Origin of the sequence: Pseudomonas sp. AP42, from assembly GCF_001728935.1 — a bacterium.
Lineage (GTDB): Bacteria > Pseudomonadota > Gammaproteobacteria > Pseudomonadales > Pseudomonadaceae > Aquipseudomonas > Aquipseudomonas lactis.
This window is the reverse complement of record NZ_LYSO01000051.1, coordinates 1-40,475: the sequence shown is the minus strand read 5'-3', so window position 1 is coordinate 40,475 and position 40,475 is coordinate 1. Positions and strand designations below refer to the sequence as shown.

32 protein-coding genes are annotated in these 40,475 nt (G+C 60.4%); 18 read left to right on the top strand and 14 right to left on the bottom strand.

What is annotated here, in order from left to right:
- Positions 1 to 236: 236 nt before the first annotated feature.
- Positions 237 to 863 (bottom strand): Pr6Pr family membrane protein, encoded by a 627-nt coding sequence (locus A7K61_RS18125; RefSeq protein WP_069558081.1) that lies wholly within the window; start codon positions 861 to 863, stop codon positions 237 to 239.
- A 4-nt stretch (positions 864 to 867) separates the two neighbouring features.
- On the bottom strand, positions 868 to 1,101 hold the full coding sequence (locus A7K61_RS18120) for a VF530 family DNA-binding protein (protein ID WP_003188882.1): 234 nt from the start codon (positions 1,099 to 1,101) through the stop codon (positions 868 to 870).
- Positions 1,102 to 1,271: 170 nt separating this feature from the next.
- Here A7K61_RS18120 and A7K61_RS18115 point away from each other — a divergent pair, with 170 nt between their 5' ends.
- The 5 genes from A7K61_RS18115 to A7K61_RS18095 all read left to right on the top strand — a co-directional run bounded on the left by A7K61_RS18115 (position 1,272) and on the right by A7K61_RS18095 (position 8,632).
- The gene (locus tag A7K61_RS18115) at positions 1,272 to 3,290 is read left to right on the top strand and encodes a TonB-dependent receptor (protein ID WP_044272079.1); all 2,019 of its coding nucleotides are present in this window, start codon (positions 1,272 to 1,274) and stop codon (positions 3,288 to 3,290) included.
- A 30-nt stretch (positions 3,291 to 3,320) separates the two neighbouring features.
- Positions 3,321 to 3,536, top strand: a complete 216-nt coding sequence (locus A7K61_RS33185) for a hypothetical protein (RefSeq protein ID WP_069558080.1) — start codon at positions 3,321 to 3,323, stop codon at positions 3,534 to 3,536.
- 223 nt (positions 3,537 to 3,759) lie between these two features.
- A complete protein-coding gene (locus A7K61_RS18105) occupies positions 3,760 to 6,177 on the top strand; it encodes a glucose/quinate/shikimate family membrane-bound PQQ-dependent dehydrogenase (protein WP_044272077.1) in 2,418 nt (805 codons plus the stop codon).
- 168 nt (positions 6,178 to 6,345) lie between these two features.
- Positions 6,346 to 7,191: a 2OG-Fe(II) oxygenase gene (locus tag A7K61_RS18100; protein ID WP_069558079.1), complete on the top strand. Its 846-nt coding sequence runs from the start codon at positions 6,346 to 6,348 to the stop codon at positions 7,189 to 7,191.
- A gap of 34 nt (positions 7,192 to 7,225) precedes the next feature.
- Complete coding sequence (locus A7K61_RS18095) at positions 7,226 to 8,632, top strand: pyridoxal-dependent decarboxylase (protein WP_069558078.1); 1,407 nt, start codon at positions 7,226 to 7,228, stop codon at positions 8,630 to 8,632.
- Here the strand turns inward: A7K61_RS18095 and A7K61_RS18090 are convergent.
- Positions 8,629 to 10,965, bottom strand: a complete 2,337-nt coding sequence (locus tag A7K61_RS18090) for a bifunctional diguanylate cyclase/phosphodiesterase (RefSeq protein WP_069558077.1) — start codon at positions 10,963 to 10,965, stop codon at positions 8,629 to 8,631. The two genes, A7K61_RS18095 and A7K61_RS18090, sit on opposite strands and share 4 nt — an antisense overlap.
- 350 nt (positions 10,966 to 11,315) lie before the next feature.
- Between A7K61_RS18090 and A7K61_RS18085 the strand changes: the two genes are divergently transcribed.
- From A7K61_RS18085 to cmoB, 6 genes are all read left to right on the top strand, one after another.
- Positions 11,316 to 14,894, top strand: a complete 3,579-nt coding sequence (locus A7K61_RS18085) for a YncE family protein (RefSeq protein WP_069558083.1) — start codon at positions 11,316 to 11,318, stop codon at positions 14,892 to 14,894.
- A gap of 176 nt (positions 14,895 to 15,070) precedes the next feature.
- On the top strand, positions 15,071 to 17,491 hold the full coding sequence (lon, locus tag A7K61_RS18080) for an endopeptidase La (RefSeq protein WP_047712670.1): 2,421 nt from the start codon (positions 15,071 to 15,073) through the stop codon (positions 17,489 to 17,491).
- 199 nt (positions 17,492 to 17,690) lie between these two features.
- On the top strand, positions 17,691 to 18,080 hold the full coding sequence (locus A7K61_RS18075; protein ID WP_032893399.1) for a protease inhibitor I42 family protein: 390 nt from the start codon (positions 17,691 to 17,693) through the stop codon (positions 18,078 to 18,080).
- A gap of 1 nt (position 18,081) precedes the next feature.
- Positions 18,082 to 18,738 carry a lysoplasmalogenase gene (locus A7K61_RS18070; RefSeq protein WP_044272069.1) on the top strand — a complete coding sequence of 219 codons (657 nt, stop codon included), beginning with the start codon at positions 18,082 to 18,084 and terminating at the stop codon, positions 18,736 to 18,738.
- 36 nt (positions 18,739 to 18,774) lie between these two features.
- Entirely contained in the window at positions 18,775 to 19,518 is a 744-nt protein-coding gene (gene cmoA, locus A7K61_RS18065) for a carboxy-S-adenosyl-L-methionine synthase CmoA (protein ID WP_014717080.1), read from the top strand.
- Entirely contained in the window at positions 19,515 to 20,471 is a 957-nt protein-coding gene (gene cmoB, locus A7K61_RS18060; protein WP_032893401.1) for a tRNA 5-methoxyuridine(34)/uridine 5-oxyacetic acid(34) synthase CmoB, read from the top strand. Before cmoA ends, cmoB begins: the two co-directional genes overlap by 4 nt.
- A 140-nt stretch (positions 20,472 to 20,611) precedes the next feature.
- On the opposite strand, the gene tadA is transcribed toward cmoB, so the two are convergent.
- The 10 genes from tadA to lptF all read right to left on the bottom strand — a co-directional run bounded on the left by tadA (position 20,612) and on the right by lptF (position 31,213).
- A complete protein-coding gene (gene tadA, locus A7K61_RS18055; protein ID WP_069558076.1) occupies positions 20,612 to 21,109 on the bottom strand; it encodes a tRNA adenosine(34) deaminase TadA in 498 nt (165 codons plus the stop codon).
- Positions 21,109 to 22,491, bottom strand: coding sequence for a multicopper oxidase family protein (locus tag A7K61_RS18050; RefSeq protein WP_069558082.1), 1,383 nt, complete (start codon positions 22,489 to 22,491; stop codon positions 21,109 to 21,111). The genes tadA and A7K61_RS18050 overlap by 1 nt, the downstream gene beginning before the upstream one ends.
- Before the next feature lie 249 nt (positions 22,492 to 22,740).
- Positions 22,741 to 23,484 (bottom strand): pyridoxine 5'-phosphate synthase, encoded by a 744-nt coding sequence (gene pdxJ, locus A7K61_RS18045; RefSeq protein ID WP_069558075.1) that lies wholly within the window; start codon positions 23,482 to 23,484, stop codon positions 22,741 to 22,743.
- 51 nt (positions 23,485 to 23,535) lie between these two features.
- A complete protein-coding gene (gene recO, locus A7K61_RS18040; protein ID WP_069558074.1) occupies positions 23,536 to 24,222 on the bottom strand; it encodes a DNA repair protein RecO in 687 nt (228 codons plus the stop codon).
- A gap of 154 nt (positions 24,223 to 24,376) precedes the next feature.
- On the bottom strand, positions 24,377 to 25,279 hold the full coding sequence (gene era / locus A7K61_RS18035; RefSeq protein WP_028618988.1) for a GTPase Era: 903 nt from the start codon (positions 25,277 to 25,279) through the stop codon (positions 24,377 to 24,379).
- Positions 25,272 to 25,961: a ribonuclease III gene (gene rnc / locus A7K61_RS18030; RefSeq protein ID WP_003188856.1), complete on the bottom strand. Its 690-nt coding sequence runs from the start codon at positions 25,959 to 25,961 to the stop codon at positions 25,272 to 25,274. Before rnc ends, era begins: the two co-directional genes overlap by 8 nt.
- 144 nt (positions 25,962 to 26,105) lie before the next feature.
- Positions 26,106 to 26,960, bottom strand: a complete 855-nt coding sequence (gene lepB, locus A7K61_RS18025) for a signal peptidase I (protein WP_003188855.1) — start codon at positions 26,958 to 26,960, stop codon at positions 26,106 to 26,108.
- Positions 26,961 to 26,965: 5 nt separating this feature from the next.
- On the bottom strand, positions 26,966 to 28,765 hold the full coding sequence (gene lepA / locus A7K61_RS18020; protein ID WP_003188853.1) for a translation elongation factor 4: 1,800 nt from the start codon (positions 28,763 to 28,765) through the stop codon (positions 26,966 to 26,968).
- Positions 28,766 to 29,022: 257 nt separating this feature from the next.
- Positions 29,023 to 30,102 carry an LPS export ABC transporter permease LptG gene (gene lptG, locus A7K61_RS18015; protein ID WP_044272060.1) on the bottom strand — a complete coding sequence of 360 codons (1,080 nt, stop codon included), beginning with the start codon at positions 30,100 to 30,102 and terminating at the stop codon, positions 29,023 to 29,025.
- On the bottom strand, positions 30,095 to 31,213 hold the full coding sequence (gene lptF, locus A7K61_RS18010) for an LPS export ABC transporter permease LptF (RefSeq protein WP_003188848.1): 1,119 nt from the start codon (positions 31,211 to 31,213) through the stop codon (positions 30,095 to 30,097). Before lptF ends, lptG begins: the two co-directional genes overlap by 8 nt.
- Positions 31,214 to 31,497: 284 nt before the next feature.
- Between lptF and A7K61_RS18005 the strand changes: the two genes are divergently transcribed.
- From A7K61_RS18005 to rlmF, 5 genes are all read left to right on the top strand, one after another.
- Positions 31,498 to 32,988 carry a leucyl aminopeptidase gene (locus tag A7K61_RS18005; RefSeq protein ID WP_069558073.1) on the top strand — a complete coding sequence of 497 codons (1,491 nt, stop codon included), beginning with the start codon at positions 31,498 to 31,500 and terminating at the stop codon, positions 32,986 to 32,988.
- Positions 32,989 to 33,135: 147 nt separating this feature from the next.
- Positions 33,136 to 33,564: a DNA polymerase III subunit chi gene (locus A7K61_RS18000; RefSeq protein ID WP_003188845.1), complete on the top strand. Its 429-nt coding sequence runs from the start codon at positions 33,136 to 33,138 to the stop codon at positions 33,562 to 33,564.
- Positions 33,565 to 33,571: 7 nt separating this feature from the next.
- Entirely contained in the window at positions 33,572 to 33,952 is a 381-nt protein-coding gene (locus tag A7K61_RS17995) for a DNA polymerase III subunit chi (protein ID WP_069558072.1), read from the top strand.
- 214 nt (positions 33,953 to 34,166) lie between these two features.
- Positions 34,167 to 37,013: a valine--tRNA ligase gene (locus A7K61_RS17990; RefSeq protein WP_044272053.1), complete on the top strand. Its 2,847-nt coding sequence runs from the start codon at positions 34,167 to 34,169 to the stop codon at positions 37,011 to 37,013.
- Positions 37,014 to 37,252: 239 nt separating this feature from the next.
- On the top strand, positions 37,253 to 38,269 hold the full coding sequence (gene rlmF, locus A7K61_RS17985; protein ID WP_069558071.1) for a 23S rRNA (adenine(1618)-N(6))-methyltransferase RlmF: 1,017 nt from the start codon (positions 37,253 to 37,255) through the stop codon (positions 38,267 to 38,269).
- A gap of 79 nt (positions 38,270 to 38,348) precedes the next feature.
- On the opposite strand, the gene A7K61_RS17980 is transcribed toward rlmF, so the two are convergent.
- Positions 38,349 to 38,630, bottom strand: a complete 282-nt coding sequence (locus A7K61_RS17980; RefSeq protein ID WP_003188840.1) for an HU family DNA-binding protein — start codon at positions 38,628 to 38,630, stop codon at positions 38,349 to 38,351.
- A gap of 397 nt (positions 38,631 to 39,027) precedes the next feature.
- Between A7K61_RS17980 and yejK the strand changes: the two genes are divergently transcribed.
- Together yejK and A7K61_RS17970 are read left to right on the top strand one after the other, a co-directional pair.
- On the top strand, positions 39,028 to 40,032 hold the full coding sequence (gene yejK / locus A7K61_RS17975; protein WP_032893412.1) for a nucleoid-associated protein YejK: 1,005 nt from the start codon (positions 39,028 to 39,030) through the stop codon (positions 40,030 to 40,032).
- Positions 40,032 to 40,382 carry a glutaredoxin family protein gene (locus tag A7K61_RS17970; RefSeq protein ID WP_069558070.1) on the top strand — a complete coding sequence of 117 codons (351 nt, stop codon included), beginning with the start codon at positions 40,032 to 40,034 and terminating at the stop codon, positions 40,380 to 40,382. Before yejK ends, A7K61_RS17970 begins: the two co-directional genes overlap by 1 nt.
- Positions 40,383 to 40,475: the final 93 nt, after the last annotated feature.

The window sequence follows — 40,475 nt, the reverse complement described above, 5'->3', positions numbered from 1 at the left end:
GGGGCCGTTACCGCAGCAATGGATATGTCCACAATCCAACTGTGTTGCCTGCCAGGACGTCATCGCAGGCAAGCCAGCTCCCACAGTTTGATCGCGGGGCGGCAGGTAGATAAGTGTCAGCTGTCAGGTCGTCACGGGAGCAAGCTCCCTCGCCACAGGTTCAGCGTCGCACCAGAATTGTGTGGATACCTATGGCTATCACAGGCAAGCCAGCTCCCACATTAATGGTGCTCACTTTAAATCGAGGGGGATTTGAGGTGCTTGTCTAGGCCAATGATCGCCAGCGCGATGACGATGAACCCTGCCAAAATACCTGCGGCATTCACAAACACCTGTGGATAACCAAGGCTGTCCACATCCATGAACGGGTACTGATACTGCCCGAGCATATGCCCGCGCAGCAGCACATATCCGAAGTACACCAATGGGTAAATCACCCAGCCGGCAATGTGTTTGAACCGCAAGGTGCCCTTGGGCACACACCGCCACCAATACACCACAAACAGCAACGGCATGACGTCGTGCAGCAACTCATCGGCGATAAATTGAAAGCCCTGCGGGCTCCACAGATGCCGCAGCAGCAGGTTGTAGGCCAGGCTCACCAGCACGATGCTCGCCGCTATCGCGCTACTGATGCGGGGCGCGAGGAAGAATCGCTTGGCGGCTGAGTCGCGCTTGACCAGCGCGTAGCTGAGCACCACGACCACCAGGGTATTGGTCAGTACGGTGAAGAAGCTGAAGAAACTGATCAGGCCGCCCAGCAAGCTCGCACCACTGGCCCAGCGCGAATAGAGAATCAGGTATTGCTGGATCGCCAACCCCACCCAACCGGCCAAGGCTGCTGTCGCGACAAAGCGCTTCATGCACTCAATCCAGGGGGCGCTTGGTACGCATCAGCTTGACGTACAAGCCTTCGACTTTTTCCCGCGCCCAAGGGGTTTTGCGCAGGAAAGTCAGGCTCGACTTGATGCTCGGGTCGCTCTTGAAGCAGCGGATATCAATGCGCTCGGCCAAGCCGCTCCACTCGTAATGTTCCACCAGGGTGGTGAGCACGTGTTGCAGGGTCACACCGTGGAGCGGGTCGTTGCTTGTCGCGGTCATGCCGGGCCTTTTGCAAAAAGAGGAAACACAGCCGCGCACCTTAGCCGACGGGGCGTGCAGGTGGAAGCATCGGATTGAATATAGCCCGTGAGGAAAAGTTCCCCTTTTTCGCAAAAAAGAGATGTTATATTGTAACTTTACTTAACAACCTTTTTGCCTAGGAATATCCGATGTCGCTGCCTTCTCTCTGGCGCTTGTCGCCCCTCGCCGCCGCCCTGTTGATCAGCTCCCAGGCCCATGCCCTGGAACTGCCACCCCAAGTGGTCACCGGCAACCCGCTGGGCAGCGAACAGCTGGCCTCGCCCACCACCGTGCTGGAAGGCGACGACCTGACCCTGCAACAAAAAGGCAGCCTCGGTGAAACCCTGAACAAGCAGCCGGGCGTGTCATCTTCGTACTTTGGCCCAGGGGCCAGCCGCCCGATCATTCGTGGCCAGGATGGCGACCGCATTCGCATCCTGCGCAACGGTGTGGGGGCGCTGGACGCCTCGTCGCTGTCCTACGACCACGCGGTGCCGCTGGACCCGATCAACGTTGACCGCATTGAAATCGTGCGCGGCCCGGCCGCCCTGCTGTATGGCGGCAGCGCCATCGGTGGGGTGGTCAATACCTTCGACAATCGCATCCCCACCGAGGCCATCGAGGGCATCCATGGCGCTGGCGAGTTGCGCTACGGCGGCGCCGACACCACCCGCAGCAGCGCAGGCAAGCTGGAAGCCGGCAACGGCACCTTCGCCTTGCATCTGGACGCCAATGCGCGCGAGTTCAACGACCTGAAAATCCCAGGCTATGCGCGCAGCCGGCATGCACCGGAGAGCGAAAATGGCCCCGGCAAAAACGGGCGCCTGGGCAACAGCAATGGGCGCCAGGACGGCGGTGCGGTAGGCGGCTCCTACACCTGGGACGATGGTTATGCCGGGCTGTCCTATAGCAATTACGACAGTAACTACGGCTCACCCGCCGAGCAGGATGTACGCATCCGCATGAAACAAGACCACTACGCCTTTGCATCCGAGTTCCGCAACCTGCAAGGGCCCTTTACCTCGGTGAAACTCGACGCCGGCTACACCGACTACGAGCATCGCGAAATCGAAGGCGGCGAAACCGGCACCACCTTCAAGAACAAAGGCTATGAAGCGCGGGTAGAAGCTCGTCACCAGCCGATTGGCCCGTTCGATGGCGTGGTCGGCGCCCAAGTGACCCGCAACGAGTTCTCGGCCCTGGGCGAAGAAGCCTTCGTACCGCAGACCGACACCAACGCCGGCGCGCTGTTTGTCCTCGAAGAAATGCAAGCCACCGAGCGCCTCAAACTCAGCCTCGGCGCACGCCTGGAACACACCAGCGTCGACCCGAACGCCAAAGGCAACGAGCGCTTTGCCAATGCCGATAAAAGCAGTAACTTCACCGCCGGCAGCCTGTCATCTGGCGCGGTGTACACCCTCACGCCGATCTGGTCCCTGGCCGCCACCCTGGGCTACACCGAACGTGCGCCGACTTTCTACGAGCTGTACGCCAACGGCGCCCACGTCGCTACCGGTACCTATGAGTTGGGCGATGCCAACCTGAAGAAGGAAAAGGCCGTGTCCAGCGACCTGGCCCTGCGCTTTGACAACGGCACCCACAAGGGCAGCTTCGGCGTGTTCTATAGCCACTTCTCCAATTACATCGGCTTGTTGGGCACGGGTCGTACCCTGAACGATGAAGGCGAAGAGGACGCGGGTGGTATTCCCGAGTATGAATATTCTGGCGTGCGCGCACGTTTCGCCGGCTTCGAAGCCCAGGATCACTGGAAGCTCGGCGAAGGCGCCTACGGCAAGTTTGCGCTGGAACTGTCGGGCGACTACACCCGCGCCACCAACCTGGACACCGGCGAAGCCTTGCCACGCATTGCGCCCCTGCGCATGAGCAGCGGCCTGTTGTGGGAACTGGATCGCTGGCAGGCGCGTATCGACGTGGAACATGCCGCAGGCCAAGGGCGTGTGCCGGATAACGAAAGCGGCACCGACGGCTACACCACCCTCGGCGCCAGCGCGGGGTATCGCTTCAATGTGGGCGGCAGCCAGTGGCTGGCGTTCGTCAACGGTGAAAACCTGACCAACCAGACCGTGCGCTATGCCAGTTCGATTCTGCGCGACATCGCGCCGGCGCCGGGGCGCAGTGTGCAGTTCGGCATCCGCACCACTTTCTAACCGTCACCTCACCCCCCTGTAGGAGCGAGCTTGCTCGCGAAAAACGCCAACGATAACGCGCGCTTCCTGAATAAACGCGGCGCCTGTGAGTTTTTCGCGAGCAAGCTCGCTCCTACAGAGAGAGAGCCTGCCATCAGGCTATTTTTGCAGCGACTATCTGTCACTGTTACCAAAACTGAAATGATGCATCTTGCGATTCACCCTTTCTCAAAACGCCCCGCCGCATTATCCTTCGCAACAATCTGAAACGCTTCACCTCCGGGTCGATCCCATTTGCCGAATTTCCCTGCACGCAAAGACAGCGCTGTCTTAAACCGACCTGCGCTGGGGAATCTGTTGCCCGCCTGTGGATAACCCGGTTATCCACAGAAAAACCCGAAAATAACGATGAACCAAGCCCGTGCCGAATCGTCATCTACAGTGAAGCACGGGGTTACATAATTATTCCAACGTCACGGAGAAACACACTATGAGCACTGATGGTGCTTCAAGCCCAAGCCGCCTGCTGCCCAGGCTGCTAGGCGTCTTGCTGCTGATCATGGGGCTGGCCTTGCTGGCTGGCGGCGTCAAGCTGAGCATGCTCGGCGGGTCGCTGTACTACCTGCTCGCCGGTATCGGCATCACCCTGACCGGCGTGTTGCTGCTGGCCACCCGCCGCGCTGCGCTGGGCTTGTACGCACTGGTGTTGTTCGCCAGCACCGTGTGGGCACTGTGGGAAGTCGGCCTGGACTGGTGGCAGTTGGTACCGCGCCTGGCCCTGCTGTTCGCCCTGGGCATCGTCATGTTGCTGCCGTGGTTTCGTCGTCCGTTGCTGCGTGGCCAGGCCGCGCCGCTGGGCACTGGCGCGCTGAGCGTGGCCGTGGTGCTGGCGGGCGCTACTGCCCTGGCCAGCCAATTCACCAACCCAGGTGAAATGGTCAAGACCGGCCAACTGGACCGCGACGCGGTACCGGGCATGGCCAGTGCTGCGCCGACTCAAGCCGATGGCGACTGGAATTCCTATGGCCGTTCGGCCTTCGGTGACCGTTACTCGCCACTGGCACAGATCACCCCGGAAAACGCCCACAAACTGGTGCCGGCGTGGACCTATCGTACTGGCGACATCCCTGGCCCAGGCGACCCCGGTGAAACCACCGCGGAAAACACCCCGCTGAAAGTCAACGGCATGCTCTACGTGTGCACACCGCACAGCCAAGTGATTGCCCTGGACCCGGACACCGGCAAGGAAATCTGGCGTTTCGACCCGAAGATCACCACCCAGGGTGCTGAGAGCTTCAAAGGTTGGGCGCACATGACCTGCCGTGGCGTGTCGTACCACGATGACGCTGCCTACGCTTCCGAGCAAAGCCCGACTGGCACAGCCAGCCCGGCCGCCGCACCGAACGCGTGCCCGAAACGCATCTTCGTGCCAACCGCCGACACCCGTCTGATCGCCCTGAACGCCGACACCGGCAAGATGTGCGAAGACTTCGGTGACAAAGGCCAGGTCGACCTGCGTGCCAACATCGGCAGCTTCGCCCCAGGCGGTTACTACTCCACCTCGCCACCGGCCGTGACCAAGAACCTGGTCGTGATCGGCGGTCACGTGACCGACAACGTTTCCATCGACGAGCCAAGCGGCGTGATCCGCGCGTTCGACGTGCACACCGGCAAGCTGGTGTGGAACTGGGACAGCGGCAACCCGGACGACACCACCCCGTTGGCCGAAGGCAAGACCTACACCCGCAACTCGCCGAACATGTGGTCCATGTTCGCCGTGGATGAAAAACTCGGCATGCTCTACCTGCCGATGGGCAACCAGATGCCCGACCAGTACGGCGGCGACCGTACCGATGATTCCGAGAAGTACGCCGCGGGCCTGACCGCCCTGGACATCGACACCGGCCACGTGAAGTGGACCTTCCAGTTCACCCACCACGACCTGTGGGACATGGACGTGGGCGGCCAGCCTTCGCTGATCGACATCAAGACCGCTGCGGGCGTGAAGCAGGCCGTGATGGCGTCGACCAAGCAAGGCAGCATCTACGTGCTCGACCGTGCCACTGGCCAGCCCGTGGTGCCGGTCAATGAAATCCCGGTGCCACAGGGCGCAGTGGCGGGCGACCGCACCTCCCCTACCCAACCCAAGTCCGACCTGAACTTCATGCCGCCGCCGTTGAAAGAACGCGACATGTGGGGCGTGACACCGTTCGACCAGATGCTGTGCCGGATCGACTTCAAATCCATGCGCTACGACGGCCCGTTCACGCCGCCGTCCCTGCAAGGTTCGATCGTGTACCCAGGCAACTTCGGCGTGTTCGACTGGGGCGGCATCTCGGTTGACCCGGTGCGCCAGATCGCCTTCGTGAACCCAAGCTACATGGCGTTCAAATCCAAGCTGATCCCGGCGGCCGACATCGCCAAGCAAGGCCCACGCGTCAGCGAAACCGAAGGCGTGCAGCCGAACAAAGGCGCGCCGTATGGTGTGATCCTTGAAGCGTTGCTGTCGCCGATGGGCCTGCCGTGCCAGGCACCGGCCTGGGGCTACGTGGCGGCGGTCGACCTGACCACCCACCAGACCATCTGGATGCACAAGAACGGCACCGTGCGTGACAGCTCGCCGGTTCCGATCCCACTGACCATGGGCGTGCCTAGCCTGGGCGGTACGTTCACCACCGCCGGTGGCGTCGCGTTCCTCAGCGGCACCCTGGACCAGTACCTGCGTGCCTATGACGTGAAAAACGGCAAGCAACTGTGGGAAGGCCGCCTGCCTGCAGGCGCGCAAACCACCCCGATGACCTACACCGGCAAGGACGGCAAGCAATACGTGCTGGTCATGGCGGGCGGTCACGGTTCCCTGGGCACCAAGCAGGGTGATTATGTAATGGCGTTCAAACTGCCGGATTAAGTAGCACTGGCGGTATAAAAGGCGGCTGCCCCGAATGGGCAGCCGCTTTTTTTTGCCTGCCGAAAATGCCCCGGCGGTTTCCCCTCTGCCCTTTAAAGCTAATTTAGTGCGCACGCCCCGCGTAATACAAAAGGCGTACGGATAAAACTTTAAAGGGAGCTTCACTGCATGACGGACCATGTCGCTACAAAACCGATTCTTTCCACCCCCACAAAAATCCTGGAACTTGAACACCTCACTACTGCCAGTTTGAAAAAACTCATCAGTGGCGAAGTGCTTGCCATTCGGGTACCTGAATTTGCCAACGCAACCACCCGCGCACGGTTGATTCAGGCCATCGACGACACCGCCACCCTGGAACACTACGGCCATGAAACCTACGAAGAGGGCCGCGTCGTTCAGCACTTCTATGGTGTGCATCGCTGGGGCACCCCGTTCAACTCCACGTACGGCAAGGCCGCCGGCAGTGATGCCCAAGAGAAATATTATGCTGACGCGGCGCGTATGCGCGGCCTTATTGACAGCCTCTGTGCGCCGCAAAAGCCGCCCATTCAACAGCTGATGGAACAATTCCAGGCGCTCTGGCCGCAAGGTGCAACAGCCGCTGCGTTCCAGGGCCAACCGATGTTTTGCGGGATCATCCGCGTCATGTTCCCAGAGACGGCGCACCTCTCGGAAACGGTGCCCCATGTGGATTGCCTGCCCCGCACAATCGCTGAGTTGCAGCAGCAATTCAGCGCCAATATCTATCTTGAAACGCCGCCTTCGGGAGGCGAATTGATCATCTGGGATACCCAAGCCTTTAGCTATGACCAGGTGCAGCGCTTCGAGGGTGCCCAACTGCCCGAACAGTGTTTACAAAAACCGCTGCGCATCCGCCCACGCCAGAACGAACTGGTGCTGATCAATACCCGCCGCCCCCATGCCATCTGCGGGTTCGATTCGGGAAAACGCGTCAGCATGCAGTCGTTTATCGGCTATACCCCCGGTGAACCGTTTTACTTCTGGTGCTAATACTTTTATTGCTCGTGCACATGGACGTTTATCTATGACCCCCGAAGAATTCCGCCAACATGGCTATGCCATGATCGACCTGATTGCAGATTACCGACAGAACATGGAACAACGGGGCGTGCAGCCCACCACCCAACCTGGCGAGATCAAAGCCGCCCTGCCGGTCAGCCCGCCTGACACCGCCGAACCCTTCGAACAGATCATGGGCGACGTCGAAAAACTGATCATGCCCGGCTTGCTGCATTGGCAGCATCCCAGTTTCTTCGGGTTCTTCCCTTCCAATGTGGAACTGTCCTCAGTGCTGGGCGATTGCCTAAGCACCGGCCTAGGTGTGATTGGGTTGTCCTGGCAATCCAGCCCGGCCCTCACCGAAATCGAGGAAGTCACCACCGACTGGCTGCGCGACATGCTCGGCCTGGGCAGCTCATGGAGCGGTGTGATCCAGGACTCTGCGTCCACCTCCACCCTGGTGGCGCTTATCACCGCCCGGGAACGCAGCTCCGATTACGCGCTGATGCACAACGGCCTGCAAAACAGCGGCGCGCCCCTGATCGTCTACACCTCAGCCCATGCCCACAGCTCAGTCAACAAAGCGGCGATCCTGGCCGGATTCGGCCAGAACCATATCCGCACCATCGCCACCGATGCACACAATGCAATGTCGCCCCAGGCACTGGCGCAGGCCATCGAACAGGACCTGGCCGCCGGCAACACGCCCTGCGTGGTGATCGCCACCACCGGTACCACGGCCGCCATGGCGATCGACCCGCTGGCAGCCATTGGCGACCTCACCCAACGCCATGGCCTGTGGCTGCACGTGGACTCGGCCATGGCTGGCGCGGCAATGATCCTGCCGGAATGCCGAGCCCTGTGGGATGGCATCGAAAAGGCTGACTCGCTGGTGCTCAACCCGCACAAATGGCTGGGCGCGGCTTTCGATTGCTCGGTGTACTTCGTGCGCGACCCCGAGCATTTGATTCGCATCATGACCACCAATCCGAGCTACCTGCAGTCCAGCGCAGACGGCCAAGTGCGAAACTACCGTGACTGGCGGATCTCCCTGGGCAGCCGCTTTCGCGCCTTGAAGTTGTGGTTTCTGATACGCGAGCAAGGCGTCAGCGGCCTGCAAGCACGGCTGCGGCGAGACCTGGCCAATGCGCGCTGGCTGGCAGAGCAGATCGAAGCCACTGAGCACTGGACACTGGTGGCCACGCCCGCCTTGCAAACCCTGTGCATTCGCCATGAACCGCCGGGGTTGGAAGGCCAGGCGCTGGATACTCACACCCGAGCCTGGGCAGAAAAACTCAACCAGTCAGGCGATGCCTACGTCACCCCCGCGATCCTCGATGAGCGCTGGATGGTGCGGGTGTCTATCGGTGCACTGGGCACCGAACGCCAGCATGTCGAACGGTTGTGGGCGCGATTGCAAACCCTGGTTTAAGTGGGCACCCGTTCACGCCGCATCCACCGCTCGAACGCCATGGCATTGAGCGGGCGGCTGATCAGGTAGCCTTGGGCGGTGTCGCAGTTCCAGCGTTTGAGCAAGGTGAGGCTGTGCTCGAACTCCACGCCCTCGGCCACCACCTTGAGCCCCAGGCTATGGCTCATCTCGATGGTGGAACGCACGATCACGCCGTCGCCGCTGGTGCTGTCGAGGTTGCGTATAAAGGACTGGTCGATCTTCAGTTCTTGCACCGGCAGGCGCTGCAATTGCGCAAGGGAGGAGTAACCGGTGCCAAAATCATCCACCGACAGGCTGATCCCGCAGTTGCGCAACTGCTCCAGCACGCTGAGGGCCTGCTGCGGGTTGTGCATGATGGCGCTCTCGGTGATTTCAAAAATCAAATGCTCGGCGCCCACGTGGTATTGGGCCAATAGCGCGGTAACGCGAATGGCCAAGTCGTCATCGGCCAAGTCGTTCACCGAGATATTCACCGACAGTTGGATAACCAGCCCACGCTGCGCCCATTCGGCAATCTGGCGGATGGCTTCCTCGATCACCCACAGCGTCAGCGCGCCCATGCTGCCGGTGCGTTCGGCCAGGGGAATGAACTCTGCGGGGGACACTTGCCCCAGCGTCGGGTGTTGCCAGCGCAGCAAGGCTTCGGCCTGGCTCACGTTCCCGTGCCGCAGGTCGAGCTTGGGCTGGTAGCACAGGAACAACTCGCCTTCGATCACGGCGCGGCGCAGGTCGCGAATCAGGGTGATCTGGCGTTGGTAGGCGAGGTCGCGGTCCGGTTGGTAGATTTGCAAATGCCCCGGCAGGTTGGCCGCGTCGTGCCGGGCGATGGCCGCGCGGTTGATCAATTCTTCCACCTGCTGCCCGTCAGCAGGGTACGCGGCGATGCCGATGCTCACCTCATGGCGCACTTCGTCATTGCCGATGCGCAGGGGTTCGGTCAACGCCCCATGCAGTTGGTCGGCGCGGGCCACGGCGCAGTCGATCTCGGTGTTTTCCAGCAATAACAGAAACTCACTGCCGGCGATGCGCGCCGCGGTGTCGCTGGCCAACAGGCTGCTGGACAAGCAGCGGCTGGCCTCGCACAACATGTGCTCGACACCTTCGGGGCCAAACCCTTCGTTGATGAGCCGATAGTTTTCAATGCCTACGTACAGCAATACCACCGGCCGCCTCGCGCTGATCGCACTGCCCAGGCGCTCCATGGCCAGGGCGCGGTTGGGCAGGCCGGTGAGCGGATCATGCAAGGCATTGTGGGCCAGTTGCCGCTCACGCAGGGCGATGCCGCTTTGCATGGCATTGAACGCACGCGCCAGCAGGCCGAACTCGTCGTGGCTACGCACCCGCACCGGGGTGCGGTAGTCACCGGCCCCGATCCGTTCAGCGGCTTGCACCAGCGCATTGAGCGGGCGTGACACGCGCCGCGCCAGGAATAACGCCACCGCCAGGGACACCAGCAGCACCGCCAGGGCAATCCCCATGAACTGCCGGTCCAGCGGCGCGAAGGATTCCAGCGCATGGTCCAGCGGGCTTTGCAGCAATACGCGCACTTCATCGCCTTCGCCGCTGTTGGCCAACGGCAACACCTGGCTGAGCACACGCTGGCCATGGAACAGCTGGATCTTCGCCTCGGGATCGACCTGCGTGCCATGCAAGAGACTGATGATGCTTGGGCGCCAATTGCCAGGGTGGGTGGTGAACAGCTGACCGAGATGGCCGTCCTGCACGCTGAGAAACGACACCTCCAGGTTGCTCATGGAACGCAGTTCATGGGCAAATTGCGTGTCCATGGGAAAGCCCATGACCACGCGGGCGATAGGCACAGGCCCGAGCACATCTTTTTGCACCAGCAAATAGGGGCGCCCGGCCATGGCGACGATCAGCATTTGCTGGCCGCTGCGCCGCGCCTTGCGCAAGGCATCGGCATATGGGAACAACTGGCCTCGCGTCTGCACCAGCAGGGTACTGACCATGACCCTGTCATCCAGGCCCAGCACCACCACTTCGCTGGAACTGACCCCGGTACCATGGGTACCCAGCGCCTCCAGGATAGGCACCGTGCGGCCACCGGCCACCGCCTGCTTGAACGGCCCATCGGCGGTAAGCCAGTCCAACCCGTATTGCAAGCGCCGCCCGCGCAGGTCCAGCAGGCGCTCGAACACCTGCCGCCCCGTGTTCAGCTGTACGTCGGCCTGGTTCTCCAGCGCGCGAGTGGTGGCGGCCTTCACGGCAAAATAGGTGGCGGCCACGACCACCAGCAACAACAGCGCCAGCACCCCGGCAATACGGGTCTGAAACGTGTGGCGCCAGTGCATGGCCGCGCCCTCGGGCCGCGTTCGTCGCTCTGTGCCGTGCTTTCCTGATGTCATACGCGTCCCTGCCGACTGCTAACCGGCGTCAAAAAAACATCCCTTTTAATGGATTATTTCATTCAGGCAGGTTAGCTGGGACTACGGATAAGTAAACCCAACAAACGCTGGGACTTGATTGTCATTTTTTTGGCGAATACACGTTAAGGGCGGATATGAGCGCGGGCTAACCGCTCGTCGGCACTGTCATTTCTCACAGCTAGGCGGTGTGAAAAGGGTCGGATTGAATGGGCTACGGCTCGCTCAAGCACACATGGCGGGTCCCTATTGACTCGAACACAATCAGGTACTGCGCCATGACCTACGATCCAGACCATCTGTTATCCGGGCCCCGCGACCATTTATCTGCGGTCTCAAGCGATAACCCCACACAGAGCGGTTGCAGTAGCTCTGTCTCCCCATCTTTGGATGAAGATAAAGAAGATAAAAGAGTGCCGTTTTCCGAGGTGGTGCTGAATATCGCGAACGTTACCCCCATACCGGGTACCGATGGAGGCCTCAACAACGCTGCACTGGTCGTGAACCCCTCCGGCGTCAACTGCACCTTCAGAGCCTGGGAGAATATGGCCAAGGACGACCGCGCGGCCATTCTTCTTAATGACATCGAGGCAGATCATTACAACGTCACAGAGGAGGATGCCAAGTTTGGCAGGCCCGTTACCCTAGCGATAGATCGTTTCAAATTTGTCGACCAGGCACTCAACACACTTCAAGGCGTAGTCAAAAGCGCGAACGGCGGTAATACGACCAAGACCAAAGAGTTCAGGATCTTGGTGGACAGCAAAGCGCCTGGTGGCCTTGACCCCGATGGCAGCACTGAATTGACCAACGAAAACCTGGCGCGAATTGAATTCGTAGACCCCACCATTAATAGCACAGGCATCGTTAACAGCAGCGACATTACCAACGGCGTTAAAATCAGCATCGACAAATACCCGGTGAATCCGGCAGTAGATCAGGTTCATCATCGCAAAGAGGGCGATGTCATCCACGTAAACATTGGCGGGGTGGTCAGCACCCATCAAGTGACCAGTGGGGAAGCAGCCAGCAACGATCCGGTCATCATGACTATCGAATACGGCAAGTGGGGAGAGATGACCAAGGGCGCGAATATCGCCCTCTGGTATGTGAGAGACCTGGTGGGTAATCAGTCTTTCGGCTTTTCCATCCCAAGGACCATACAGAACAGAACGTACAAGGGAACCAGCCTGAAAGCCGGGGAGGTGCATGAACACGAGTACGACGCAGACAAAAACAAGAACTACATCGACGCCGATGCGCACTCGCGCAACCTGAACTATAAGGTTCGCCTGAGCGGAGAGGGCTGGCAGATCGACGATGAGTTACTGGTCACCTACTTTGGTTTGACCTCGGCGGGACAACTCAAACACATCGAAACGTATACGGTGGTACGCACGGATTTGTTACGTGTTGACATCCCGCTGCCGCTGGCCTTTGTTAAACAACTGGTAGGCGTTGACCTGATTGCATACCACGAACGTGTGCGCCGGGGAGTGCCTGAGAATGTCCCGTCCGAAACCGTTATTTATGAGATTAGAGGTACACCCGTCGATAACCGGCACCCTGCGCCCATAGTCGAAGGACTGGAAAACGGCACGCTGCCCAATATCGACCCTGTAGAGATTAAAGTGCCCCGCGGCAGACTGGTTCCGAATGACAGGATCGAATTGTTCATTACCGGTAAAACACCTTCCGGCGACAACGTGCTTGCGTCAGAGGTCGTACGCGTAAGTGAATACGACCATGACTACATTTGGTTCTCGTTCAGTTATCCAATGGTGTTCAAGCAGTTGGAGGGATCGTCGTTCACCGCAAAATACGTGGTCAATCGAGACACCGAGAACCCCTCGCAAGCGGTTACCGTGCAGGTTGGCTCCATCACCCTCCCCCTGCCCGCGCCTGTCTCACCCGACGCGCCACCGCCTGAACATCGGTTTGATGAGTTCGTAACCAAAGGCAATCTCAGGGCGAACGTCGAGTGGCATTCGAGCATCGCCCTGTACGATGAAGTAAGGATACTTGCCGAAGGAAGCAAGACGAACGACTTGATTGCCACCGCGTGGCTCAAAGTTGATAGCACTTGGTATGGCGACACTCTTCCCTTTTACATCCCGCGCACCCTACTGCTAGACAATAGACACGGAACCGTGACGCTGCGATGGGAAGTGCGTACTCCGCCCTCGATCAGCGTACGTAGGTCCCTGCCGCTGATCGTCAAAGTCGGCGCTGGGTTGCAACTGACCGAATGCCCGACCTTGCTGGAGGCCACCCTGGTTTCGCCTTGCATCATGCGGCTTAACCCGCTGAATGTCTGGACGCCCTCTCCCCGCATCACGACGTTCCGGGTCAAGTACCCCATGGTGGAGAGTGATCTTGTAACCCTGCGTGTAGTCGGAAAACCCGGGGTGGGTACACCTGCCATTCCCAGCAAACCCGGCAAGCCAGACGCTGGCCATGATTACATTACCTTCTCTTACCTGAGTAACTTTGTTGGTGCTTACGTCGGGGAGTCGTTTGAAGTTTATTTCGAGGTGCTGCGTGACAACGTCACGACGGACTCTAGACGACTCACGGTTGAAGTGGATAAGTTCTCTGAGCAGACACTCAACCTGCTGAGCGTGCCTGCGGCCGCGGGTGGGGTGATCGAGACCAACAAGGCGAACTCGGTACAGATTCGCGCCTTGCCGTTTTTCAGGGCCGGGCTTGCTGTTGGGATTGACCTGTTCAGTACCACCGACTACCCGCTGCGGCGTGCCATTGATATAACACCGGCAGAAGCCAGTGCCGGGCGCACTCTGGACTTGATACCGGCCGATTATTTGAGGGAGTTGCCGGATAACAGCCAGGTCAGGATCCGGGGCTGGATATCGTTGGATGGAACCAACTGCCTGGACACAGCCATATATTTTAATGAGGCTACTTACCGCACGCACAAGGCACCGGGAGAGATTGTGCGGGAGATTGAGGTGGGGAATGGGCCGACTTATATAGTGGTCAGTCGGGACGGTAAAAAGGTTTGTGTGGCGAATGGGCGGACGCCGTCGATCTCCGTAATTAATTTGGAGACTGATGAGGTAAGAACCATAAATACGGTGGGTTCTGTTATTAATGGATTGGCATTACATCCTTCGACTTCGAACCTGTATTTTTCGGTAGAGGGAGCACATCATACTCAAAGCAGTCCAGTTCTCAATATCAGCTCTTTCACAATGAGTTACCTCTATTGGTACAATGATCTCGTTAACACCCTGTCCATATGCCTAAACCCAGCAGGTACGAATCTGTATGTCGGATCAAGAACACTTTTACCAAGTCGCCCTTTTCACTGGGATATTGTAGCAAACAGATATACTGGCGCTGCCTTATACCAAGGACAGGGCACCCCCCACACATCAATCGTTAACCCTCAGGGTACTGCCGTATTTACAATTGCTGAAAACACACAGCGATTCAATATTAATAACTATTATCGCACTCACTCGGTCACCAATAACGGAATCGCCAGCGCGCTTGCCCATTCGCCACTGTTCGCCTCACTTGAACGATTGTTTGTGTGTGTCCCAAACTTAGGAAAAGTAGATATCTACAACACCTACAACAATGGCCTTACTTACGTCAAATCCCTCACCGGACTAGCGACCCCACGGGGCGTCGCCTTCCACCCAGTCAAACCGCTGGCCTACGTGACGGAGTACGCCAGTAACACCGTCCGCATCATCGACACCACCACCGAGGAACTGGTTGGCAGTATCCCTGGTTTCAACCAACCCACCGGCCTGGCCTGCAGCGAGGATGGCAGGCACTTGTTCGTCTGCAATTTCGGCAACAACACCGTATCCGTAGTAAGCGTCTAAACGCCCGCCAACATGCCCCGTCTCCCGCGAGACGGGGCATTCACCCCTTGCATGCCCCTAAACACCCCCGCGCCTCTCCCGTTATTTCATGCAAATTGTTGCTAACGACGCCGCCCCATTGAAACCACCGCAACCCCGCCCCATCTAACCTGCATACTTACTGATGCAGGTGCCCCATGAGCGACCAGCAAGAATTTCCAGATTACGACCTCAACGATTACGCCGACCCCGAAAACGCTGAAACCCCCTCGTCCAATACTGGCCTGGCGCTGCCTGGGCAAAACCTGCCGGACAAGGTCTACATCATCCCGATCCACAACCGGCCGTTTTTCCCGGCCCAAGTGTTGCCGGTGATCGTCAATGAAGAACCCTGGGCCGAAACCCTGGAGTTGGTGAGCAAATCCGACCACCATTCCCTTGCGCTGTTTTTCATGGACACACCGCCCGAAGACCCGCGGCACTTCGACACCTCGGCCCTGCCGCTGTACGGCACCCTGGTGAAGGTGCACCACGCCAGCCGCGAGAACGGCAAGCTGCAGTTCGTGGCCCAGGGCCTGACCCGCGTGCGCATCAAGACCTGGCTCAAGCACCACCGCCCACCGTACCTGGTGGAAGTCGAATACCCGCACCAGCCCAGCGAGCCGACCGATGAGGTCAAGGCCTACGGCATGGCGCTGATCAATGCGATCAAGGAACTGCTGCCCCTCAACCCGCTGTACAGCGAAGAGTTGAAGAACTACCTCAACCGCTTCAGCCCCAACGACCCGTCGCCGCTCACCGACTTTGCCGCCGCCCTCACCTCGGCCACCGGTAACGAGCTGCAGGAAGTGCTGGACTGCGTGCCCATGCTCAAGCGCATGGAAAAAGTGCTGCCGATGCTGCGCAAAGAGGTGGAAGTCGCGCGCCTGCAAAAAGAACTCTCCGCCGAAGTGAACCGCAAGATCGGCGAGCACCAGCGTGAATTCTTCCTCAAGGAACAACTCAAGGTCATCCAGCAGGAGCTGGGCCTGACCAAGGACGACCGCAGCGCCGACGTCGAACAGTTCGAACAGCGCCTGCAAGGCAAGGTGTTGCCGGCCCAGGCACAGAAGCGCATCGATGAAGAACTGAACAAACTGTCGATCCTGGAAACCGGTTCGCCGGAATATGCCGTCACGCGCAATTATCTGGACTGGGCCACCTCGGTGCCGTGGGGCGTGTACGGCGCAGACAAGCTCGACCTCAAGCACGCGCGCAAGGTGCTGGACAAGCACCATGCGGGCCTGGATGACATCAAGAGCCGCATCCTCGAATTCCTCGCCGTGGGCGCCTACAAGGGCGAAGTCGCCGGTTCCATCGTGCTGCTGGTGGGCCCACCGGGCGTGGGCAAGACCAGTGTGGGCAAGTCCATCGCCGAATCCCTGGGGCGGCCGTTCTATCGCTTCAGTGTCGGCGGCATGCGCGACGAGGCCGAGATCAAGGGTCACCGGCGCACCTACATCGGCGCCCTGCCCGGCAAGCTGGTGCAGGCGCTGAAAGACGTGGAAGTGATGAACCCGGTGATCATGCTCGACGAGATCGACAAGATGGGCCAGAGCTTCCAGGGCGACCCGGCGTCGGCGCTGCTGGAAACCCTGGACCCGGAGCAGAACGTCGAATTCCTCGACCATTACCTGGACCTGCGCCTGGACCTGTCCAAAGTGCTGTTCGTGTGCACCGCCAACACCCTGGACTCGATCCCGGGCCCGTTGCTGGACCGCATGGAAGTGATTCGCCTGTCTGGCTATATCACCGAAGAAAAAGTCGCGATCGCCAAGCGTCACCTGTGGCCCAAGCAATTGGAAAAAGCTGGCGTGGCCAAAAACAGCCTGACCATCAGCGACGGCGCCTTGCGCGCCTTGATCGACGGTTATGCGCGAGAGGCCGGCGTGCGGCAGTTGGAGAAGCAACTGGGCAAGCTGGTGCGCAAGGCGGTGGTCAAGCTGCTGGATGAGCCGGACTCGGTGATCAAGATCGGCAACAAAGATTTGGAAAGCTCCCTGGGCACGCCCGTGTTCCGTAACGAGCAAGTGCTGTCCGGCACCGGCGTGATTACCGGCCTGGCCTGGACCAGCATGGGCGGCGCCACCTTGCCGATTGAAGCGACGCGCATCCACACGCTCAACCGTGGCTTCAAGCTCACCGGCCAGTTGGGTGAGGTAATGAAAGAGTCCGCCGAAATCGCCTACAGCTACATCAGTTCAAACCTGAAGTCGTTTGGCGGCGATGCGAAGTTCTTCGATGAAGCCTTCGTGCACTTGCACGTACCAGAAGGCGCCACCCCCAAAGACGGCCCGAGTGCCGGCGTGACCATGGCCAGTGCGTTGCTGTCCCTGGCCCGCAACCAACCGCCGAAAAAAGGCGTGGCGATGACTGGCGAACTGACGTTGACCGGGCATGTACTGCCGATTGGCGGGGTGCGCGAGAAGGTGATTGCCGCGCGGCGCCAGAAGATTCACGAGTTGATCTTGCCGGAGCCCAACCGTGGCAGCTTTGAGGAGTTGCCGGATTATTTGAAGGAAGGGATGACGGTGCACTTTGCCAAGCGGTTTGCGGATGTGGCGAAGGTGCTCTTCTGATAGATCTCTAGCGCCTGGATTGGCCCTATCGCGGGCAAGCCCGGCTCCCACAGGAATCGGCGTTGTTGATGACAACGCGGTCAAATGTGGGAGCGGGCTTGCCCGCGATGGCGCCAGCCGCCATACCGCACGCCCTCTTGTCACACCTTGTCTCATCTTCGGTTATGCTCCCCCTTCGTCGTGTATTAACGGAGCCTTCATGACCGCTGCCCGCCTGTTTCTCCCCTTGAGCCTTGCCCTGCTGGCCGGATGCGCCAGTGCCCCTAAGCAAAACGTCAGCGTGGACAACCAGAGCGCCTGCCCGCTCCAGCTTAAAAACGGGCAAAACCTGATCCTCACTCTGCCCAGCAACCCCACCACCGGCTATCGCTGGGCCATCCAGGACTCCGCGGGCGGCGTGTTGCGCGCCTTGAGCCCCGAGGTCTACAGCAGCACCGAATCCGGCGTGATTGGCGGTGGTGGCCAGTCCACCTGGCGCTTCCAGGCGTTTGCTCCAGGGCAAGGGCGGTTGCGCCTGACGTCCCAGCAACCCTGGGAGCCAGAAGCCGAACCTGTCGAAACCTTTGACTGCGCCATTACGGTGAACTGATATGCCCTGGCTGATCCTTGCGTTGATGGGCGCCGGCACCTTTGTCTACGGCCTGGCGACCCATGCGACGCTGCTGTGCCTGCTGGTCAAGCCGCTGCCGGTGCTGGCGCTGCTGGGATGGCTGCATGACGCGCCGCCCACCGAGTATCGACGCTGGATCAGCCTGGGGTTAATTTTCTCCGTGGTGGGCGACGTGTTGCTCGCCTGGCCAGGCGACCTGTTTATCTTTGGCCTGGGCGCGTTCCTGTTCGCGCATCTGGCCTATCTCAAAGCCTATTTCAGTGACTGTCGGCGCTTAGCCTTGCTGCCGCTGGTGCTGGCCCTCGGCGTTGGCGCAATCTTGCTGAGCATCCTGATCGCCCATGGCCTCGGTGAATTGCTGATACCGGTGGTGGTTTACGCACTGGTGATCAGCGCCATGCTTTGGCGTGCGTTGGCGCGACTGGGCAGCCAGGTGCCCAAACGTTCGGCGTGGCTGGCGGCGGCGGGTGCGGTGTCGTTTGTGGTATCCGATGCGCTGATCGGCATCAACCGGTTCGTCCTGGCGTTCGAGGCGGCGCCGTATTTACTGATCGCCACCTACTGGCTCGGGCAGTGGGGCATCACCGCCTCGGCTTTCCATCAGACAACCCGCGCATCCGAGGAGCAACTTGGCTAAAATGCCGGCCTTTCCCCCATCGTCGCCGGAACAGCCGTGAGCAAAGAACCCGATCGCCTATTCGCCCAGCCCCTGCCCCAGGTGCCGGACTTCGCCTTTAACGAGGATGTGGTGCGGGTGTTCCCGGACATGATCAAGCGCTCGGTGCCGGGTTACCCCACTATCGTCGAAAACCTCGGCGTGCTGGCCGCGCAATTTGCCCAGCCGGGTAGCGTGCTGTATGACCTGGGTTCTTCCCTGGGCGCCGTGACCCAAGCCCTGCGCCGCCATGTACGCACCGAAGGTTGCCGGGTAATCGCTGTGGATAACTCTGCCGCGATGGTCGAGCGCTGCCGCGAATACCTCAATGGCCAGGACTCGATGTTCCAGGAGTTGCTGCCCGTGGAGGTGATCGAGGGCGATATCCTCGCCCTGCAATTCAAGCCTGCCTCGGTGGTGGCGCTGAACTTCACCCTGCAATTTATCGCCCCCCAGGAGCGCCTGGCGTTGCTGGGGCGCATTCGCCAGGCGCTGCTGCCGGGCGGGGCGTTGATCCTGTCGGAAAAGCTGCGCTTTAACGATGTTGAAGAACACGCACTGCTGACCGACCTGCATATCGCCTTCAAGCGCGCCAACGGCTACAGCGAACTGGAAATCGCCCAGAAGCGCAGCGCCATCGAAAACGTCATGAAGCCCGACAGCCTCGAAGAACACCGCGAACGCCTGCTGGCGGCCGGGTTCTCGAAAGTCGTGCCGTGGTTCCAGTGTCTTAACTTTGCCTCGTTGATTGCCTTGCCATGATTGATTTGTCCCCCCTCGCCCGCCACTTGGTCGGCACCCCCCTGGCCGTCTGGGCCCAGGGCCTGCAAGCGCAGCTCGATAGCAAGATGGAAAAGGGTCATGGCGACCTGGAGCGCTGGCAGAGTGCGTTGGATGCACTGCCGAAGATCCAGCCCAGTGAAGTCGACTTGTTGAACGGCCTGGTGCTGGACACTGATTGCGACGACGCCACCCGTGAGCAAATGCACACCGCCTTGATGGGCCTGAGCCCCTGGCGCAAAGGCCCGTTCCATCTGTTCGGTGTGCATGTGGACACCGAGTGGCGTTCGGACTGGAAGTGGTCGCGAGTGGCGCCGCACCTGAACCTCAAAGGCAAGCGCATCCTCGACGTGGGCTGCGGCAACGGCTACTACATGTGGCGCATGCTCGGCGCCGGGGCCGACAGCGTGATTGGCGTGGACCCCAACTGGCTGTTCTTCTGCCAGTTCCAGGCGGTGCAGCGTTACCTGTCCGAACCCAAGGCCTGGCACCTGCCGTTCCCGTTCGAAGACTTGCCGGCCAATCTGGAAGGCTTCGACACGGTGTTCTCCATGGGCGTGTTCTACCATCGCCGCTCGCCCATCGAGCATTTGCTGGCGTTGAAGGACACCCTGGTCAAGGGCGGCGAGCTGGTGTTGGAAACATTGGTGGTGGAAGGCGATCAGCAACAAGTACTGGTGCCGGAAGACCGTTACGCCCAGATGCGCAACGTGTGGTTCCTGCCGTCGGTGCCGGCGTTGATGCTATGGCTGCGCCGCGCCGGTTTCAGTGATGTGCGGTGCGTGGATGTGAGCGTGACCACGGTTGAGGAACAGCGTGGGACACAGTGGATGAAGTATCAGTCGCTGAGTGATTTCCTGGACCCTGAGGATCACAGCAAGACCATTGAAGGGCTGCCGGCACCGATGCGAGCGGTGATCATCGCGCGTAAATGACACCACCCTTTTCCTGAAAAAATGGAGATTAACTGTGGGAGCTGGCTTGCCTGCGATAGCGGTGGGTCAGTCAATATTGGGCTGACTGACAGATAGCTATCGCAGGCAAGCCAGCTCCCACATTGATACTTCAGTGTTCTTCAGAGTGGTGGCTTGGCTCGGCGGGCTTTGAAGAACTCGCTGAGGACAGCCCCACACTCCTCGGCCAACACCCCACCTTCAAACAACACCCGATGGTTAAGAAAACCCTGGGTAAAAAACTGCCCCTGGCTTTGCACGATTCCCGCCTTCGGCTCCAAAGCGCCATACACCACCCGCGCCACCCGCGAATGCACGATCAGCCCCGCACACATGCTGCACGGTTCCAGCGTCACGTACAGCGTGCTGCCCACCAGCCGATAGTTGCTGATCGCTTGCGCAGCGGCGCGGATCGCGACCATTTCGGCATGGGCGCTGGGGTCGTTGCCGCTGATGGGGCAGTTGAAGCCGCGGCCGATGATTTCACCGTCCTGCACCAGCACGGCGCCCACCGGCACCTCGCCCAATGCCGCGCCCTGGGCGGCGAGCGCCAGGGCTTCGCGCATAAAGTCCTGGTCGCGGCTGCGGTCGATAATCGCGGCGGGACGAATCTGGCGCATCACGCCACCTCGATGGCGGCCATCAGGCCGGTTTCCATGTGGTCGATCACATGGCAATGGAACATCCACACCCCGGGGTTATCCGCCACCAAAGCCACGCGGGCGCGTTCGTTCTTGCCCAGCAGGTAGGTGTCGGTGAAATACGGGATCACCTTGTGGCGGTTGGACGCGAGCACCTTGAAACTCATGCCGTGCAGGTGGATCGGGTGCTGGTACTGGGTCATGTTCTTCAATTCGAAAATATAGCTCTTGCCCTTTTCCAGCTTGGCAATCGGGCGGTCGGCGCAGGTCTTGTCGGTGATGTCCCAGGCCTGGCCGTTGATCTGCCACAGGCTCGGCGGCTTGCCGTTCTCGACATTGACCGACACCGAGCCGACCCATTCGAAATTAAAGCTGAGCTTCTCCGCGTTGGCCAGGTCTGGCTCGGCGACCGGGTTGGCCGGCAATGCCTTTGGCCACGCGGTAGGCGCGTCGGTATTGGCCACCGAGCGGAAGGTGCCAAGGCGCACCGGGCCGTTGCGCAGCGACAGTTCTTCGCCCGCCGGTGGCGCCTTGATCGCCAGGCAAATGCGCATGCCCGGGCCCAGCCAATATTCCTTGCCCAACGGGCGCGGCTCGATGGGGTTGCCGTCCAACGCGTAGATCTGCGCTTCGACGCCAGGAATATTGAGGCGATAGGTCAGGGTGTTGTCGAGGTTGAGCAGGCGCACGCGGGTGATTTGCCCAGCCGGCAGGTCGATCACCGCCTGGGGCACGCCGTTGATAGTCGAGAGGCGCCCGGCCGTGCCGCCACGCGCCGCTTCACGGGGGATGCTGAACTCGACGAACGCACCCTCCTCGTCGATGTGCCAGTTCTTCAGGCTCAAGGTGCGTTCGTACTTGAAGCCGGTGGGTTCGCGCTCGTCCACGATCAACGGGCCGACCAGGCCACGGCCGAGCTCTTCGCTGCTGCTGACATGGGGGTGGTACCAGTAACTGCCGGCATCGGGCACGCGGAATTTGTAGTCGAAGTATTCGCCAGGCAGCACGGGCAATTGTGAGACGTAGGGCACGCCGTCCATTTCCAGCGGCAGGCGGATGCCGTGCCAGTGGATGGTGGTGGCAACCGGCAGATGGTTGATAAAGCGCACCCGCAGCCACTCGCCTTGGCGCACCCGCAACTCGGTGCCCGGCGCCGATGGGCCGAACGCCCAGGCTTGGGTCTTGTGCCCCGGCACCAACTCTACGTCCAGGGGTGCGGCGATCAGCTCGTAATCGTGCCCGGCCTCGGACTCAGCGACTTTCCCCAGCCAGTAGCGGTAACCACCGCCGGCTCCGACGCCTACTACGGCCAGGCCAGCAAGACCACCCAGGATTTGTCGACGGGAAAAGGATCGGGACACAACAACCTCGCGTATCTGCCGCAGGCCAAGGGCCCGCAAAGGGCTGATACGATACACCTGCGCCGGCTAAACAGTAAGGCTTCGCATTGCCGCACAGCGCAATTGTAAGACCCGATGAAGATCAAATGTGGGAGCGGGCTTGCTCGCGAATGCGGGGTCTCAGTAAATGCATCTTTAACTGACCCACCGCATTCGCGAGCAAGCCCGCTCCCACATTTTGGTCCTCAGTGTCCTTTAGACTGCGTTCACTCAGGCCTTGGCAGCAGCCAAAATCAGGGCTTTCATCTCGGCCACGGCGCCTTTGAAACCGACGAACAACGCGTGGGCCACCAGCGCATGGCCGATGTTCAGTTCGTTGATACCTTTGATCGCGGCCACGGCTTCGACGTTGTGATAGTGCAGGCCATGACCGGCATTGACGATCAAGCCTTCGTTGAGCCCGCAGTTCACGCCGTCGATGATACGTTGCAGTTCGTCGGCCACTTCAGTCGGCGTGGTGGCATCGGCATAACGGCCAGTGTGCAGCTCGATGGCCGGGGCGCCGACACGGCGGGAGGCTTCGATCTGGCGTTCGTCGGCGTCGATAAACAGCGAGACTTCACTGCCGATCCGCGACAGGCGCTCCACCGCAGCCTTGATCCGCGCTTCCTGGCCGGCGACGTCGAGCCCGCCTTCGGTGGTCAACTCCTGGCGGGTTTCCGGTACCAGGCAGATATGCGCCGGGCGGATGCGCTCGGCGAACGCCATCATTTCTTCAGTGACGCCCATTTCGAAGTTCATGCGGGTTTGCAGCACGTCCTTGAGCAGCAGCACGTCGCGCTCCTGGATGTGGCGGCGGTCTTCGCGCAGGTGCACGGTGATGCCGTCGGCGCCCGCTTCTTCGGCGTCCAGCGCGGCCTTGACCGGGTCAGGGTAACGGGTGCCCCGGGCCTGGCGCAGGGTGGCGACGTGGTCGATGTTGACGCCAAGAAGAATGCGATTGCTGGTGGTCACGGAAGCACTCCTGAAAAGGGAAAGAATCGGTGCACAGCATACACGGGGATGTCAGGGCTTTCGAAACAACTCGCGACTGACCAGCGGCCGCCCGCCCAGATGCACGGCCAAGGCCTGGCGCATCAGGCGCTTGGCCGCGGACAGCGCACCAGGCGCGTGCCAGTCGGCTTCGCTCATGGCCAGCAGCTCGGTGCCCTGGAACAGGCCGGGCTGCAGCAGGTACACACGCTCAAGCCCTGCATCGACTTGCAGGCGATACATGCCGTCGGCGGCGATGGGCTCGCCGTGCAAGTCGTTGGCCAACTCGAAGCCGTAGCCCAGGTCGTCGAGCAGGCGCCATTCGAAGGCGCGCAGCAGCGGTTCCAACGGACGGCCTTCAGCGAGGGCCAGCAAGGTTGCGGCGTAGTGATCGAAGACCGCGGGGTGCGGGTCTTCGGCGGGCAACAGGCGAATCAGCAGCTCATTGAGGTAAAGGCCGCTGAACAGCGCATCGCCGTTAAGCCAGGCCGAGGTGCCAACGCTTTCCAGGCGGCCGACGTTTTTCAGCTCGCCCTTGCCGCGAAACTCCACGTCCAGCGCCACGAACGGCCGCGCCAAGGTGCCCGCCTTGCCCCGCGCGCTGCGCAAGACTGCGCGCAGGCGGCCTTGGGGCGTGAGGAAGTCCACCAGCGCGCTGGTTTCGCGGTAGGCGCGGCTGTGCAGGACATAGGCGAGTTGGCTGGGGGGTGGGGCGGACATGAAGCTCTCTCGCAGAACGTGAAACAGCGCCGATCCAATGTGGGAGCGGGCTTGCCCGCGATGGCGGCGTCACAGTCAACATCTCTGCTGAATATTACATCCTCATCGCGGGCAAGCCCGCTCCCACAGGGTTTTGCCGTGTGTTCGAGACCTGTTACAGGTCGCCGTAGCCCAGGGAGCGCAACGCACGCTCATCATCGGACCAACCACCTTTCACCTTCACCCACAGGTTGAGCATGATCTTGGAGTCGAACAGCAACTCCATGTCCTTGCGCGCTTCGGTGCCGATGCGCTTGATGCGCTCGCCCTTGTCGCCAATGATGATCTTCTTCTGGCCGTCGCGTTCGACGAGGATCAGCGCATGAATGTGCAAGGTCTTGCCCTGCTGCTTGAACTCTTCGATTTCAACGGTGATCTGGTACGGCAGTTCGGCGCCCATCTGGCGCATGATTTTCTCACGCACCAGCTCGGCGGCAAGGAAGCGGCTGCTGCGGTCGGTGATCTGGTCTTCCGGGAAGAAGTGCTCGTTCTCCGGCAGGTGCTCGGCGATCACGCGCTCCAGGGCTTCAAGGTTGTGGCCGTGCTGGGCCGAGATCGGGATGATCTGGGCGTTCGGCAGTTGTTCCTGCAGCCAGCTCAGGTGCGGCATCAGCTCGGCTTTGTCTTCGATACGATCGGTCTTGTTCAGCGCGACGATCAACGGGCCGGTTACGTATTGCACACGCTCAAGGACCATCTGGTCTTCGTCGGTCCACTTGGTGCGGTCGACCACGAAGATCACCACGTCGACGTCTTTCAACGCGGCCGAGGCGGTCTTGTTCATGTAGCGGTTCAGGGCTTTCTCACCGCCTTTGTGCATGCCAGGGGTATCGACATACACCGCCTGCACGTTGCCTTCGGTCTTGATGCCCAGCATGTTGTGGCGGGTGGTCTGGGGCTTGCGCGAGGTGATCGCGAGCTTCTGGCCGAGAATGTGGTTGAGCAGCGTGGACTTGCCCACGTTCGGGCGGCCGACGATGGCAACATAGCCACAGCGTGTTGCGGTTGAATCAGTCATGGCCATTCTCCACGCCCAGGGCAATCAGTGCTGCAGCGGCCGCTACCTGTTCGGCAATACGACGGCTCACACCCTGACCTCGGCTTTTTTCGTTCAATAAGGTGATTTCACATTCCACGAAGAACACCCGGCAATGGGGCTCTCCCTGGATATCCACCACTTCGTAGCGTGGCAGTTCGCAACCGCGCGACTGCAGGTACTCTTGCAGGCGGGTCTTGGGATCCTTGTTGGTATCGACCAGCGTCAGGCTTTCGATCTCCGAGGCCAGCCAGGCGACAACGCGCTCCTTGGCCGTCTCCATGCCTGCATCAAGGTAGATCGCACCGATCAAGGCTTCCAGGGCATCAGCCAGGATTGACTCGCGACGGAAACCGCCGCTTTTCAACTCACCGGAACCCAGCCGCAGGTACTCGCCCAGGCCGAAGCCTCGGGCCAGCACGGCCAGGGTCTCGCCTTTTACAAGGCGTGCGCGCAGGCGCGAAAGCTGGCCTTCTCGCGCTTGGGGGAAGCGCTCGAACAGCGCCTCGCCGGCGGCGAAATTGAGGATAGCGTCACCGAGGAATTCCAGGCGCTCGTTATTGCGCCCTGCAAAGCTGCGGTGTGTGAGGGCAAGGACCATCAATTCCTGATCCTTGAAGGTGTAGCCGAGCTGGCGCTCGAGACGACTGAGAGAAACGGTCACGGTTTATCCATATCTAGTTGATGGCACCGGCGGCCATCGACGATTGACGCAGTGTTCAAATTCAAATCCTGATGGGTACCGGGCATCGGAAAATGTCCAAGCCCCAGAAAAGCATTCGGCGCTGTGTTCACAGCGCCGCTTGTATTACTTGATCAGCCCGACCCGCGAGAAGTTCGGCAGGTGGCTGAGCTTGGGTTCCGGCCAACTCATCCAGACCGCGAAGGCTTTGCCGACAATGTTCTCGTCGGGCACCATACCCAGCAGGTCCTTGGGAATGTTGGGGTCATCCCAATAGCGGCTGTCGTTGGAGTTGTCGCGGTTGTCGCCCATCATGAAATAGTGCCCGGCAGGCACTTTCCACTGGCCATCCGGCATCGCACGGTAGCGGCTCATTTCCTTGCGGATCTGGTGCTCCACCGCGCCGAGTTTTTCCTGGTACAGCTCGGCGCTGCCCAAGGTGTTCGGCTCGGCGCCCAACAGTTTCTCGGCCACCGACTCACCGTTGATGAAGAGGCGCTTGTCGCTGGTGTAGCGCACCACGTCGCCCGGCAGGCCGACCACACGCTTGATGTAGTTGACGTTCGGGTCGCTTGGGTAGCGGAACACCATCACATCGCCGCGCTGCGGGTCACCCACGGGGATGACTTTCTTGTCGATCACCGGCAGGCGAATGCCGTAGGAAAACTTGTTCACCAGGATGAAGTCGCCCACGTCCAGGGTCGGTTTCATCGACCCCGAAGGGATCTGGAACGGCTCTACCAGAAACGAGCGCAGCACCAGCACGATGAACAACACCGGGAAGAACGACTTGCCGTACTCAACCAGCAAGGGCTCTTTGTTCAGCTTCTCGACCACCACCGCATCGGGCTGGCTGACGCTGCCCTGATAGGAAGCGATGGCCGCCCGACGACGCGGGGCGAAGAACACCAGATCGAGCAACGCCAGGAGACCACAGACGGCAACGGCAATGACCAGCAACAGCGGGAAATTTAGTGACATAGGACCTAACTATCCAACCTGAGCACCGCAAGGAAGGCTTCTTGTGGAACTTCCACGTTGCCTACTTGCTTCATGCGTTTTTTACCGGCCTTTTGCTTCTCAAGCAGCTTGCGCTTACGGCTTACGTCACCGCCGTAGCATTTGGCCAGTACGTTCTTTCTGAGAGCCTTGACGGAAGTCCGTGCAATGATCTGCCCGCCAATGGCGGCCTGGATCGCGACGTCGAACATCTGGCGCGGAATCAGTTCTTTCATCTTCTCGGTCAGTTGGCGACCTTTGTAGTGCGCGTTGTCCTTGTGCACGATCAGTGCCAAGGCATCTACCTTGTCGCCGTTGATCAGCACGTCCAGTTTCACCAGATTAGCCGATTGGTAACGATCGAAATGGTAGTCCAGCGAAGCATAGCCGCGACTGGTGGACTTGAGACGGTCGAAGAAGTCCAGGACCACTTCGTTCATCGGCATATCGTAGGTCACTTGTACCTGGGTACCGAGGAACAGCATGTCGCGCTGCACGCCACGCTTTTCGATGCACAGGGTAATGACGTTGCCCAAGTGTTCCTGCGGCACCAGGATATTGGCCCGCACGATCGGCTCGCGCATGTCTTCGATGGCCGACAGGTCCGGGAGCTTGGACGGGTTGTCGACGTAAATCGTTTCACCGGTTTTGAGCAGCAACTCAAAAATAACGGTTGGCGCGGTGGTGATCAGGTCCAGGTCGTATTCGCGCTCAAGGCGCTCCTGGATGATCTCCATGTGCAGCATGCCCAGGAACCCGCAACGGAAGCCGAAGCCCAGGGCGTCGGAACTTTCCGGGGTGTACTGCAACGACGAGTCGTTGAGGGTCAGTTTTTGCAGGGCTTCGCGGAAGTCTTCGAAGTCATCGGAGCTGACCGGGAACAGGCCGGCGTAGACCTGGGGCTGGATGCGTTTGAAGCCGGGCAGCACGTCGACGTCTGGCGTGGAGCTCAGGGTCAGGGTGTCACCCACTGGCGCACCGTGAATGTCCTTGATGCCGGCGATGATGAAGCCTACTTCACCGGCTTTCAGATCAACGGTAGCGGTGTGTTTCGGGTTGAATACACCGACGCTGTCCACCAGGTGGATCTTGCCGGTGGACTTGACCAGGATCTTGTCGCCCTTCTTCACACGGCCATGGCGCACGCGAACCAGGGAAACAACGCCCAGGTAGTTGTCGAACCAGGAGTCGATGATCAACGCTTGCAGCGGATCTTCGTAGTTGCCGGTCGGCGCAGGAATGGTGTGCACCAGGCGCTCGAGCACTTCGTCCACACCCAGGCCGGTCTTGGCGCTGCAGGTAACGGCGTCGGTGGCGTCGATGCCGATGATCTTCTCGATCTCTTCCTTGACGCGCTCAGGCTCGGCCTGGGGCAGGTCGATCTTGTTGAGCACGGGCATGACTTCCAGGCCCTGCTCGATCGCGGTGTAGCAGTTGGCAACCGACTGTGCCTCGACGCCCTGGCCGGCATCGACCACCAGCAACGCACCTTCACAGGCCGCCAGCGAGCGGCTGACTTCGTAGGTGAAGTCAACGTGGCCAGGGGTGTCAATGAAGTTCAGTTGGTAAGTGATGCCGTCTTTGGCCTTGTAGTACAGCGTGACGCTGTGGGCCTTGATGGTGATCCCGCGCTCGCGTTCGAGGTCCATGGAATCCAGTACCTGGGCTTCCATTTCACGCTCGGCAAGGCCGCCGCACATCTGGATAAATCGATCGGCCAGCGTCGACTTGCCATGGTCAATGTGGGCGATGATGGAGAAATTGCGGATATGACTCAAATCACTCACGGATCAACACTCAAAAAGGCTGCAGGCAGATTGCCCGCTGAAAAATAGCCGGGAATTGTACCTGATGCTCAGGCCAGACGTCATCTTTGCTGACCAATACAAAAAAGCCCCGTTTCCACGGGGCTTGTTACTGTAGGAGCGAGCTCGCTCGCGAAAATCGCCAACGATAACGCGCTTATTCTGGATAAACGCGGCGTTTCGCAGATTTTCGCGAGCAAGCTCGCTCCTACAGGGAGGGGCATTATGCGAGCGCGGGCTCAACCGGCCCGGCGCAGCAGCCAGAACCCGGCCACGGCGCAAATGGCCGTGGGCACCAGCACCGCAAACAGCGGCGAGAAGCCGAATACCAGGCTCGACGGCCCGAGCAAGTCCTGGGCAATGCGGAAGGTGAAGCCCACCAGCACACCGGTAAATACCCGCTGGCCCAGGGTCACGGAACGCAATGGCCCGAAAATGAAGGAGATCGCCATCAACACCAAGGCGGCGGTAACCACTGGCTGCAAGACTTTCACCCAGAACGCCAGCCAGTAACGGCCATTGTTCAAACCCTGATCCTTGAGATAGTGGATATAGCTCCACAAACCGGAGATAGGCAGGGCTTCCGGCACCATCACCACGGTATTGAGCAATTCCGGCTTGAGGGCGATATCCCACTGTTCGGTCGGCACATTCACCACTTCGGTGCTGGACTGGGTGCCCTGGCCCACGTTACGAAAGTGCGTGGTGGTGACGTCGCTCAGTTGCCATTGCTCGCCACTGTACTGCGCGCGCTTGGCGAAGCTGGACGACAACATGTGGCGCTCTTTGTCGAAGGTGTAGCGGGTCACCCCGATCAACAGGCCACCCGGTTGCACGGCGTTGATGTGGATGAACTCGTCACCCTGGCGGTGCCACAGGCCGTGCTTGGCGCTTTGCGCATCGCCCGAACCCTGGGCCAGGGCGCGATTGGCCTGGGCGGTGGCTTCGGCCGGTGGCGCGACGTATTCACCGATCAGCACGCTGCACGCCATCAGCAGCAGCATCGGTTTCATCACCGCCCAGACGATACGGCCGATGGACACCCCGGCGGCGCGCATGATGGTCAGCTCGCTGTTGCTGGCCAGGGTACCCAGGCCGATCAGGCAGCCAATCAGCGCGGCCATTGGCATCATGTCGTAAAGACGACGCGGCGCGGTCAGTGCCACGTAGCTCAGCACGTCCGTGACCGTGTAGGTGTCGGTGACGTTGCCCACTTCATCAATGAAGGCGAACAGCAAGGCCAGGCCAAGGATGATGCCCAGTACCGCCAGGATGGCGATCAGTACGCTAATGCCGATGTAGCGATCAAGCTTAGCCACGAGCCAACTCCTTCAGGCCACGACGGCTCTTCATTTTCAAACGGATAGGTTCCCAATAGAGCAGCCCCAGACCGATCATCAGGAAAACCCCGTGCACCCACCACAGGCCCAGGGCCGGCGGCAGCTTGCCCTTCTCCAGGGAACCACGGGCAGAAATCAGGATGGTCAGGTAGGCCATATACAGCAGAATCGCCGGCAGCAACTTGAGGAAACGCCCCTGGCGCGGGTTGACGCGCGACAGCGGCACGGCCATCAGGGTCACGATAAACACCAGCAGCGGCAGGGACAGGCGCCATTGCAACTCGGCGATGGAGCGCAATTCCGGGCTGCCGAACAGCGATGAGGTGGGCAACGCGTCGCGGTCGGTCACCTCGTCACTGATCTCGGCCTTGGGCAGCATGACGCCATAGGTGTCGTACTTGATCGCGCGATAGTCCGCCAGGCCTGGGCTGCCGTCGTAGCGGTAGCCGTTTTCCAGGATCAGGTAGCGGTTGCCATCGGGGCGGATTTCCTGGCGCCCGCTGTCGGCCACCAGAATGGTAATGCCACGGTCTTTCTGGTTCTGGCCGAGGTTCTTCTGGGAAATGAACACGCCGCCCAGGTTGGAGCGGTCGTCGGTCATGGTTTCGGTGTAGGTCACCCGTGAACCGTCGCTGAGCGCCTGGAAGCGACCGGGCTCGAGGGTGTCGAACTCCGTCATCGCATCCTGCTTGTTCAGCAGCAACTGGAATTGCATGGCCCCCTGGGGCGCCAGGCTCATGCTCAACCAGGCCACCACCAGGGCGACACCGGCGGCAGGCACCATGGTCATGGCCAGCAGACGCTGCTGGCTCATGCCGGTGGCCGACAGCACAGTCATCTCACTTTCCAGGTACAGCCGGCCATAGGCCAGCAATATGCCGAGGAACAGGCCCAGCGGCAGGATCAACTGGAGCATGCCGGGCATCCGGTAGCCCATGATCAGGAACAGTGAGCCCGGATCCAGGGCGCCAGCGGCGGCTTGGGCCAGGAACTTGACGAAACGACCACTCATGATGATGACCAGCAACACCGCACTCACGGCACTCAGGGTCAACAGGACTTCGCGGGACAGATAACGGAAGACAATCAAACCAGACACTCCAGGGTTGTCAGGCTAAGGCGGCCAAACAAGCAAGCATACCGAGTCGACCCGTTTACCACGGGCCGGCTAAAAAGATGGCGCATTATCCTGTGATTGACCGCGCCTGTCACGGAGCTTACTCATGCGCACGCACAAAGCGTGCGCCAAGGGTTGTCAGGCTCCGCTGGCGAGGTTCAAACTGCGGCCTTTGTCGCTGGCGGTTTACAACGCTGCCGAGCTTTAAAGCCGGAGTACAAGCTCCCGGCTCACAGACCTTGATAAGGGACCCGAAAATGGAATTGGTTGTAAAAAGCGTTAGCCCCGAAACGTTGAAAACCGCCACCCTCGTGGTCGCTGTCGGCGAAGGCCGCACACTCGGCGTCGCCGCCAAGCAACTGGATGAACTGAGCGGCGGCGCTATCAGCGCCGTGCTCAAGCGCGGCGACCTGGCCGGCAAAGTCGGCCAGAGCCTGCTGCTGCAGAGCCTGCCCAACCTTAAGGCCGAGCGCGTTTTGCTGGTGGGCGTGGGCAAGGATGCCGAACTGGGCGACCGTCCGTTTCGCAAGATCGTCAGCGGCATCCTCACCACCCTCAAGGGCCTGGGCGGCAGCGATGCGGTGCTGGCACTCGATGAAATCGTGGTCAAGGGCCGCGACAGCTACGGCAAGACCCGCCTGCTGGCCGAGTCGCTGGTAGACGGCGGCTATATTTTCGACCAGTTCAAGAGCCAGAAAGCCGAACCCCGCGCCCTGAAGAAAATCACCCTGCTGACCATCAAGGCTGCCCAAGCTGAAGTCCAGCGCGCCGTCACCCACGCCCAGGCCATCGCTAACGGCATGTCGTTCACTCGCGACCTGGGCAACCTGCCGCCGAACATCTGCCACCCGACATTCCTGGGCGAACAGGCCAAGGCATTGGGCAAAGAGTTCAAGGGCTTGAAGGTTGAAGTGCTGGACGAGAAGAAGATCAAGGACCTTGGCATGGGCTCGTTCTATGCCGTGGGCCAGGGCAGCGACCAACCGCCACGCCTGATCGTGATGCAATACAACGGCGGCAAGAAGTCCGAGAAGCCTTACGTCTTGGTGGGTAAAGGCATCACTTTCGACACCGGCGGCATCAGCCTCAAGCCGGGCGCCGGCATGGACGAAATGAAGTACGACATGGGCGGTGCCGCCAGCGTGTTCGGTACCTTGCGTGCGGTGCTTGAGCTCAAGCTGCCGATCAACCTGGTGTGCATCCTGGCCTGTGCCGAGAACATGCCGAGCGGCGGTGCTGCGCGCCCGGGCGATATCGTCACCACCATGAGCGGCCAGACTGTGGAGATCCTCAACACCGACGCCGAAGGCCGTCTGGTGCTGTGCGACGCCCTCTCCTACGCCGAGCGCTTCAAGCCCCAGGCCGTGATCGACATCGCCACTCTGACCGGTGCCTGCATCGTGGCCCTGGGCTCCCACACCTCAGGCCTGCTGGGCAACAACGACGAACTGATCGAGCAACTGCTCAGCGCTGGCAAGGCTGCCGACGACCGCGCCTGGCAACTGCCGCTGTTCGATGAGTACCAGGAACAGCTCGACAGCCCGTTCGCTGACATCGCCAACATCGGTGGCCCGAAAGCCGGCACCATCACCGCGGCCTGCTTCTTGTCGCGCTTTGCCAAGAACTTCAACTGGGCTCACCTGGACATCGCCGGCACGGCCTGGACCAGCGGCGGCAAGGACAAGGGCGCCACTGGCCGTCCGGTACCCCTGCTGACCCAATACCTGCTGGATCGCGCCAAAGCTTAAGCGGCCCCGGCCCTTCTGTAGGAGCGAGCTTGCTCGCGAAGATCGCCTTTGACAACGCGTTCATTCTGGATGAACGCGGTGTCCTCTGGTTTTTCGCGAGCAAGCTCGCTTCTACAGGGGGTAATCAGGTCAGCCCCAGGATTTCCAATGCCCCAAGTCGACTTCTATATATTGCCCAGCGCCGATCCCCTCGCCCGCCTGGACTTTGCCTGCAAACTCACCGAAAAAGCCTGGCGCATGGGCCACCGCATCTACCTGCATTGCAGCGATGCCGCCCAACGTGACGAACTCGATGCCCGCCTGTGGCGCTTCAAGGGCGAGAGCTTCGTGCCCCACGGCCCCGCCGAATCCGAACCCGAAAGCCTGGTTGTGCTGGGTTTGGGGGATAATTGCGGCGATCACCATGATTTGCTGGTCAACCTCGACCTGAAAGTACCGGCCTTTGCCCAAGCGTTCGCCCGTGTGGCGGAAGTGGTGGTCGAAGACCCGGCTATTCGTCAGGCCGCGCGGGAGAGTTTCCGTTTCTACCGTGAACAGGGCTATCCTCTGCAAGATCACCGGCTACAACGACTTTGAGTACATGATGGACACTCCCAACCCGCTGAAAAAAGACGACCACCTGCTGGATGACCTGGAGTCGATCCGTCAGTTGCTGGGTGATGACAACCTGCAACCGCCGCTGCTGACCGACACGGTCGAGGGCGAGGGCGAGGTACAGATTCCGCTGTTGTTCGACATGGTCGGCGGCAAGCCTGCCGCCCCTGCTCCTGTGGTTGCAGAACCCGCTCCCGCCGCCGAAAAAGCCCCGGACGCGCTGTTGCTGCACCTGGACAACGAACTGCGCGCCGCTGCGCAATTGATCATGCAGGATGTGATCGATGACTTTGCGCCGCATATCGAGGCTGAGATCAAGCGTCGGATGGATGCGCGGATGGAGCGGTTGCTAAGCCAATACCAGAATTGAACCAGTCAAATATCCCTTGTGGGAGCGGGCTTGCTCGCGAAAGCGGTGTGACAGTCAACAAAAGTACTGGCTGACATACCGCTTTCGCGAGCAAGCCCGCTCCCACATTTGTCATGTGTATGACTCAAGCCCAGCCTTCACCTCGCCCTACGCCCTATCCCCCGTTATACTTGCCGGCTTTCCTGAATAAATGCCAACTAGGGTCCCGCCGCGCATGGATAAGACCTATCAGCCCCACGCTATCGAAACTTCCTGGTACAACACCTGGGAGTCCGAGAACTATTTCGCCCCACAAGGTGCGGGCGACTCGTACACCATCATGATTCCGCCACCGAACGTCACTGGCAGCCTGCACATGGGCCATGGCTTCAACAATGCGATCATGGATGCGTTGATCCGCTTCCGCCGCATGCAGGGTCGCGACACCCTGTGGCAACCGGGCACCGACCACGCCGGTATCGCCACCCAGATGCTGGTGGAACGCCAACTGGAAGCCACCGGCCAGAACCGTCACGACCTGGGTCGCGAGAAATTCCTGGAGAAAGTCTGGGAATGGAAGGACCAGTCCGGCGGCAATATCAGCCGTCAGATCCGTCGCCTGGGTTCGTCCGTAGACTGGAGCCGCGAGCGCTTCACCATGGACGACGGCCTGTCCGAAGCCGTAAAAGAAGCCTTCGTGCGCCTGCATGAAGACGGCCTGATCTACCGCGGCAAGCGTCTGGTCAACTGGGACACTAAGTTGCACACGGCGATTTCCGACCTCGAAGTGGAAAACCACGACGAGAAAGGCTTCCTGTGGAACCTCAAGTATCCGCTGGCCGATGGCGCCAAGACCGCCGAGGGCAACGATTACCTGATCGTTGCCACCACCCGTCCGGAAACCATGCTCGGCGATGCCGCCGTCGCTGTTAACCCGAACGACGAGCGCTACCAGGCGCTGATCGGCAAGTTCGTCGAACTGCCGTTGGTTGGCCGCCGTATCCCGATCATCGCGGACGACTATTGCGACCCTGAATTCGGCACCGGCTGCGTGAAGATCACCCCGGCCCACGATTTCAACGACTATGAAGTCGGCAAGCGCCACAACCTGCCGCTGCTGAACATCTTCGACAAAAATGCCGCCGTATTGCCGGCCTGCCAGGTGTTCAACCTGGACGGCTCGCTCAACGACAGCATCGACGGCAAGATCCCGGCCGAATATGCCGGCCTCGACCGTTTTGAAGCGCGCAAGCAGATCGTTGCCGCCTTCGACGCCGCCGGTTTGCTGGTCAGCGTCGACGACCACGGCCTCAAAGTGCCCAAGGGCGACCGCTCCGGCACCGTGATCGAGCCGTGGCTGACCGACCAGTGGTACGTGTCCACCAAGCCGCTGGCCGAACCAGCGATTGCTGCCGTGGAAGATGGCCGCATCCAGTTCGTGCCTAAACAGTACGAAAACATGTACTTCTCGTGGATGCGCGACATCCAGGACTGGTGCATCAGCCGTCAGCTGTGGTGGGGCCACCGTATTCCGGCCTGGTACGACGAATCGGGCAAGGTCTATGTAGGCCGCGACGAAGCCGAAGTGCGCGCCAAGCACAACCTCGGCGCGGACATCGCGCTGCAACAGGACAACGACGTACTGGACACCTGGTTCAGTTCAGGCCTGTGGACCTTCTCTACCCTGGGCTGGCCGCAGCAGACCGAGTTCCTGAAGAAATTCCACTCCACCGACGTGCTGGTCACCGGCTTCGACATCATTTTCTTCTGGGTTGCCCGGATGATCATGCTCACCATGCACCTGGTGAAGAACGAAGACGGCACCCCGCAGGTACCGTTCAAGACCGTGTACGTACACGGCCTGGTACGCGATGGTCAGGGCCAAAAGATGTCCAAGTCCAAGGGCAACGTCCTGGACCCACTGGATATCATCGACGGTATCGACCTGGAAACCCTGGTGCAGAAACGCACCTCGGGCCTGATGCAGCCGAAACTGGCGAAAAAGATCGAGAAGCAGACCCGCGACGAGTTCGCCGACGGCATCGCCAGCTACGGCACCGACGCCCTGCGCTTCACCTTCTGCTCGCTGGCCTCCACCGGTCGCGACATCAAGTTCGACATGGGCCGCGTCGAAGGCTATCGCAACTTCTGCAACAAGATCTGGAACGCGGCGCGCTACGTGCTGGACAAAGGCGAAGACTGCGGCCAGAACGGCGAAGCCGTTGAACTGAGCCTGGCGGATCGCTGGATCATCTCGCAGTTGCAGCGCACCGAAGCCGAAGTGACCCGCCAGCTCGACCAGTTCCGTTTCGATCTGGCCGCCCAGGCCCTGTACGAGTTCATCTGGAACCAGTATTGCGACTGGTACCTGGAACTGTCCAAGCCGGTGCTGTGGGACGAAAACGCGCCGGTCGAGCGCCAGCGCGGCACCCGTCGCACCCTGGTGCGCGTGCTGGAAGTGGCGTTGCGCCTGGCGCACCCGTTCATGCCGTTCATCACCGAAGAAATCTGGCAGCGCCTGGCGCCGCTGGCCGGTATCGAAGGCAAGACCATCATGCTGCAACCTTGGCCGGTGGCCAACGAAGCGCGCATCGATGAGGCCGCCGAAAGCGATATCGAATGGCTCAAGACCCTGATGCTCGGCACGCGCAACATCCGCGCCGAGATGAACATCGGGCCGGGCAAGCCGTTGGCCGTGTTCGTCAAGAACGCCAGTGCCGAAGATCAGCGTCGCCTCAGCGAGAACGATGCGCTGCTCAAGAAGCTGGCCAAGCTGGAGTCGATCACCATATTGGCTGCCGGTGCCGAAGCACCGCTGTCCGCCACTGCGTTGGTGGGCGACATGGAAGTGCTGGTGCCAATGGCCGGCCTGATCGACAAGGGCGCCGAACTTGCTCGTCTCGACAAGGAAATCGCGCGTCTGCAAGGCGAAGTGCAACGAGTGGGCGGCAAGCTGTCCAACGCGGCGTTCGTCGACAAGGCGCCGGCTGAAGTGATCGAGAAAGAACGCGCCAAGTTGGCCGAGGCAGAACAAGCCTTGGGCAAGCTGGCGGAGCAACATGCGCGGATTTCCAGCCTGTAAGGCTGGCGCCGTGTGAAAAAAGAGACCTTCGGGTCTCTTTTTTTGTCCAGCAAAACGACACCATTTCCGACTCTGAACCCTATCCCTGTGGGAGCTGGCTTGCCTGCGATAGCATCACCTCGGTCTGCCTGATACACCCAGTCGCCTGCATCGCAGGCAAGCCAGCTCCCACATTTGACCGAGTTGTCCTCGGGAATGTGTGACAATGCCCACCACATTGAGCCAACACCAGAATCATCATGACCGCCCCCACTACGCCCAAACCACCGCGCAAGAAGCCTAAAACCGCCGCCACGGCCAAACCCGTCGCGCCGCGCAAAGAGGCCACCCTGCACCCGCGCAACCGCCACACGGGCCGTTACGACTTCCCGGCGCTGATCAAGACCACGCCTGAACTGGCCAAATTCGTGATCATCAATCCCTACGGCAAAGAGAGCATCGACTTCGCCAGCCCGGATGCGGTGCGGGTGTTCAACCGGGCGTTGCTCAAGTCGTTCTATGGCATCCAGCATTGGGATATCCCGGCGGACTATCTATGCCCGCCGGTACCGGGGCGTGCCGACTATGTGCATTTCCTCGCCGACCTGCTGGCCAGCGTCAACGACGGTAAGATCCCGCGCGGGTCGATCGTCAAGGTGCTGGACGTCGGCATGGGCGCCAACTGCGTCTACCCGCTGATTGGCTATATGGAGTACCGCTGGAACTTCCTCGGCTCGGAGGTCGACCCGATCGCCGTGTCCGCTGCCAAGGCCATCGTGCAATCCAACGACCTGAGCAAGGTCATCCAACTGCGCCAGCAACCCAACCCCAAGCAGATCCTGTTGGGCCTGCTGGAGCCGGGTGAGCGCTTTGACCTTACGATGTGCAACCCGCCCTTCCATGCGTCCATGGACGAAGCCACCAAAGGCAGCGAGCGCAAGTGGCGCGCCTTGGGCAAGGCCGACCCGAAACGCAAGTTGCCGGTGCTTAACTTTGGTGGTCAATCGGCCGAACTGTGGTGTGAGGGCGGCGAGGCGCGGTTTGTGACGCAGTTGATCGCCGAAAGCGCGCACTTTGCGCATAAAGTGCTGTGGTTCAGCACCCTGGTGTCCAAAGCCTCCAACTTGCCGGCGATCGAAACGGCGCTGAAAAAAGCCGGTGTTCTGGAAAGCCAGGTGGTGGAGATGTCCCAGGGGCAAAAGCAGAGCCGCTTCGTGGCCTGGACGTTCCAGACCAAGAACGAGCAGCAGATCTGGCGCCAGCGCTGGATTCGATAAGCCCGCCACACAATAAAATCGCAGGCAATAAAAAACCGTGCCCGGATCACTCCGAAGCACGGTTTTTTTTTGCTGCGTCTTACTTGTTAACAGCGTCGGTCAGGCCTTTAGCCACAACCAGCTTGATAACTTTCTTGGCAGCGATTTCGATGGCAGCGCCAGTCGAAGGGTTACGGCCAGTACGGGCAGGACGCTCGGTCACTTTCAGTTTGCCAACGCCTGGCAGAGTGATTTCGCCGCCATTTTCCAGCTGATCAGCAACAACTTGGCTCAGTTGGTCCAGCAGAGCACGCACGGTAGTTTTCGGTGCGTCTACTGCTTCAGCCAGGTCAGCGATCAGTTGGTCTTTAGTAATAGCCATTGTGGTGTTCCTTCCCTATCAAATTCATATGGATTGCAGAGTGCAGTGTCAGCCGTCGAGCCCGACCGTCATGGCCTGGCATCCCCGGCCATAACCACGGAGATCGGGGTTATAGATGCTTGAAACGGGGATTGGTTCGACCTGACAAATGCTGAATGCACGCTTAACGCCGAGACTTGGCGTAAGACGGGGCAAAACTAGCACAGAGACGGGGAAATATCCGCCTCAACATACCCATTTGGTCAGCTTTATCGCTCTAAACCGTGAAAAAAAGGCATATGGCCAGTCGGAGGGCGTGCAAAATGCCGTTCGGGGCACGTCTTGACCAATGGGTGCGGTACACTGGGCGACTTTTCGGGGAGGCCAACCGCTCCCCCTTCAACCAGCCGAGAAGCCTATGCCGATCCGTCATTGCATCGTCCACCTGATCGACAAAAAACCCGACGGCACACCCGCAGTTCTTCACGCCCGCGACACGGAACTGGCCGAGTCCGCCGCCATCGAGAACATGCTTGCCGACCTCAACGAGAGCTACAACGCCAAACAAGGCAAGGCCTGGGGTTTCTTCCATGCCGAGTCCGGCGCGCACCCGTTCAGTGGCTGGTTGAAGGACTACTTTGACGGTGGCCAGGACTTCACCACCTTCAGCCGCACGGCGGTTGAGCACCTGCAAAAGCTGATGGAGGAATCCAACCTCTCCACCGGCGGCCACGTGCTGTTTGCCCACTATCAGCAAGGCATGACCGACTACCTGGCCATCGCCCTGCTGCACCACAGCGAAGGCGTGGCGGTGACCGACGAGCTGGACGTGACGCCCTCGCGCCACCTGGACCTGGGCCAGTTGCACCTGGCGGCGCGTATCAACGTCTCCGAGTGGCAGAACAACAAGCAGTCCAAGCAGTACATCTCCTTCATCAAAGGCAAGAACGGCAAGAAGGTCTCGGAGTATTTCCGCGACTTTATCGGCTGCCAGGAAGGCGTCGACGGCCCAGGCGAAACCCGCACCCTGCTCAAGGCGTTCAGTGACTTCGTCGAAAGCGAAGACCTGCCCGACGAGTCCGCCCGCGAGAAAACCAAGACCCTGGTGGACTACGCCAGCAGCCAGGCCAAGCTCGGCGAACCCATGGGCCTGGAAGAGCTCTCCGGGCTGATCGATGAAGACCGGCCAAAAGCCTTCTACGACCACATCCGCAACAAGGATTACGGCCTGTCGCCGGAGATTCCGGCCGATAAACGCACCCTCAACCAGTTCCGCCGCTTCACCGGGCGTGCTGAGGGCTTGTCCATCAGCTTTGAAGCGCACCTGCTGGGCGACAAGATCGAGTATGACGAAGCCGCCGGCACCTTGATCATCAAGGGCCTGCCGACCCAACTGACCGACCAGCTCAAGCGCCGTAACTGATGCTGGGCGGGGTGCTCAAGAAAGTCCTGCTGGTGTTGCTGGTGGTGGTTGCGATCCAGAACTGGGGCAAGGTGGAGCGGCTGTTCAACCCGTCCCAGGTGGCACCGGAGCAGGTACGCGCCTCTGCACGGGTGGTGCTCTACGCCACCGAGTGGTGTGGGTACTGCAAGCAGATCCGGCGTTTTCTGGACCAGAAAGGTATCCCGTACCAGGCCGTCGATATCGAGAAGGACGCCCAGGCGCGCAAGGCGTATGAGGCGCTGGGCGGTGGTGGGATTCCGTTTGTGGATGTAAACGGCACCTTGATTCGCGACTACAACCCTGAAGCGATCATGGCCGCCCTGAAGTAACACAATCAAATGTGGGAGCTGGCTTGCCTGCGATGACGGCCTTCCAGCCGACACAGCTATACCGAGTACATATCCATTCCTGCGGTAACGGCC

Bases quoted from the DNA above. Each gene is read 5' to 3' on its own strand.
- A7K61_RS17970 (WP_069558070.1), top strand. From the start codon at position 40,032: ATGCTGGGCGGGGTGCTCAAGAAAGTCCTGCTGGTGTTGCTGGTGGTG.
- A7K61_RS18120 (WP_003188882.1), bottom strand. From the start codon at position 1,101: ATGACCGCGACAAGCAACGACCCGCTCCACGGTGTGACCCTGCAACAC.
- yejK (WP_032893412.1), top strand. From the start codon at position 39,028: ATGCCGATCCGTCATTGCATCGTCCACCTGATCGACAAAAAACCCGAC.
- A7K61_RS17980 (WP_003188840.1), bottom strand. From the start codon at position 38,630: ATGGCTATTACTAAAGACCAACTGATCGCTGACCTGGCTGAAGCAGTA.
- A7K61_RS18105 (WP_044272077.1), top strand. From the start codon at position 3,760: ATGAGCACTGATGGTGCTTCAAGCCCAAGCCGCCTGCTGCCCAGGCTG.
- A7K61_RS18070 (WP_044272069.1), top strand. From the start codon at position 18,082: ATGCCCTGGCTGATCCTTGCGTTGATGGGCGCCGGCACCTTTGTCTAC.
- A7K61_RS18090 (WP_069558077.1), bottom strand. From the start codon at position 10,965: ATGCACTGGCGCCACACGTTTCAGACCCGTATTGCCGGGGTGCTGGCG.
- A7K61_RS18000 (WP_003188845.1), top strand. From the start codon at position 33,136: ATGCCCCAAGTCGACTTCTATATATTGCCCAGCGCCGATCCCCTCGCC.
- tadA (WP_069558076.1), bottom strand. From the start codon at position 21,109: ATGCGCCAGATTCGTCCCGCCGCGATTATCGACCGCAGCCGCGACCAG.
- A7K61_RS17995 (WP_069558072.1), top strand. From the start codon at position 33,572: ATGGACACTCCCAACCCGCTGAAAAAAGACGACCACCTGCTGGATGAC.
- A7K61_RS18095 (WP_069558078.1), top strand. From the start codon at position 7,226: ATGACCCCCGAAGAATTCCGCCAACATGGCTATGCCATGATCGACCTG.
- recO (WP_069558074.1), bottom strand. From the start codon at position 24,222: ATGTCCGCCCCACCCCCCAGCCAACTCGCCTATGTCCTGCACAGCCGC.
- A7K61_RS18100 (WP_069558079.1), top strand. From the start codon at position 6,346: ATGACGGACCATGTCGCTACAAAACCGATTCTTTCCACCCCCACAAAA.
- lon (WP_047712670.1), top strand. From the start codon at position 15,071: ATGAGCGACCAGCAAGAATTTCCAGATTACGACCTCAACGATTACGCC.
- A7K61_RS18075 (WP_032893399.1), top strand. From the start codon at position 17,691: ATGACCGCTGCCCGCCTGTTTCTCCCCTTGAGCCTTGCCCTGCTGGCC.
- lepB (WP_003188855.1), bottom strand. From the start codon at position 26,960: ATGTCACTAAATTTCCCGCTGTTGCTGGTCATTGCCGTTGCCGTCTGT.
- A7K61_RS18085 (WP_069558083.1), top strand. From the start codon at position 11,316: ATGACCTACGATCCAGACCATCTGTTATCCGGGCCCCGCGACCATTTA.
- A7K61_RS18125 (WP_069558081.1), bottom strand. From the start codon at position 863: ATGAAGCGCTTTGTCGCGACAGCAGCCTTGGCCGGTTGGGTGGGGTTG.
- cmoB (WP_032893401.1), top strand. From the start codon at position 19,515: ATGATTGATTTGTCCCCCCTCGCCCGCCACTTGGTCGGCACCCCCCTG.
- A7K61_RS18115 (WP_044272079.1), top strand. From the start codon at position 1,272: ATGTCGCTGCCTTCTCTCTGGCGCTTGTCGCCCCTCGCCGCCGCCCTG.
- era (WP_028618988.1), bottom strand. From the start codon at position 25,279: ATGACTGATTCAACCGCAACACGCTGTGGCTATGTTGCCATCGTCGGC.
- A7K61_RS18005 (WP_069558073.1), top strand. From the start codon at position 31,498: ATGGAATTGGTTGTAAAAAGCGTTAGCCCCGAAACGTTGAAAACCGCC.
- A7K61_RS17990 (WP_044272053.1), top strand. From the start codon at position 34,167: ATGGATAAGACCTATCAGCCCCACGCTATCGAAACTTCCTGGTACAAC.
- rlmF (WP_069558071.1), top strand. From the start codon at position 37,253: ATGACCGCCCCCACTACGCCCAAACCACCGCGCAAGAAGCCTAAAACC.